A 55,608-nucleotide genomic window follows, 5' to 3' on the forward strand; every position below is an offset into this window, starting at 1 on the left:
GATCGAGGAGAGGACGTCGTCCTGCACGAGGCGCTGCGACAGGATGATCGCGTCCTCGTAGTTGTGACCCTCCCACGGCATGAACGCGACCAGCAGGTTCTTGCCGAGCGCCATCTCGCCGTTCTCGGTGGCCGGACCGTCGGCCAGGACCTGGCCGGTGATGATCCGGTCGCCCTCGTTGACGATGACCTTCTGGTTGACCGAGGTGCCCTGGTTGGAGCGGGCGAACTTGGCCAGGCGGTACGTGATGTACGTGCCGTCGTCGTTGGCGGTGGTGATGTAGTCCGCGGAGACCTCCTGGACCACACCCGGCTTCTCGGCCTTGACCACGTCGCCGGCGTCGACCGCGGAGCGGTACTCCATGCCGGTGCCGACGAGCGGGGACTCGCTCTTGATCAGCGGCACGGCCTGGCGCATCATGTTCGCGCCCATGAGGGCACGGTTGGCGTCGTCGTGCTCCAGGAACGGGATCATGGCGGTCGCGACCGACACCATCTGGCGCGGCGAGACGTCCATGTAGTCGACGTCCTCGCCGGTGACGTAGTCGACCTCGCCGCCGCGGCGGCGGACCAGCACGCGGTTCTCGGCGAACCGCATGTCGTCGTTGAGCGTGGCGTTGGCCTGCGCGATGACGAAGCGGTCCTCCTCGTCGGCGGTCAGGTAGTCGACGTCGTCGGTGACCTGGCCCTCGACGACCTTGCGGTACGGCGTCTCGACGAAGCCGAACGCGTTGACGCGGCCGTAGGAGGCGAGCGAGCCGATCAGACCGATGTTCGGGCCTTCGGGCGTCTCGATCGGGCACATGCGGCCGTAGTGCGAGGGGTGCACGTCACGGACCTCGAAGCCGGCCCGCTCACGGGAGAGACCGCCGGGGCCCAGCGCCGAGAGACGACGCTTGTGCGTCAGCCCCGACAGCGGGTTGTTCTGGTCCATGAACTGCGACAGCTGGCTGGTGCCGAAGAACTCCTTGATGGAGGCGACGACCGGCCGGATGTTGATCAGGGTCTGCGGCGTGATCGCCTCGACGTCCTGGGTGGTCATCCGCTCGCGGACGACGCGCTCCATACGGGCCAGACCCGTGCGGACCTGGTTCTGGATGAGCTCGCCGACGCTGCGCAGACGACGGTTGCCGAAGTGGTCGATGTCGTCGGTCTCGACGACGACCGGCTGGCCGTTGTCGCCGACGGTCTCGGTCTCACCGGCGTGCAGCTTCACCAGGTACTTGATCGAGGCGATGACGTCCTCGACGGTCAGGATGCCCGCGTCCAGCGGAGCGTCCGCACCCAGCTTCTTGTTGACCTTGTAACGGCCGACCTTGGCGAGGTCGTAGCGCTTCGGGTTGAAGTACAGGTTCTCAAGAAGCGTCTGCGCGGCCTCACGCGTGGGGGGCTCGCCCGGACGCAGCTTGCGGTAGATGTCGAGCAGCGCGTCGTCCTGGCCCTGGGTGTGGTCCTTCTCCAGGGTGGCGCGCATGGACTCGTACTCGCCGAACTCCTCCAGGATCTGCTCGGTCGTCCAACCGAGGGCCTTGAGGAGCACGGTCACCGACTGCTTGCGCTTGCGGTCGATGCGGACACCGACCATGTCGCGCTTGTCGATCTCCATCTCCAGCCAGGCACCCCGGGACGGGATGATCTTGGCGGAGAAGATGTCCTTGTCGGACGTCTTGTCGATGCTGGAGTCGAAGTACACGCCCGGGGACCGGACGAGCTGGGACACGACGACACGCTCGGTGCCGTTGATGACGAAGGTGCCCTTGTTGGTCATGAGCGGGAAGTCGCCCATGAAGACCGTCTGGGACTTGATCTCGCCGGTCTCGTTGTTCGTGAACTCGGCGGTGACGAAGAGCGGGGCGGCGAACGTGAAGTCGCGCTCCTTGCACTCGTCGATGGAATTCTTCGGCGGCTCGAAGCGGTGGTCGCGGAAGGTCAGCGACATCGACCCGGAGAAGTCCTCGATCGGCGAGATCTCCTCGAAGATCTCTTCCAGACCGGACTTGGTGGGGACGTCGTGACCGGACTCCAGAGCCTCCTCGACGCGAGCCTTCCAGGCGTCGTTGCCGAGCAGCCAGTCGAAGCTCTCGGTTTGCAGCGCGAGAAGGTTCGGAACCTCGAGGGGCTCCTTGATCTTTGCAAAGGAGATGCGCAGCGGGGCGGTGCTGGCGGCGTTGTTCGTATTCGCGGTCGAGGCATTGCGCGAGGCGGCCAAGAGGGGGTCCTTCCGAGGGCTCGGACTCACTACGCGCGTACCGGTCCCCCTCTTATACACAGAGCCAGATTCCCCATTTTGGCCCATTTGGCCAGGTCAGAGGCGGTCCGGTCATCGATGCTCAAGCGAGGGTATGCCCCTGGTGACGGGCAGGGAGCAGCTAACAGGCAGCGCAAAGGGTCAGTGTAGCCACTTGGCACACTGATGTCCAGTCCCGCTCTGCGGAGCGCCTCACTACCCTCATCTCAACGTCTGCGGCATGCCTGCCCTACAACGCACGTTGATACTGCCCTCTTCGCCGCCGATCCATGCCTCGGAACCCGGATCGTTGTGACGACGCGTCCTGAGAATTGCGCGCTGCGTGCGGTTCGTCAAGGCCCCCCTTGCCCGAACCGGGGCGCTCGAAGACACAACGAAGATCACCATACCCCGCACACGGAGGGTCGCAAGGCAACCACGGCGGGGGTCCGGGAACGCCGAAGAGCGACCACCCGGATGGATGATCGCTCTTCGGTGCGTACGCGTTACAGCCTCAGGAGGCTGTTTTCGGTCGCCAGAAGGTCTTACTTGACCTCGACGGAGGCGCCGGCGCCCTTGAGGGACTCGGCGGCCTTCTCGGCGGCGTCCTTGGCGACCTTCTCCAGGACGGGCTTCGGGGCGCCGTCCACGAGGTCCTTGGCCTCCTTCAGGCCGAGGGAGGTCAGCTCACGCACGACCTTGATGACCTGGATCTTCTTGTCGCCGGCACCGGTGAGGATGACGTCGAACTCGTCCTTCTCCTCCTCCTGCGCGGCGGCGGCGCCACCGGCGGCACCACCGGCGACGACGACCGGCGCGGCAGCGGCGGCGGTGACGTCGAACTTGTCCTCGAACGCCTTCACGAACTCGGAGAGCTCGATGAGGGTCATCTCTTCGAACTGCGCGAGCAGGTCTTCCTGGCTGAGCTTCGCCATGATGGCGGTCCTTCCACTAATTCGGCAGGTGCCGGATGTACGGGGTGAGGCGGGCGTACGTCGGGCCCGCTGCGACCGTTGCCGCTAGGCGGCGCGGGTCAGAAAGCGAGCCGAATTACTCGGCACCGCCCTGCTCGTCCTGCTTGGCACGGAGCGCGTCCACGGTGCGGACGAGCTTCGACGGCAGCGCCTGGAAGACGGAGGCAGCCTGAGACTGCTTCGCCTTGAAGGCACCGGCCAGCTTGGAGAGCAGAACCTCGCGGGACTCGAGGTCCGCAAGCTTCTTGATCTCGTCGGCGGACAGCGCCTTGCCGTCAAGGACACCGCCCTTGATGACGAGATTCGGGTTGTCCTTGGCGAAGTCGCGCAGACCCTTCGCCGACACCACCGGGTCACCGGTGATGAAGGCGACAGCCGTCGGACCACTGAAGTAGTCGTCCAGCGTCGAGATCCCGGCCTCGTTGGCCGCAATCTTGGTCAGCGTGTTCTTCACCACGGCGTACTGGGCGTTCTCACCGAGCGACCGGCGCAGCGTCTTGAGCTGCGCCACGGTGAGACCGCGGTACTCGGTCAGCACGGCGGCGTTCGAGTTGCGGAACTGATCCGTCAGCTCGGCAACCGCGGCAGCCTTGTCGGGCCTCGCCATAGAGCCTCGGCCTCCTTCCGGGTGATTCGGACCGCGCGGACCCGAAGGAGGACTGGGGAAAACGAAACGCCCCGGCGCAGGCGCACGGGGCGTAGCTCGACCGCGAACGGGAGCTTCTCCAATGTCACCTGCGCGGGTCGTCCGCTGTTCAGCGGATCCTTCGGCCACCGCACTCTCTTTCGAACGTGCGGCAACGACCAGCGGTCTTTGGCTTCTCTGAGAAGGTACCCGACCGGATCGCCGTCAGGCAAATCCGGTCATCGCCCCGCATCCGGGCCGGCCGCGGCTCAGGCGCCGGTGTCGAGCTTCTCCAGCTCGGCGAGCTCCTTGTCCAGCTCCGCCAGTTCCTTGTCGAGGTCGGCGAGGTCCTCGTCGAGCCCCTCGGTGGCCTCGTCCAGGCCCGTCCCGCCCAGATCGGTCTCGTCGAGACCCTCCAGACCCTCCAGGCTCTCGCCCAGGTCCTTGAACATCTCCATGAGGTCCGCGGTGTCACCGGCGGGCGGAGCCTCGACCTGGGCCTTGGCGCCGTAGTCCGACAGCTTCATGCTCATGTCGATGGCGCCCTCGGGCGACTCGATCGTGACGTCCATGCGGACCGGCAGGTCGTTCTCGTCGACCCAGACCTCGGTGTCGTAGCCCTTGATGCCCGCTTCCTTCACGCTCGCGAGCAGTTCCTTGCGCTCCTCGGGCTTGAGCACGTCCAGGCTCTCGTTGCTGTCCATCATCTCCTTGACGGTCAGCGTGCCCTTGTAGTGCTCGGCCTGGACGCCGTCGACCTTCTCCTGGCCGACGTGCTTCAGGTTGGGCGAGTCCAGCAGCATGGCGAGCTGCTGCGCCGGGTCCTGGTCCATGTTCTCCAGGCCGGAGGTGACCTCCTTGGCCAGTTCCTCGTCACCGGAGGCCTCCGCGGCGGCCTTCAGGTCGAACTTCATCCAGCGCTTGCCGTCCATGTCCTTGGCGGCCTCGGCCCCCATGTCCATGTACATGACGTCGTCCAGCATGATCATGCGCATCTTGTCCGGGGCGTCCGGGTCGGAGGCGAACGCCGAACCGGTCATCGTCAGGTCCATGACGGCCGGGTCCCACCCCATGACGCCGGTCATCTTCATGTCGCCGCCGCCGTCCATCGACGCCGGCATCGACATGGTCATGTCGACCTTCGCGGACTTGGCCTCGACGGTCTTCTCGTACGCCGCCGTCATCACCTGCAGCGCCGACCGCGAGGAGCCGGAGGCCCCGTCCTTCTCCGCACCGCAGCTCACGGCTCCGCCGGCCAGCACGAGTGCCGCGATACCGGCGAGCGTCGCCCCGCCCCGCTTGCGCATGGAGATCCCCATCGTTCCCCCCAAGGAACACCAGAAACGGATTGTTGAAAATATGAAAACCCTGTGAGCTTAACCCAAGAGCAGGTCAAGTCCCGCCCCTCTCACCGCCGCCTCCCCTCGCTCACCCCGCGTCTCCCGCCAGCAGCTCCGACACCTCCGCGGTGTCCTCGACGGGCGGGCGCCGCGTGGGAACCCGGACGCCGTAGTCGCGGTAGTGGGCGGTCTGGGTCACCTCGCCGTCCGGTGTGCGCGCCCGCTCCACCTTCTTCACCAGCAGGTCCCGGTCGTCGATCCACACCTCGACGGTCTGCCCGAAGACCCCGGCTTCCGCGCCGTCCGCGCTTTCGACGGTGCCCGCGTAACGCGTTGCGGCCCGGCCGCGCACCCGCTCCACGCCGACCTCCCGTACGTCGGCCGAGTCCAGCAGCGACCTCAGGGACCGGTCGGGGGTGGACGCCCGTATCTGGTCGCCGAGCTGCGCCCGCGAACCGCCGGCGACGTCGTCCAGCTCCTCGTAGGGGTATCTGACCCAGTGTCGGCCGCCGGTCTTCGCGGCGAAGGCGTCGCCCATCCGCGCGTAGTAGGCGTCGGGCAGGTAGCGCGCCTGTATCGATGTGCTTCCCAGCTCGCGCATGGTGTCGGCGAGCGCGCCGCCGGTATGGGTGAGGGTCAGGGTGCCGGTGACCCCGTCGGACCAGCCGAGGACGCCCTCCGCCGTCAGGGAGACCGTCGAGCCGATCCGCGTCGAGGACTCGACGCGCGCGGACCGGGCCGCCCGGGTGGCCCGCTCGGCGTCCCGCAGCCCGGCCGTCACGGCGGCCGCGGGCGACGTACGCGCACGGCCGCCGGAGCCCTCCGCGCCCTCGGAACCGCCGACGGCCCCGCAGGCGCCGACGACCACCCCCACCACTGCGGCCAGGACGGCCAGCACGAGCGACACCCGCCCCGCCGGCCACCGCATGCCCGTCCATGTCATCGAACCCCCCGACCTCCCGTGACAGAAAGGTAACGCAGGGCACTGACAATGGAGCCGGATACGGGAACGGGCCCCGCACCCTGGGAGGGGTGCGGGGCCCGTGAACCGGTCGGGCGAGCCTTCAGAGGGCTCAGACCGCCGCCGGGTCCTCCTCGGTGAGGAGGTTGCGGGTGCGGTTGGAGTCGAGCGGAATGCCGGGGCCCATCGTGGTGCTGATGGCGGCCTTCTTGATGTAGCGACCCTTGGCGGCGGACGGCTTCAGACGGAGGATCTCCTCCAGGGCCGCGCCGTAGTTCTCCACCAGCTTGGTGTCGTCGAACGACGTCTTGCCGATGATGAAGTGCAGGTTCGCGTGCTTGTCGACACGGAACTCGATCTTGCCGCCCTTGATCTCGGTCACGGCCTTGGCCACGTCCGGGGTCACGGTGCCCGTCTTCGGGTTCGGCATCAGACCACGCGGGCCGAGGACGCGGCCGAGACGGCCGACCTTGCCCATGAGGTCCGGGGTGGCGACGACGGCGTCGAAGTCCAGACGGCCCTTCGCCACCTCGTCGATCAGTTCGTCGGAGCCGACGATGTCGGCGCCGGCGGCGGTCGCGGCCTCGGCACGGTCACCGGTCGCGAAGACCAGGACCCGGGCGGTCTTACCGGTGCCGTGCGGGAGGTTCACGGTGCCGCGGACCATCTGGTCGGCCTTGCGCGGGTCGACACCCAGGCGGAAGGCGACCTCGACGGTGCCGTCGAACTTGCTCGTGGAGGTCTCCTTGGCGAGACGGACGGCCTCGAGCGGGGCGTACTGCTTGTCCCGGTCGATCTTGGCGTCCGCAGCGCGGAGAGACTTGCTGCGCTTGCTCACTACTGCTCCTGTTGGCTTGAAGAGGAGTCGTGGTCCGGGCCGAGCAGGCCCTGCCACTACTGCTGCTTGCTTACGGGGGTGGAGGTCAGCCCTCGACCGTGACGCCCATGGAACGGGCGGTGCCGGCGATGATCTTCTCGGCGGCGTCCAGGTCGTTGGCGTTCAGGTCGGGCATCTTCGTGGTGGCGATCTCACGGACCTGGTCGCGCGTGATCTTCGCGACCTTGGTCTTGTGCGGCTCGCCGGAGCCCTTCTCCACACCCGCGGCCTTGAGGATCATCTTCGCGGCCGGCGGGGTCTTGGTGATGAAGGTGAAGGAGCGGTCCTCGTAGACCGTGATCTCCACCGGGATGACCCAGCCACGCTGCGACTCGGTCGCGGCGTTGTAGGCCTTGCAGAACTCCATGATGTTGACGCCGTGCTGACCCAGCGCCGGGCCGACCGGCGGAGCCGGGTTCGCGGCACCGGCCTGGATCTGGAGCTTGATGAGCCCCGTGACCTTCTTCTTCTTGGGAGGCATAGCTCTCCGGGTCCTTTCGGTTCGGGTCCTGCCTGTGTCCGGAGCAGCCACTCCGGACACAGGCATACCGCACAACGATAACGGGTATAGATGCGCGGCCAAAAACCGAGCAGGTCAGGCGGCCCGCGAGGGCCTGCCTGACCTGCTCGGACGTCTCAGCTCTCGGGGAGCTAGTTCTTCTGGATCTGGTCGAAGCTCAGCTCGACTGGCGTCTCACGGCCGAAGATCTCGACGAGGCCCTTGACCTTCTTCGAGTCGGCGTTGATCTCGTTGATCGTCGCCTGCAGCGTGGCGAACGGGCCGTCGGTGACGGTGACCGAGTCGCCGACCTCGAAGTCCAGCACCTGGACCTCGACCTTGCGCTGCGGAGCCGGCTTGCCCTCGGCCTCGGCGGCCTCGCGGGCGGCCTTCTCCTCGGCCTCGGGGGCGAGCATCTTGACGATCTCGTCCAGGGTCAGCGGGTACGGGTCGTAGGCGTTGCCGACGAAGCCGGTGACGCCGGGGGTGTTGCGGACGACGCCCCAGGACTCGTTGGTCAGGTCCATGCGGACCAGGACGTAACCCGGCAGCTTGTTCTGGCGGATCGTCTTGCGGTCGCCGTTCTTGATCTGGACGACCTCTTCCTGCGGCACCTCGGCCTGGAAGATGTAGTCCTCGACGTTGAGCGAGACGGCGCGCTGCTCCAGGTTGGTCTTCACGCGGTTCTCGTAGCCGGCGTAGGTGTGGATCACGTACCACTCGCCGGGCAGGACGCGCAGTTCCTGGCGGAGCTTCTCGACGGGGTCGACGTCGTCCTCGGGCTCGTCCTCGGCCTCCGCCTCGTCGGCGGCTTCCTCGGCGCCCGCGGCGTCGTCGTCGGTCTCGTCCGCGGCGTCGTCGGTCTCGTCCGCGGCGGCATCGGCAGCCTCGGCCTCGGGGGAGGCCTCGGTGTCCTCGTTGTCCGCGCCCGCGACGGCGTCGAGCTCGTCCTCGACGGACTCGACAGGCTCGAGGGCGTCGTTCACGTTCGGGTCAGACACGGTGGCTGCTTCTTCCTGGATACATGGGGTGGAACACGCGAAAGGAGCGCCGGGTACCTCGGCGCTCTTCGCTCATGGGTCAGCCGAACACGTACTTGGCCGCGTGGCTGAGCCCATAGTCAATCACGGTGACCAGGCCGATCATGATGACGACGAAGATGATCACCACAGTGGTGTAGGTCGTCAGCTGATTGCGGCTGGGCCAGACGACCTTGCGGAGCTCCGCGACGATCTGGCGGTAGAAGAGCGCCAGACGCTTCAGCGGGCCCTTCTTGGCACGCTTGCCGCCCTTGCGCTGCTTCTTCTTGGAGTCCGGCGCCTCGTCCTGGGCATCAGGCGTATCGATGGAGCCCACGGCGTCCGTCACTCGTCCTCACCTGATTCCGGGTCGTGGCCGTGCCGCGCCCGGTCTGAGCCGCACGGCGGTGCATTGCTGTACGTACATGCGCACACATCCTGGCGAAGGTGTGTGTAGCAGGGCCGGAGGGACTTGAACCCCCAACCGCTGGTTTTGGAGACCAGTGCTCTACCAATTGAGCTACGACCCTTTGCGTGTCCCCCAACGTACCGCATCCGCCCGGGTGCTTGGAGTGCACCGGTTGAACGCGGGCTGCTGGAGGCCGACGAGGTGAGAGTGTACGTGCTTCGGCGCCGGGCGTCGAACAGAAAGTGCCCGTGAAGGGCCCGGTCCGGCCAGGCCGACCGAAGATCGCCCAGGCCGGAGGGTGGTTAGGGACTGATGTTCGCGGCTCCGTCCGGACCTGCTCAGTCTGTGAAACCCGTATGCCGGGCAGGTTTCCGGTCTGGAACGATGGGGTGCATGAGCGCTGCAACCCCTCCCACCGAGCGCCGGGTCTCCGCCCGAGTCGGCGCGATCTCCGAGTCCGCCACCCTCGCCGTCGACGCCAAGGCCAAGGCCCTCAAGGCCGCCGGGCGTCCGGTGATCGGCTTCGGCGCCGGCGAGCCCGACTTCCCGACGCCCGACTACATCGTCGAGGCGGCGATCGAGGCCTGCAAGAACCCGAAGTACCACCGGTACACCCCGGCCGGCGGCCTCCCCGAGCTGAAGGCCGCGATCGCCGCGAAGACGCTGCGCGACTCCGGCTACGAGGTCGACGCGTCCCAGATCCTCGTCACCAACGGCGGCAAGCAGGCGATCTACGAGGCGTTCGCCGCGATCCTCGACCCGGGTGACGAGGTCATCGTCCCGGCCCCGTACTGGACGACGTACCCCGAGTCGATCCGCCTCGCCGGCGGTGTCCCGGTGGAGGTCGTCGCGGACGAGACCACCGGCTACCGGGTCAGCGTGGAGCAGCTGGAGGCGGCCCGCACGGAGAAGACGAAGGTCGTCCTCTTCGTCTCCCCGTCGAACCCGACCGGCGCCGTCTACTCCGAGTCCGAGACCGAGGCGATCGGCCGCTGGGCCGTCGAGCACGGCCTGTGGGTCCTGACCGACGAGATCTACGAGCACCTGGTCTACGGCGGCGCCTCCGCCGTGTCGCTGCCGGCCGTCGTCCCCGAGCTGCGCGACAAGTGCGTCGTGGTCAACGGCGTCGCCAAGACGTACGCGATGACCGGCTGGCGCGTCGGGTGGGTCATCGGCCCGAAGGACGTGGTGAAGGCCGCGACCAACCTCCAGTCGCACGCGACCTCCAACGTCTCCAACGTGGCGCAGGCCGCCGCGCTCGCCGCCGTCTCCGGTTCCCTGGACGCGGTGGCCGTGATGCGCGAGGCGTTCGACCGCCGCCGCAAGACGATCGTGCGGATGCTCAACGAGATCGAGGGCGTGCTCTGCCCCGAGCCGGAGGGCGCGTTCTACGCGTACCCGTCGGTCAAGGCGCTCATCGGCAAGGAGATCCGCGGCCGCCGCCCGCAGAACACGGTGGAGCTGGCCGCGCTCATCCTGGAGGAGGCCGAGGTCGCGGTGGTGCCCGGTGAGGCGTTCGGCACACCGGGGTACCTGCGGCTGTCGTACGCGCTGGGCGACGAGGACCTCGTCGAGGGCGTGAGCCGCGTCCAGAAGCTGCTGGCGGAGGCGCGGGACTGAGTCCCGCCCCGCCGTCGGACAGGCCCACCCGGAGTGTCACGGGTGGGCCTGTTCTTTTGTGCGAGCAAGACCACGTACGGGGAACCGGCTACCGGGACCCGCGCGGCGTACGGCAAGATCCTTGGATGGAGCGTGTACGTGATGTCTCTGAGCTGCCGAAGGCCCATCTGCACCTGCACTTCACCGGGTCGATGCGCCCCGCCACCCTGCTGGAACTCGCCGACAAGCACGGCGTCCGCCTGCCCGACGTTCTGACCGAAGCGCTGTCCGGCGGCCATTCGCCCAGCCTGCGGGCGACCGACGAACGCGGCTGGTTCCGTTTCCAGCGGCTCTACGACGCGGCCCGTTCGTGCCTCAGAGAGCCCGAGGACATCCAGCGGCTGGTGCGCGAGGCGGCCGAGGAGGACCTCCGGGACGGCTCGGGCTGGCTGGAGATCCAGGTCGACCCGACGTCGTACGCGCCGCGGCTGGGCGGACTGATCCCGGCCCTGGAGATCATCCTGGACGCGGTGGACACCACGGTGCGGGAGACCGGCCTCGGGATGCGGGTGCTGGTGGCCGCCAACCGCATGAAGCACCCGCTGGACGCCCGCACCCTGGCCCGGCTGGCCGTGCGCTACGCGGACCGGGGCATCGTCGGCTTCGGACTGTCGAACGACGAGCGCCGCGGTATGGCCCGCGACTTCGACCGGGCGTTCGCCATCGCCCGGGACGGCGGGCTGCTGTCCGCGCCGCACGGCGGCGAGCTGACCGGCCCGGCCTCGGTGCAGGACTGCCTGGACGACCTGGGCGCCGACCGCATCGGGCACGGCGTACGGGCCGCGGAGGACCCCCGGCTGCTGAAGCGGCTCGCGGACCGGCAGGTGACCTGCGAGGTGTGCCCGGCGTCCAACGTGGCGCTCGGGGTGTACGAGAAGCCGGAGGACGTCCCGCTGCGCACGCTGTTCGACGCGGGGGTGCCGATGGCGCTGGGCGCGGACGACCCGCTGCTGTTCGGCTCGCGACTGGCGGCACAGTACGAGCTGGCGCGCCGGTACCACGCCTTCACGGACGCCGAACTGGCCGAGCTGGCCCGGCAGTCGGTGCGCGGCTCGGCGGCCCCGAAGGACGTGCAGGAGAAGCTGCTCTCCGGGGTCGACAGCTGGCTCGCCGCGCCGCCGGAGGCGGAACCGGCCGGGTGAGCGTCGCTCAGAGGCCGACCCCGACCGTCACCGGCTCGTTGACCAGGGTGACGCCGAAGGCGTCGCGGACACCGGCGACGACCTCGCGGGCCAGCGCGAGGAGGTCCTCCGTGGTGGCCCCGCCCCGGTTGGTGAGGGCGAGGGTGTGCTTGGTGGAGATGCGGGCGGGGCCGGTGCCGTAGCCCTTGGTGAAGCCGGCCCTGTCGATCAGCCAGGCCGCCGAGGTCTTCGTACGGCCCTCCCCCGCGGGGTAGGCGGGCGGCTCCACGCCCTCGCCGAGCCGCTCCCGCACGCGCGCGCGGAACGCGGCGAACTCCGCGTCGGTGAGGATCGGGTTGGTGAAGAACGACCCGGCCGACCAGGTGTCGTGGTCCTCGGGGTCGAGGACCATGCCCTTGCCCGCACGGAGCTTCAGGACGGTCTCGCGGGCGGCGTCCAGGGCGACCCGGTCGCCGGGCTCGACGCCGAGGACCCGCGCGGTCTCCGCGTACTTCACCGGCCCGGAGAGACCGCCCGCGTCCTGGAGGGCGAAGCGGACGCGCAGGACGACGTACCGCTCGGGTTCGGCCTTGAAGCGGCTGTGGCGGTAGGAGAACGCGCACTGCTCGTTGGTGAGGGTGACCGTCTCCCGCGCGGTGCGGTCGTAGGCGACGACCTCGGTGATGGTGGAGGCGACCTCCTGGCCGTACGCCCCGACGTTCTGGATGGGTGTCGCGCCGGCCGAGCCGGGGATGCCCGCGAGGCATTCGACGCCCGCGAGTCCCGCCTCGACCGTGCGTGCGACGGCGTCGGTCCAGACCTCGCCGGCGGCCAGCTCCAGGCGGGTGCCGTCGAGGGCGAAGCCCTTGGTGGCGACGGCGAGTGCGGTGCCGTCGAAGCCCTTGTCTCCGATGACCAGGTTGGACCCGCCGCCGATCACCAGCAGGGGCGTGCCGCTGTCGTCGGCCTCGCGGACGGCGGCGATCACCTCGGCGTCGGTGACGGCGGTGACCAGCCTGGTCGCGGGGCCGCCCAGCCGGAAGGTGGTCAGCGGGGCGAGGGGGGCGTCGTGAAGTTCCTGCACGCGCCCAAGACTACGAGACGCCACCGACAGCGCCACGGCGCCCGGAAGGCCCGGCCGCCGTGGCCGGGCCTTCCAGGTGCTCACGCGCGCGTGGAGCCTCCCGAGGCGTCGGTGGCGTGCGGTCGCGACGGGTCCGGATGCCCACGCGCGCGTGGAGCCTCCCGCCTGCTCGGGGCTCCGGGCCGGGGCGTCCGGCGGGTGCCCACGCGCGCGTGGGCACCCGTTCGTTTCGCTCCGGACGCCGGACGGTGTCACCACTGACGCCGGACCGCGTCACCACTGACGCGGGACCGCGTCACCTGGGCGCGGAGCACGTCGCTACGGGCGCCGGAGCGCGCGGACTGCTCCGGCGCCCCCGGTCGCGTCCCGGGCCGGTGTCAGTGGGAGACGGCCTCGACGGCCGTTGCCGGCGTGGGCGCGCCCCGGCCGTCCCCGCCCGCGTCGTCCCCCGGGACCGCGCGCCGGCGCCCCGGGATGAGCAGGACCGCCACCGAGGCGACCGCGACCGCCGCCGCGCCGGTGACGAGCGCGGGCCGCAGCCCGTCGACGAAGGTCCCCGCCGTGCCGTAGCCACCCCGCGCGGAGAAGATCGAGCCCATCACGGCGATGCCGAGCGCGCCGCCGACCTCGCGCAGGGCGTTGTTCGCACCGGAGGCGATCCCCTGTTCGTGGCCGCGGACGCTGGACATCACCAGGGCCGAGGCGGGCGCGAAGAAGAGGGCCATGCCGACGCCACTGATGATCAGTCCGGGCAGCTGGACGCCGTAGGAGGTGTCCGTGGTGAGGACGAGGGCCAGGTACGCGAGGCCCGCGGCCTGGAGGAAGAGTCCCGCGGCGACGACGGGCCGGCCGCCGACGCGGTCGGAGAGGATGCCGGCGACCGGGGCGACGAGCATCGGCATGCCGGTCCACGGCAGCATGCGCAGGCCCGCCTCGGTGGGCGAGTAGCCGAGCACTGTCTGGAGGTACTGGCTGAGCAGGAAGACCGAGCCGAAGACGCCGAGGAACATCAGCAGGCTCGCCGCGTTGATCCCGGCGAAGGCGCGGGAGCGGAAGAGCCGCATCGGGAGCATCGGGTTCTTCGCGCGGATGCCGTGCCGGACGAACCCGGCGAGCAGCGCGGCACCGGCGAACAGGGACAGGAGGATCACGGGGTCGGTCCAGCCGTCGGCGGGGCCGCGGACCAGGCCGTAGACGATCCCGAACAGGCCGCCGCTGGCGAGCAGGGTGCCGGGGATGTCCAGCCGCGCGCCGGCTCCGTGGGACTCGGCGAGGCGCAGGCGGGCGAGGGGCACCAGGACGACGCCCAGGGGGACGTTCACCCAGAAGATCCACTGCCAGGAGATGTGCTCGGTCAGGCTGCCGCCGATCAGCGGACCGGAGGCCACCGCGAGTCCGTTGACGGCGCCCCAGATGCCGTACGCCATGCCGCGCTTGGCGGCGGGAACCGCGGCGGTCAGCAGGGTGAGCGTCAGGGGCATCATGATCGCCGCGCCGACGCCCTGCACCGCGCGGGCCGCGATGAGGCCGCCTATGCCGGGTGCGAGGGCCGCGGCGGCGGACGCCAGGGTGAAGACGGCCGTGCCGATCATGAAGAGCCGGCGGCGTCCGAAGCGGTCGCCGAGGGCCGCTCCGGTCATGAGAAGGACGGCGAAGGTCAGGGTGTACGCGCTCACCGTCCATTCGAGGTCGTGCAGCGCTCCGCCGAGGTCCTCCCGGATGGAGGGCAGAGCGGTCGTGACGACGAGGTTGTCCAGTGCGGCCATGAACCCGGCCACCCCGGTGACGACGAGTGCCCAGGCCGCTCTTCCGCGGCGTGATTCCTGCTGTGGCATGACTCCCCCAGAGTTGCTCACTCAGCATGGATAGTTATTGATCACTAACTTTTGCGGTCAAAAAAAGAGGGCCTGTGACCACCGGCCGACGAGGGGCGGACGTCCCCGGTCATCACTCCCCGCCTCCGTCGGCCACCGGCTGCTTCGACGCGTCGATGCTCTGCCAGACCCGGTGGCCGGGCGGAAAGCCCATGGCGACGAGGGAGTTCAGGAGCATCCCGTGCGCCATGAAGCCCGCCGTCCCGACGTCGTCGCCGCCGAGCAGCCCCCGGACGGTGTCCCACAGCCGCATCCAGCCGGCCCGGACGACCTCCCCGAACTCGTGGTCGCCGGCCTGCTCGGCGGCGCCCACGGTGATGTACATCTGCAACTGCATCAGCAGTAGTTCCGGCCGCTCGATGATGACCTCGGAGTACGCCGTACCCATGGCGTGCAGGGCCTCTTCGTCCCGCAGCCCCTCGGCCGCCTTCTCGAACATGCGGATGTGGTCCTCGATGCACCGCTCCACCGAGGCGAGGAAGATCGCTTTCTTGCCCGGGAAGAGCCGGAAGAGGTACGGCTGCGAGACACCGACGCGCTTGGCGACCGCCTCGGTCGACGTGCCGTAGTAGCCGCCACGCGCGAACTCGGCCGTCGCCGCGCGGATGACGCTCTCGCGCCGTTCCTCCGCACTCATCCTGACCATGCGATGAAGTTAGTAGCCAATCACTAACTACGTCAAGGGGCCGCCACCGCAACTCTGCAGAGGACTGCCACCGCACGCTCTGAACGGGACTGCCACCGTGCGCTGCGAAGTGACTGCCGGGGACCGGGTAAGGGGCGTCCGCCATAGCGAACGCCCCTTACCCGGACACCTCAGGCCAGCCGGACACCTCAGGCCAGCCGGACGACCGCCCGGGACATCCCCAGCACCTTCTGCTCGGCGCTCTTCGCCGTGAGGTCCACGCGGACGGTGTTGTCGTCGAGCTTGGCGGCGACCTTGGCACTGACCTCGACCGTGGCGCCCTGTCCGTCGTCGGGGACGACGACCGGCTTGGTGAAACGGACGCCGTACTCGACGACCGCGCCCGGGTCGCCGGTCCAGTCGGTGACCACCCGGATCGCGGAGGCCATGGTGAACATGCCGTGCGCGATGACGTCCGGCAGGCCCACCTCCTTGGCGAACCGCTCGTTCCAGTGGATCGGGTTGAAGTCCCCGGACGCGCCCGCGTAGCGGACGAGGGTGTCGCGGGTCACGGGGAAGGTCTGCGCCGGCAGTTCGGTGCCGACCTCGACGTCGCCGTAAGCGATCTTCGCCGTCATCGGGTGCTCACGCCTCCTCGGCCGCGCGGGCGACCAGCTTGGTCCAGGCGGTCACGACGTGCTCGCCGGCCTCGTCGTGGACCTCACCGCGGATGTCCAGGATGTCGTTGCCCGCGAGCGACTTGATCGCCTCGATCGTGGAGGTGACGGTGAGCCGGTCACCGGCGCGCACCGGGCGCGTGTAGGCGAACTTCTGGTCGCCGTGCACCACCCGGCTGTAGTCCAGGCCGAGTTGCGGGTCCTCGACGACCTGTCCGGCGGCGCGGAAGGTGATGGAGAACACGAAGGTCGGCGGGGCGATCACCTCGGGGTGACCGAGCGCCTTGGCGGTCTCGGGGTCGGTGTAGGCGGGGTTCGCGTCCCCCACCGCCTCCGCGAACTCGCGGATCTTCTCCCGGCCCACCTCGTAGGGCGCGGTGGGCGGGTAGCTCCGCCCCACGAAGGACTGGTCGAGCGCCATGGCCCGGCACCTCCTGCTGCTGTCGGCGATGACCGCCGTCGACGGAAACGACGCGAGGCCGTCCCCGACAATCCGGGGACGGCCTCGCGTACGAGCCTGATTTATCGCGTTTCGCGGTGCGCGGTGTGCGCATTGCAACGCGGGCAGTGCTTCTTCATCTCAAGACGGTCCGGGTTGTTACGCCGGTTCTTCTTGGTGATGTAGTTCCGCTCCTTGCACTCCACGCAGGCCAGCGTGATCTTCGGGCGGACGTCGGTGGCAGCCACGTGAGTGCTCCTTGACGAACGGATGGGACTTAGTTAACGCATAAAAGAGTAGCCGATCGAAGGACCGACCCCGCAATCGGCTACTTAGAGTAGCGGTGACCGGACTTGAACCGGTGACACAGCGATTATGAGCCGCTTGCTCTACCGACTGAGCTACACCGCTGTGATGCGATGTCCCCCCGCCCGAGGACGGGGGAGCTTCACACCAGAGCCCCAATGCGGAATCGAACCGCAGACCTTCTCCTTACCATGGAGACGCTCTACCGACTGAGCTATTGGGGCGAGCGATGAAGACATTACACGGTCGGCCGCCGTTCGCCCAAATCCGTTTCGCGGCTCCTGCCCCGACCCGTCGCACCACCCGTCGCACCGCCCGTCCCGGCCCTCTCCTGCGGCGGACCACACCGGTACGACTATTGCGCTCCTACCCGTCGCGGGCTGATCACCGTCCTAGGCTCGACTCACTCTGCGTGATCATGCGTCCCCCACTGCGCAGCCCCGAGCCCAGAGGAGCGCGATGCCCGACAGCCAGCCGCAGCAGCCGTCCCACTCGTCCTCGCGTTCGGGCCCGGCCGGACACGGCTCCCTGCTGCTGTCGGGGGCCCGGCTCGCCGACGGCCGCACCGTGGACGTCCGGCTGTGCGCCGGGCGTATCGAGGCCGTGGGCACGGCGGGCAGCCTCTCGGCCGCCGTAGCGCCCGGCGGCGGCACGCGCTTGGACCTCCGCGGCTACCTGCTGCTGCCGGCTCCCGCCGAGCCGCACGCCCACGCCGACACGGCCCTGACGGCCGACTCCGGCGGCCCCGTCTCCCACGAGCCCCAGGACGTCCAGCGACGCGCCACGGAGGCGGCACTGCTGCAACTGGGCCACGGGGCGACCGCTCTGCGCGCGCACGTGCGCGTGGGCGACGTCCAGGGCCTCGGCACGCTGACCGCCGTACTGCGGGCCCGGCGCGCGCTGCGCGGTCTGGTGGAGCTGACGGCGGTGGCGGTGCCCCGGCTGCTGACGGGGACGGCCGGGGCCGAGGGGCTGGCGATGCTGCACGACGCCGTGAAGATGGGCGCCGGGGTGGTGGGCGGGTGCCCGGACCTCGATCCCGACCCGGCGGGGTACGTGGAGGCGGTCCTGGAGGTCGCCGCCGAGCACGGCTGCCCCGTCGACCTGCACACGGACGCCGCCGATCCGGCCCGGCTGGCCCGGCTGGCGGCGATGGCGGGCGGGCTGCGCCCGGGGGTCGCACTGGGCCCCTGCGGCGCGCTGGAGAGCCTGCCGGCCGAGGCCGCGCACCGGGCCGCGGACCAGCTGGCGGCGGCCGGGGTGACGGTGGTGTGCCTGCCGCAGGGCGGCTGCGGCGACGCCGACCGCGACGGCGCGGCGCCGGTCCGGCTGCTGCGGCGGGCGGGGGTACGGGTGGCCGCGGGCAGCGGCGCGCTGCGCGACGTCGCCAACCCGGTGGGCCGCGGCGACCCGCTGGAGGCGGCGTACCTGCTGGCGTCCCGGCACGGGATGCGGCCGGAGGACGCCTACGAGGCGGTGAGCGGCGCGGCACGGGCCGCGCTGCGCCTGCCCGAGGTCCGCGTGGAGGCCGGTTTCCCGGCGGAGCTGCTGGCGGTGCGCGGCGACCGGCTCGCGGGGGCGCTGTCGTTGGCATACAGCCGGATCGTGGTGCACCGGGGGCGCGTGGTGGCGCGTACCAGCGCGGTACGGGAGTACGGCGACTCCACGGCCGCCCCGGACCTCGACCTGCCGAGACAGGGCCGGGGGCAGGCGTCCTGACGGTCGGTGGGGCGGCGGGGCGGCGGGGCTGTGGGCCCTAGGGACGGCGGGCCATGGGGTCGGCGGGCCATGGGGCCGACGGGATAGTCGGCCGACGGCCCGGTGGGCGTTGGGGCGGTGGGCGTTGGGACGTTGGGCGTTGGACGGTGGACACGGTCGGAGCCGTGCGGCGCGGAGGTGTTGGGGGGCGTACGGTCGGAGACATGCGCATTGTCATCGCTGGTGGTCATGGTCAGATCGCGCTGCGGCTGGAGCGTCTGCTCGCCGCGCGCGGGGACGAGGTGGCGGGCATCATCCGCAAGCCGGAGCAGGCCGACGATCTGCGTGCGGCCGGCGCCGAACCGGTCGTGCTGGACCTGGAGTCGTCGTCCGTGGACGAGGTCGCGGAGCGGCTGCGGGGCGCGGACGCCGCGATCTTCGCGGCGGGCGCGGGTCCGGGCAGCGGGGCGGCCCGCAAGGAGACGGTGGACAAGGCGGCGGCGGTCCTCTTCGCCGACGCGGCGGTCCGGGCGGGCGTACGCCGCTTCGTGATCGTGTCGTCGATGGCCGCCGATCCGGAGCACGAGGGCGACGAGATCTTCGACGCCTATCTGCGCGCCAAGGGCGAGGCCGACGCGTACGTCCGTTCGCTGGACGGCCTCGACTGGACGGTGCTGCGGCCCGGCGCCCTGACGGACGACACCGGCACCGGTCTCGTCCGCCTGGAGGCGCGCACCGGCCGCGGCCCGGTGCCGCGCGACGACGTGGCGTCGGTGCTGGCGGAGCTGGTGGACACCCCGGCCACGACGGGGCTGACGCTGGAGCTGATCAGCGGTTCGACGCCGGTGTCGGTGGCGGTGAAGTCGGTCGCCGGGAACTGAGCCACCGGCGAGCCGCTCAGAACAGCGAGAGTTGCCCCGGGAAGTCGGGCACGGCGTACCCGTCCAGCGTGGGCTGGGCGGCGCCGATCTGAGCCGGCCGGCGGGAGCCGGGGCAGGACGTGAGCTCCCCCGTCTCCCGCGCGCCGGGCGGATCGTGCCGCGCGTACCGGCCGGCTACGACGGCGATCTCGCGGCGGCACACGGGGCAGAAGCGGCGACGGGACGACATGGGGACAGTGTGCCGCAGCCCTGTGACAGACCTACGGCAAAGACCCCCTCCGCTTCGCGATTCCGCGAGGTGGAAGGGGTCTTCCCTGAAGTGGCGGCGCCAGGATTCGAACCTGGGAAGGCTGAGCCGGCAGATTTACAGTCTGCTCCCTTTGGCCGCTCGGGCACACCGCCTGGGATGCTGCCCTTCACACCGTCTTGCGGCGGTGCTCTGTGGCAACGACGTAAACAATACCCGATGCCGAGGGGTGCTCCGCCACCCGATTGATCTGCGCCTGCGTGGTGGCGGGTGGCTAGGCTGGGGCGACCCACGCACCCCGATACAAGGAGCCACAGGACATGGCCGACTCCAGTTTCGACATCGTCTCGAAGGTCGAGCGGCAGGAGGTCGACAACGCCCTCAACCAGGCCGCCAAGGAGATCTCGCAGCGCTACGACTTCAAGAACGTGGGTGCCTCGATCTCGTGGTCCGGCGACAAGATCCTCATGGAGGCGAACTCCGAGGACCGGGTCAACGCCATCCTCGACGTCTTCCAGTCCAAGCTGATCAAGCGTGGCATCTCGCTGAAGTCCCTGGACGCCGGTGAGCCGCAGCTGTCCGGCAAGGAGTACAAGATCTTCGCGTCGATCGAGGAGGGCATCTCCCAGGACAACGCGAAGAAGGTGGCGAAGATCATCCGGGATGAGGGCCCCAAGGGTGTGAAGGCCCAGGTGCAGGGTGAGGAGCTGCGGGTGACGTCCAAGAGCCGTGACGACTTGCAGACAGTGATCTCCCTGCTGAAGGGCAAGGACTTCGACTTCGCGCTGCAGTTCGTGAACTACCGCTGAGCCACCGGTGATCGACCGCGGGTACGAGGAAGGGCGGGCACCCTGGGGTGTCCGCCCTTTCCCGCCCGCCGGCCGCGGTACGGGGTGGGACCGGTCGCGTCAGCGGCGCGAGTGGCCGAACAGGATGCGGTAGGCGATCAGCAGGACGAGCGAGCCGCCGATCGCCGCGGCCCAGGTGGCCCCGTCGTAGAAGTCCTGCGTGATGGGGTGGTCCAGCCAGCGGGACGATATCCAGCCGCCTACGAAGGCGCCGGCCACGCCGATGAGGGTGGTGCCGACGAGGCCGCCGGGGTCGCGGCCGGGCAGCAGGAACTTGGCGATGGCGCCGGCCAGCAGCCCCAGGAAGATCCAACTGATGACGGTCATACCCTGAACCTGCCCTTTCTCGCTGTGCTCGCGCAAAACGCTGCGCGCGTAGCGCTGTGCTCTCGGCGTTAAGGACGCGGTGACGGCCGTGGTGGTTGCAGGGGGCGGTGGGACAGGGACCGGGGTGCGGGTGGCTTCGCGCTTGTGACGCCCCCGTGTCCGCTTCAGCGGGCCGTGAACGGCTGGTCGGTACGGACGATGTCGCGGCCCAGCGGGAGCAGGGAGACCGGGATCAGCTTGAAGTTGGCGATGCCGAGCGGGATGCCGATGATCGTCACGCACAGCGCGATTCCGGTGACGATGTGGCCGAGCGCCAGCCACCAGCCCGCCAGGACCAGCCACAGCACGTTGCCCACGCAGGACGCCGCCCCCGCGTCACGGCGCTCGACCGTGGTGTACCCGAAGGGCCACAGCGCGTAGACGCCGATCCTGAAGGACGCGATTCCGAAGGGAATACCGATGATCGTGACGCACAGGAGCGCGCCCGCGAGCAGGTAGGCGAGGAACAGCCAGAAGCCGCTCAGGACGAGCCATATGACGTTGAGGATGGTCTTCACTGCCGGCGACCTGCCATCTTCTCGAGTCGGGCGATGCGTTCCGCCATGGGCGGGTGGGTGGAGAACATCTTCGACAGGCCCTGGCCCGGACGGAAGGGGTTGGCGATCATCATGTGGCTGGCCGTCTCGATGCGGGGTTCCGGGGGAAGCGGGAGCTGCTTGGTGCCCGCCTCCAGCTTGCGCAGGGCGCCGGCGAGGGCTAGCGGGTCTCCGGTGAGCTGGGCGCCCGAGGCGTCCGCCTCGTACTCCCTGGAACGGCTGATGGCCAGCTGGATCAGGCTCGCGGCGAGTGGGCCGAGGAGCATGATCAGGAGCATGCCGAAGAGGCCGGGGCCGTCGTCGTCGTCCGAGCGGCCGATGGGGATCAGCCAGGCGAAGTTGACCAGGAACATGATCACGGAGGCGAGTGCGCCCGCGACCGACGAGATGAGGATGTCGCGGTTGTAGACGTGGCTCAGTTCGTGGCCGATGACACCGCGCAGCTCACGTTCGTCGAGGAGGCGCAGGATGCCGTCGGTGCAGCAGACCGCGGCGTTGCGCGGGTTGCGGCCGGTGGCGAAGGCGTTCGGCGCCTCCGTCGGGGAGATGTAGAGCCGCGGCATGGGCTGGCGGGCCTGGGTGGAGAGCTCGCGGACCATCCGGTACAGCCCCGGCGCCTCGAACTCGCTCACCGGGCGGGCGCGCATCGCGCGTAGAGCCAGCTTGTCGCTGTTCCAGTACGCGTACGCGTTGGTGCCCAGGGCGACCAGGACCGCCACGACGAGCCCGGCCCGGCCGAAGAAGCTGCCGATGACGATGATGAGCGCGGACAGTCCCCCGAGGAGTACTGCGGTCCTGAGCCCGTTGTGCCGGCGGTGCACGGTACGCCCTCCAAATCGTGCAGCAGGGGAACCCTTCGCTTGCTGATCTCGCTCGCTGTGGTTGCTTCCCGGTCTGTCGATGCCACCGGTGCCGTGGTGTCACGTCCAGTGGACCCTCCCGTACTGGTCAACGCCAGGCGGAGGCCACCAGTTCCCCGGTGGTCCCGGCGGCGGACATCGGCCGTCCGGGTGACGGAGGCGCACCGCGTGAGTGGCGGGCGGCTGCGCCTAGAAGAGGCCGGTGGACGCGAAGCGCAGGACCAGCTGGGGGGCTCCGGAGAGGGCGACGGCGACGACGGCGGTGACCGCGAGGGCCGCGGTGAGCGCCGCCGGTACGGGGTGCTTGCGGAGCCCGACCCCGGCGGTCGGCGTTCCTCCGGCGGTCGGCGTTGCCTCGGCGGCCGTCGTTCCCTCGGCCGACCGCGTCTCCTCGGGGGTGCGGAAGAGCAGGGCCGTCCACCGGAGGTAGTAGTACAGCGCGATGACGACGTTGACGGCCATGACCACGGCGAGCCAGCCGAGGCCCGCGTCGACGGCCGCGGAGAAGACGGTGACCTTGGCGAACAGGCCGATGACGCCGGGCGGCAGTCCGGCCAGGCAGAGCAGGAAGAACGCCAGGAGCAGGGCGGCCAGGGGGTGCGACGCGTACAGGCCGCGGTAGTCGGAGAGGCGGTTCAGGGACTTCGTACGGCCGACGAGGGCGGCCACCGTGAAGGCGCCGAGGTTCACCGCGCCGTACATGAGGGCGTAGGCGACGGTGGAGCCGACCGGCCGCTCGGGGTCGTCGGCGTACGCGGCGGCGGCGAGCGGCACCAGGAGGTAGCCGGCCTGTCCGACGGACGACCAGGCGAGCAGCCGTACCGCGCTGTACGCGCGCGTGGCCCGCTGCCGGAGCGCCGCGGCGTTGCCGGCGGTCATGGTGAGTACGGCGAGCGCGGCCAGGGCCGGTCCCCAGACGTCGGCGTACGACGGAAGCGCGACGACGGTGACGAGGGCGATGCCCGAGAAGCCGACGGCCTTGCCGACGACGGACAGGTAGGCGGCGATCGGCAGGGGCGCGCCGACGTAGGTGTCGGGGACCCAGAAGTGGAACGGGACGGCGGCCGTCTTGAAGGCGAAGCCGACGAGGGTCAGGACGACACCGGTGCGGACGAGGGTGGTGAACTGTCCGTCGACGTCCTGGACGCGGTCGGCGATCTCGGTGAGGTGGAGGGTGCCGGTGGCTGCGTAGACGAAGCTGACGCCCAGGAGGCTGACGGCGGTCGCGGTGACCGAGGACAGGAAGAACTTCAGGGCCGCCTCGGAGGAGCGGCGGTCGCCGTGGCGCAGGCCGACCAGGGCGAAGGCCGGCAGGGAGGCGACCTCCAGGGCGACGATCAGCGTGGCCAGGTCGCGGGAGGCGGGCAGCAGGGCGGCGCCCGCGGCCGAGGAGAGCAGCAGGAACCAGTACTCGCCCTCGGGCAGTCGCCGGTCGGCGTCCTTCAGGGTGGTGACCGACAGCAGGGCGGCCACGAGGGCGCCGCCGAGCACGAGGAGCTGGATGACGAGGGTGAACGGGTCGGCCACGTAGCTGCACGCGCGCGTGGCGCCGGTTTCGCCGGTCAGGCAGAAGGTGCTGCGGTCGCCGTCCAGTGAGGGCAGGAGCAGCAGCAGCGACGCGGCGAGTCCTGCCACCGACAGCCAGCCGAGCGGTGCTTTGCGGCCGTCCTTGAGGAAGAGGTCGGCGACCAGCGCGATCAGTCCCACGACGGCCGCGACGGTGGGCGGCGCGATGGCGACCCAGTCGACGGACTGCACCAGGGACGCGGCCAGGAGAAGGGCCGGGGAGGTCATCGGGTGCCTCCTGTGAGGAGCTGCTGCACGGCCGGGTCGGTCAGCCCCAGGAGGGCCTTGGGCCACAGTCCGGCGACGACGGTGAGGACGACGAGCGGGGTCCAGGCCGCGAACTCGTAGCGGCGGACGTCGGGGAGGGCCGGGCCGTCCCGGTCCGTCGCCCCCATGCAGACACGGCGGACCACGATCAGCATGTACGCGGCGGTCAGCAGCGTGCCGAACGCGGCGACGGACATGAAGACGAGGAAGGCGGGGCGGCTGAGTCCGGCCGCCGGTTCGAAGGCGCCGAACAGGGCGAGCATCTCGCCCCAGAAACCGGCGAGGCCCGGCAGTCCGAGGGAGGCGACGGCGGCGAAGGCGAGCAGGCCGCCGAGGCGGGGGGCCTTGCCGTAGAGCGCCGCTCCGGTCTCCTTGGCCAGGGTGTCGAGGTCGGTGCTGCCGGTGCGGTCCTTCACGGCGCCGACCAGGAAGAAGAGCAGGCCGGTGATGAGGCCGTGGGCGATGTTGGCGAAGAGGGCGCCGTTGACGCCGGTGGGGGTCATGGTGGCGATGCCCAGCAGGACGAAGCCCATGTGGCCCACGGAGGAATAGGCGATCAGCCGCTTGAGGTCGCCCTTCGCGCCGCGTCGCGCGAGGGAGAGGCAGGCGAGCGATCCGTAGACGATGCCGACGACCGCGAAGGCGGCCAGGTACGGCGCGAAGGTACGGAAGCCGTCGGGCGCCACCGGGAGGAGGATCCGGACGAAACCGTACGTGCCCATCTTCAGCATGACGCCCGCCAGCAGGACCGATCCGACGGTCGGCGCGGCGGTGTGGGCGTCGGGCAGCCAGCTGTGGAACGGCCACATCGGGGTCTTCACGGCGAGCCCGATCCCGATCGCCAGTACGGCGGTGACCTGCACGGATGTGGTGAGCGACCGGCCGTTGTCAGTGGCGAGTGCCACCATGTCGAATGTGCCCGCCTTGATTCCGATCAGGAGCAGGCCGAGCAGCATGACCACCGAGCCGAGGAGCGTGTACAGGATGAACTTCCAGGCGGCCTCGGCCCTGCCCGCACCGCCCCACCGGGCGATGAGGAAGTACATCGGGACCAGGACCGTCTCGAAGGCGAGGAAGAACAGCACCAGGTCGAGGACGGCGAAGGTGGCGAGGGTGCCGGTCTCCAGCAGGAGCAGCAGCGCGACGAACGCCTTGGGCGTGGGGCCCGCGGGCGGCTTGGAGTACGAGTAGAGCGCGCAGAGGAACGTCAGCAGCGCGGTCAGGACCAGGAGGGGGAGGGAGATGCCGTCGATGCCGAGGTGGACGCGCACGTCGAGTGCGGGGATCCAGCTGATGTCGGTCGTGGCCTGCGTCTTCGACGGCTGGTCGTGGTCGAAGCCGAGCGCGAGGGCGATCGCGGCGATGAGGACGGCGGCGGTGACGGTGACGCCGTGCCGCAGCACGGCCTGCTCGGGTGACTTCCCCTTCAGTCCGGGCGGCGCGGGCAGCAGGGCGGTGACGGCGCCGAGGAGCGGGCCGACGACGACGAACGCCAGAAGGAACCGCATCACGGACTCGTTGATATCGATCACGCCTGCTCACGCTCCCGTGGCGACGAGGACGGCGGCGACCGCGAGGACGACGGTGCCGGCGAGCAGCGCGCTCACATAGGTCTGGACGTTGCCGGTCTGGGCGCGGCGGACGGCCGTTCCGAGCCAGCGGGGCAGGGTGCCCGCCCCGCGGACGTAGTTTTCGACGACCTCTCGGTCGAGGAACCGTACGAGGCTCGCTCCGGCCCGGACCGGGCGGACGAAGAGCGCCGTGTACAGGGCGTCGAGGTGGAAGCCGACGGCGGCGTGCCGGTGCAGCGGGCCCAGGAGGAGCCGGCCGGGGTCGGCCGGGTCGGGCGCGTAGGCCACGTCTCCATAGGCGGGCCGGTGGCTGGCGATGGCCTCGGCCTCCACCAGCCCGGCGTCGCCGTCCCGGTCGGCGGCGACGGCACCGAGCGGGACGCGGGCGGCGAGCGCGGTGGTGTGCTGCCAGGCGCCGTAGGTGATGATGCCGCCGACCAGGGCCACGCCCGTGCCGAGCACGGAGGTGGTGAGGGTCGGGGTGAGGCCGTGGCCGTCGAACCAGTCGGGGAGCAGCCGGAAGGCGAGTCCGCCGAAGGCGAGGGAGGGGATCGCCAGGATCCACAGCACGGCGTTCATGACGCGCGGCTGTCTGCCGTGGTCGGGAGCCTCGGTGCCGTGGCCGCGGAAGGCCAGCAGCCAGAGGCGCATCGCGTACGCGGCGGTCAGCAGGGCCGTGACCAGACCGGCGACGAGGACGGCCCAGCCCGCGGCGAGGGGGGCGTGCTCGGTGTGGCCGCCGATGACGTGTTCGGCGGCGGCGAGGACGGACTCCTTGGAGAAGAAGCCGCTGAAGGGCGGGATGGCGGCGAGGGCCAGCAGCGCCACGGTCATCGTCCAGTAGGCGTCCGGGACGCGGGCGCGCAGGTTCCGCATGCGGGACATGGCGGCGAGCGAGTTGGTGCCGGCGGCGTGGATGATCACGCCGGCGGCGAGGAAGAGCAGCGCCTTGAAGGCGCCGTGGGACAGGAGGTGGAAGACGGCGGCACCGCGGTCGGCGACGGCGAGGGCGCCGGTCATGTAGCCGAGCTGGCCGATCGTCGAGTAGGCCAGGACCCGTTTGATGTCGTCCTGGGCGAGGGCGGCGAGCGCCGAGCCGATCATCGTCACCGCCGCCATGACCGCCAGGACGGTCATCGCGGCGCCCGAGGACTCGAAGACCGGAAGGAGCCGGGCGATGAAGTAGACACCGGCGGCGACCATCGTCGCCGCGTGGATCAGCGCGGAGACGGGCGTGGGGCCCGCCATCGCGTCGGGGAGCCAGGTGTGCAGCGGGAACTGCGCCGACTTGCCCGCCACGCCGGCCAGGAGCAGCAGCGCGGTCAGGGTCGGGTGGCCGAGTCCGCCCTGCGCGACCGCGCCGAGCACCTCGGTGATCCGGAAGGAGCCGGCGTCGGTGGCCAGTGCGAAGAGACCGATGAGGAAGGGGACGTCGCCGAGCTTGGTCACCAGGAAGGCCTTGAGGGAGGCGGCGCGCGCCTCCGGGGTCTCCCAGTAGTGGCCGACGAGGAAGTAGGAGCAGATGCCCATGATCTCCCAGCCGACCAGCAGCACGATCAGGTCGCCGGAGTAGACGACGAGGAGCATCGCGGAGGTGAAGAGGGAGACGAGGGCGGCGTACGAGGGGTAGCGCGGGTCGTCGCGCAGGTAGCCGGTGGAGTAGAGCTGCACGCAGGTGGCGACCAGGGCGACCAGTACGGCGACGAGGGCGGCGAAGCCGTCGATGTGCAGGGCGAGTTCGACGGGGACCGATCCGGTCGGCGTCAGTTCGGTGACGGCGTCCAGGGCGCGGCCGCCGCCCTGGCGTGCGGCGACCAGTACGGCGAGGACGAGCGCGGCGAGCGTCGGCAGGACGGCGAGCGGGCGGACGAACCCGGGTGCGGTGCGGCCCAGGAGGAGGCCGGCGGCCGCGCCCAGGAACGGAAGGAGGGGGACGAGGACGGCGAGGGTGGTCGTGGTCACGCGGTGGCCTCAGCCTTCTCGGCCCGCCCGGGGCGGCGGGGCCGGCCGGGCGCGGTGGGGTCGTCGTCAGGGCCCTCACCGGGGCCGTCGGTGCCGTCCGTGCCGTCGCCGGGGCCGTCCGTGCCGTCGTCGGGGTGTTCGGCGGTGTCGCGGAGCTTGTCGATGTCCGCGGTGCCCCGGTTGCGGTGGACGGCGAGGACGATCGCCAGGCCGATGCCGATCTCGGCGGCGGCGATGGCGATGGTGAACAGGGTCAGGGCCTGCCCGGAGTGCAGCGTGTCCTCGGCGGCCCGGCTGAGCCAGACGTCGAAGGCGACGAGGTTGAGGTTGACCGCGTTGAGCATCAGCTCGACGGACATCAGGACCAGGATCGCGTTGCGGCGGGCGAGGACGCCGTACAGGCCGGTGCAGAAGAGGAGGGCGGAGAGAACGGCGGGATAGGCGAGGTGCATCAGCGGCTGCCTTCCGGGTCGCTCCGGTCGTCGGTTCGGGCGGTTCGGTCGTCGGTTCGGGCGGTTCGGTCGCTCCGGTTGCTCCCGTCACTCCGGTCGCTCCGGAGGCTGTCGGGGTCCGGCTCGGGGTCCCCGGACTTGCGGGAGAGGACGATCGCGCCGACCAGGGCGGCGAGGAGGAGGACGGAGAGGGCCTCGAAGGGGAGGACCCAGTGCTGGAAGAGGCTGGCCCCGGTGACGGCGGTGGAGCCGGCGGCCGGGCCGTCCAGGTCGATCCAGGTCGTGCGGAACGCGTCGACGACCACCCACACCAGGGCCGCCGCGGCGAGGACGGCGACGGTCAGCGCCGCCCAGCGGTTGCCGGAGTCGGCGTCCGGGGAGCGGCCGATGGGGGCCTTGGTGAGCATCAGTCCGAAGAGCAGGAGGACGACGACGGAACCGACGTAGATGAGGACCTGTACCCAGGCGATGAACTCGGCGGTGAGCAGGAGGTACTCGACGGCGAGACCGCCGAGGGCGACGACCAGCCAGAGGGCGGCGTGGACGAGTTGGCGCGTGGTCACGGTGACCAGCGCCGCGCCGAAGGTGATCAGGCCGACGAGCAGGAAGGTGATCTCGACGCCGGTCGGGGAGAGGAAGCCGTGGGTCGCGGCGGAGAGCGTCATTCCGGGCCCTCCTGCTGGGCGGCCTCCTGGGTGGCCTCTAGGACGGCCTGCTGGGTGGCCAGTTTCTCGGCGGACTTGCGGGCGGCGGCGAGTTCCTTCGGTTCCTCCGCGGCGGGGTCGAGGGCGGGCGGGGCCGGGACGGTCCACATCCACTCGCGGAGCTTGTCGCGCTCGTGGGTGAGTTCGCGGATGTCGGTCTCGGCGTACTCGAACTCGGGTGACCAGAACAGGGCGTCGAAAGGACAGACCTCGATGCAGATACCGCAGTACATGCAGAGGGAGAAGTCGATGGCGAAGCGGTCGAGGACGTTGCGGCTGCGCTCGCGGCCACCGGGGGCGGCCGGGGGCACCGTCTCCTTGTGGGAGTCGATGTAGATGCACCAGTCCGGGCACTCGCGGGCGCACAGCATGCAGACCGTGCAGTTCTCCTCGAAGAGGCCGATCACGCCGCGGGTGCGGGGCGGGAGGTCGGGCTGGACGTCCGGGTACTGCTCGGTGACGGTCTTCTTCGTCATCGTGCGCAGGGTGACGGCCAGGCCCTTGGCCAGACCACTTCCTGGAACGGGGGCCATGGTTACTGGATCACCACCTTGACGATGCCGGTGAGGGCGATCTGGACGAGGGCGAGAGGGACGAGGAGGCTCCAGGAGAGCTTCTGGAGCTGGTCCTCGCGGAGACGGGGGTAGGTGACGCGGAGCCAGATCACGACGAAGGCGAGGACGGCGGTCTTCAGCAGGGTCCAGACCCAGCCGAGGCCGTCGGCACCCCACGGGCCGTGCCAGCCGCCCAGGAAGAGGACGGTGGTCAGGCCGCACAGGACGACGATCCCGGCGTACTCGGCGAGGAGGAACAGCGCGAAACGCAGGCCGGTGTACTCGGTGTACGCGCCGAAGATGATCTCGGAGTCGGCGACGGGCATGTCGAAGGGCGGGCGCTGGAGTTCGGCCAGACCCGCGACGAAGAAGACGAGCGCGCCGATGATCTGCCAGGGCAGCCACCACCACGCGAAGGCGTCGAGGATGCCGGTGAGCGAGACCGTGCCGGCGGCCATGGCGACCGAGGCGGCGGCGAGCAGCATCGGGAGTTCGTAGGCGAGGAGCTGGGCGGCGGTGCGGAGGCCGCCGAGAAGGGAGAACTTGTTGGCGGAGGCCCAGCCGGCCATCAGGGAGCCGAGGACTCCGACGCCCATCACGGCGAGCACGAAGAAGACACCGGCGTCGATCGCCTGGCCGACGGCTCCCTCGCCGGGGCCCACGGGGACGGCGAGGAGTACCAGGAGGTACGGCAGGAGGGCGACGGCCGGGGCGAGCTGGAAGACGCGGCGGTCGGCGGCTGCCGGGACCACGTCCTCCTTCTGCGCGAACTTGACGCCGTCGGCGACGAGTTGGGCCCAGCCGTGGAAGCCGCCGGCGTACATCGGGCCGAGGCGGCCCTGCATGTGGGCCATCACCTTGTGCTCGGTCTGGCCGACGATCAGCGGGAACGCGAGGAAGACGACGAAGACGATCAGGAGGCGCAGGATGACGTCGAGCGCGTCGTTCACCGCGGGCCTCCGGGAGGGGTGTCCTGATGGTCGGATGCGGACGTGTCGTCCGGTGCGGGGGAGGTAGTCGGGTCGTCCGGTCCGGGCGGGGTGCTGGGCTCGTCCGCGCCGTCCGCGCCGTCCGGTGCGGGCGGGGTTTCCTGGTCGTCGAAGGCCGGGCGGGCGTGGTGCCACGGGGCGTCCAAGCTGCGCGGTGCGGCAGGAGGAGCGGGCGGAGTGGGAGGAGCGGGAGAAGTGGGAGGAACGGGGGCGGGAGCCTTCGGGGCCTCGTCCTGGGTCTCCGGGTTCGCCCGCTGGCTCGCTGAACCCCCCGACGCGCTGCGGGAGCGGCGGGGAGTACCGGTGCGGCCGGCGGCCCCCGGCCTCTGCGACGCCGACCCCTCGCTCGCGCTCCGCGCCCGCCGGGGCGCCGGGGACACCGGAGCCGCCGACGCCTCACCGCTCGGGCTCGCCGGAGCCGCCAATGCCTCACTGCTCGGACTCGGCGGAGCCGCCGGAGCCGCCGGAGTCACCGACGCCTCACCGCTGGGGCTCGCCGGAGGCCCCGACACCTCGCTGTTCGGAGTCGCCGGGGCCTCCGGCCCCCGCGCACTCGCGCTCGCCGAGGCCGATGCCGATGCCTCTTCCGTCTGGCTGGCCGACCCCCCGGCCGCCGTACGGGTCCGCCGTACGGGACGTTCGCCCGCCGCCCGTGCCGGACGCTCTCCAGCCGCCCCGGCACGACCCGGCGCACCGTCTCCCCCAGTCGCCTCGACACGACCCGCAGCACGGTCTTCCCCAGGTGTGCCGGTGCGGCCCTCCGTGCGGCCCGCCGTGCGGCCCGTCGTGCGGCCCGCGCCCCGCGTCGGAGCGGCGGGGAGCCGGCCCTTCATGGGGCCCCACTCATTGGGATCGGGCACGCCCGGAGGGAGCATCTGGCGGCGTCGGGGGCCGCCGCCCGGCGTCGACTCGCCGGGTTCCTTCGCGCCGGGCCACGCCTTGGCGACGCGGGCGGCGAGGACGAAGTCCTTGCGCAGGGGGTTGCCCTCGAAGGTCTCCGGCAGGAGCAGGTGGTCCAGGGCCGGGTGGCCCTCGAAGACGACGCCGAACATCTCGTGGGTCTCGCGTTCGTGCCAGGCGGCACCGGCGTAGACGCCCACGGCGGTGGGCAGGACGGGGGCCTCGTGCGGGACGGTCGTGCGCAGCAGCAGGCGCCGCAGCGGGGAGAGCGCGGCGACGTGGGCGGCGACGCGGAACCCGGTGCCGGGTTCGTCGACCGCGCTCAGCCAGTCGAAGTACGTACAGCCGAGCCGGTCGCGGGCGGTCTCCAGGGCGGTGATCCAGTCCACCGGGGGGACGTCGACCGTCAGGACCTCGTACGACTCCTCGGCGGTGGCGTCGGGTCCGAACAGTTCACCGACGCCCACGGGCAGCCAGCCGACCACGGTCATCGGCCCTCCCCCGGCCCGGACCCCGGCGTCTCCGGTCCCCGTACCAACCCGCTGCGCAGCGCCGCCGGCGACGGCCGGGGCTCCGCGTACCGCTCCCCCAGCGACTCCGCCGCGATCTTCTCCTGAAGCTTGAGGATGCCCTGGAGCAGCGCTTCGGGGCGGGGCGGGCACCCGGGGACGTAGACGTCGACGGGGATGATCTGGTCGACGCCCTTGGTCACGGAGTAGGAGTCCCAGTAGGGGCCGCCGCAGTTGCTGCACGCGCCGAAGGAGATGACGTACTTCGGCTCGGGCATCTGTTCGTAGAGCCGTTTGACGGCCGGGGCCATCTTGTCCGTCACCGTGCCGGAGACGACCATCAGGTCGGCCTGGCGCGGGCCCGGCGCGAACGGGATGACGCCGAGGCGGATGAAGTCGTGCCGGGACATCGACGCGGCGATGAACTCGATCGCGCAGCAGGCGAGTCCGAAGTTGAAGACCCACAGGGAGTAGCGGCGGCCCCAGTTGAGGACGACCTTCATCGGCTCGGGTGCGAGGCGGGCGAGCGCGCCGAGCCGCTTGGGCTCCGGCAGAAGAACAGGCTCGGGGGCCGGGGGCCCGGCGGCGGGCTCGGGGGTCACGTCCATGCCAGGACGCCCTTCTTGTATGCGTACAGCAGGCCCACGGCCAGGAAGCCGAGGAAGACGAACATCTCCACGAGCGTCGTCGCGCCGTACCCGGGGGCGGCGAAGACCGTCGCCCAGGGGAAGAGGAAGATCGAGTCGACGGCGAAGACGACGTACAGGAACGCGTAGACGTAGTAGCGGACCTGGGTGTGGGCCCAGCCCTCGCCGACGGGGTCGACCCCGCACTCGTAGGTGAGGAGTTTCTCGGGGGTGGGGACCACCGGCCGCAGCAGGCGGCCCGCTCCGAAGGCCACGGCCACGAACAGCACGCCGACGACGGCGAGCAGTCCGACGACCGAGTACGACCGGAAGTAGTCCGCGGCCACGGCGGCGGCCATGACGACGGTCGGTTCCGACACGTCCGTCCCTCGCTTCCTGTCCGAATCAACTGTCCGATCAGCTGTCCGACGCCTCTACGCAAGGGGTGAGTCTAGGGCCTGCTAAAGAGACCGTAAGCAGCCCGTCGCGCGTTGGGCGGCCGGAGGGTGGGGTTTTCCTCAGTGGATCCCCGGCGGCCCACCTCATGGCGCCGGGCCTCCCCGCGCGGCACGCTGATCCGTATGACCCAGACCCCTTCGTCAACGATGTCCGGCGGCGAGCCCTTGCCGCCGGCCCGATTCGCCTACGGCGCGCACACCTGGAAGGAGATCGCCCACCTGCTGGTGAACCTTCCGCTGGCGCTGCTCGGGTTCGTCTACGTCGTGACGGTGCTGACGGTCGGCGTCGGGCTGACGGTCACGGTGGTCGGGCTGCCGCTGCTGGCGACCGGCCTGCTGGGCGCGCGGATGCTCGGCCGCTTCGAGCGGGCGCGCGCCCGCGCGCTGCTCGGGGTGCGGATCGACGAGCCGAGCCGGCTGCGGCGCCACGGCGGCGGGTTCTTCCAGCGGCTGTGGTCGGCGCTGAAGGACCCGGTGGGCTGGCGCAGCGCGCTGTACGCGTTCATACGGCTGCCGTGGGGGGTCGTGACGTTCGGCGTCACGCTGTGCTCGCTGTTCGTGCTGTGGCCGGTGCTGCCGTTCATCGCGCGGGGGCTGGCCAACGCCGACCGGGCGATGGTGCGCGGGCTGCTCTCCCCCTCGGACGAGCTGGAGCGGCGCATCGCGGAGCTGGAGTCGGACCGGGGGGTCGTGGTCGACACGGCCGCCGCCGACCTCCGGCGCATCGAGCGCGACCTGCACGACGGGGCGCAGGCCCGCCTGGTCAACCTGGCGATGGGGCTCGGTCTGGCCAAGGAGAAGCTGCTGGAGGGCCAGGCCGACGACCATGTCGCGGCGATGGTCGAGGAGGCGCACGGCGAGGTGAAGCTGGCCTTGCAGGAGTTGCGGGACCTGGCGCGCGGCATCCACCCCGCCGTGCTCACCGACCGGGGCCTGGACGCGGCGCTGTCCTCGGTCGCCTCGCGCTGCACCGTGCCGGTGCGGGTGACGACCGACCTGCCGACGCGGCCCGCCGCGGCCATCGAGGGCATCGCCTACTTCACCGTCTCGGAGCTGCTGCAGAACATCAGCAAGCACAGCGGGGCGCGGTCGGCGGCGGTGGAGGTCTGGCGGTCGGAGGACCGGCTGCTGCTCCAGGTGTGGGACGACGGGCGGGGCGGCGCGAGCCTGGACGGCGGTACGGGGATGAAGGGGCTGGCCGAGCGGCTCGGCGCCGTGGACGGTCTTTTCGTCGTCGACTCCCCGCAGGGCGGCCCGACCACCGTCACGGCGGAACTGCCCTGGCGCGACCGCACGGAGACGGCGAGCGTCACCGCCCCCCGCTGAGGTGGGGTTAACCCCCCTCCGAAGAGGCCGACGGGCTCCATGTCCCGCGGCGGCGTGAACGACGAGAGTGAACGTACGTGCCACAGGGACGAGCAGAAGGACGACACCGATGGCCATGGAGATGGAGATGGAGTACGGGCAGGGGTACGGGCCGGTCGACGGCCCGGGGCTCCCCGGGGCCTCCGGCGAGCGGCGGCACCGGCTGCCGGCCGGTCTGCGGGCTCCGGTCGAGGCGCGGCACTGGCGCGAGTTCGGCTATGTGCTGCTGAGTCTGCCGATCGCCGTCGTCCTCTTCACGTTCGCCGTCTCGATGGTGTCGCTGGGGGCGGGGCTGCTGGTCACCTTCCTCGGGGTGCCGGTGCTGGCGGCGGCGCTCGCCGGCTGCCGGGGGTTCGGGGTGCTGGAGCGGGCGCGGGCGCGCGCGCTGCTGGGCCTGGACGTGGCCGAGCCGGAGCCGCTGCGGGCGCGCAAGCGGGGCGCGCTGTCGTGGATGGGCGCCGTCCTGAAGAGCGGTACCTCCTGGCGGGCGCTGCTCTACGCGCTGCTGCACATGCCGTGGGCGACGGTCGCGTTCGGTATCGCCGTCACCGTGTGGAGCTGGGGCTGGGCGATGCTGACGTATCCGCTGTGGTTCTGGGTCTTCCCGATGTACGCCGGTCAGGACGGGCTCCAGCTGTACGGCGACGAGACGCATCAGGTGTATCTGGACAACCCCTTCGAGATCACCGTGACGGCGCTGGTGGGGCTGTTGTTCACGCTGGCCGTGCCGTGGATCGTGCGGGCCCTGACGATGGTGGACCGGCTGATGGTGCACGGGCTGCTCGGCCCGTCGCGGCTGGCGACGCGCGTCGTGGAGCTGGAGTCGGACCGGGGCGTCGTGGTCGACACGGCCGCCGCCGACCTCCGGCGCATCGAGCGCGACCTGCACGACGGGGCGCAGGCCCGCCTGGTCAACCTGGCGATGGGGCTCGGTCTGGCCAAGGAGAAGCTGCGTGAGGACCCGCGGGCCGCGGCCCGGATGGTGGACGAGGCGCACGGCGAGGTGAAGACGGCCTTGCAGGAGCTGCGGGACCTGGCGCGCGGCATCCACCCCGCCGTGCTCACCGACCGGGGCCTGGACGCGGCGCTGTCCTCGGTCGCCTCGCGCTGCACCGTGCCGGTGCGGGTGGAGGTGGACCTGGTGGAGCGGCCGGCGCCGGCGATCGAGGGGATCGCGTACTTCACGGTGTCGGAGCTGCTGCAGAACATCTCCAAGCACGCGCGGGCCTCCCGTGCCGCCGTGGAGGTGTGGCGGGTGGAGGACCGGCTGATGCTCCAGGTCACGGACGACGGGACGGGCGGGGCGGACGCGTCGTCCGGCTCCGGCCTCGCGGGGCTGGCGGAGCGGCTCGACTCGGTGGACGGCATCCTGGTGGTGGACTCCCCGGCGGGCGGCCCGACCCGCGTCACGGCGGAACTCCCCTGGCGTTCCGACCGGCTGCACTGAGCCGACCCGGTGTACGGAGCCGGCCCGGTGCGCTGAGCCTGCCCGGCGCACGGAACCGCACCTCTCGACCGACCGGCACGGGTGCCGACCCCCCGCACCCCCGTTGCCCATCCCCACACGACGCCCAATGCTGGAATGCTGAACCTGTCATACAGGCGGGCGGGCGTGGGTGTCCGTATGGGGCTGTGGGGGGCCGAACATCGTGGAGGACAGGGTGCGGGTGGTCATCGCCGAGGATTCAGTGCTGCTCAGGGAGGGCCTGACCCGGTTGCTGACCGACCGCGGGCACGAGGTGGTGGCGGGGGTCGGTGACGGCGAGGCCCTGATCAAGACCGTCACCGACCTGGAGGAGCAGGGGGAGCTTCCGGACGTCGTCGTCGCGGACGTGCGGATGCCGCCGACCCACACCGACGAGGGGGTACGGGCGGCGGTGCGGTTGCGCAAGGCGCACCCGGGCCTGGGCGTGCTGGTGCTGTCGCAGTACGTGGAGGAGCGCTACGCCACGGAACTGCTCGCGGGTTCCAGTCACGGGGTCGGCTATCTGCTGAAGGACCGGGTAGCCGAAGTGCGTGAGTTCGTGGACGCGGTGGTGCGGGTGGCCCAGGGCGGTACGGCCCTCGATCCCGAGGTGGTCGCGCAGTTGCTGGGGCGCAGCCGCAAGCAGGACGTGCTCACGGGACTCACCCCGCGTGAGCGGGAGGTCCTGGGGCTGATGGCCGAGGGCCGGACGAACTCCGCGATCGCCAGGCAGCTCGTGGTGAGCGACGGGGCCGTCGAGAAGCACGTCAGCAACATCTTCCTGAAGCTCGGGCTCTCCCCGAGCGACGGTGATCACCGTCGGGTGCTGGCGGTGCTCACCTATCTCAATTCCTGAGGGCTCTCACCTCGGGGTTCATGCCTGAGGGCTCAGAACTCGCCGGGCTCCTCGCTCTCCCCAGGCTTCTCGTAAGCCCCCCGGATATAGGTTTCAAACCGTCGCGTTCATCAGTTCATCCGATTCATCCAGTTCATCCGATCGGACGAGAAACCGAACGACGAACAGGCGCGTCTTTTCCCGCGCCGGGGGGCGAGTGAACCATGAAAAAGCAGGGCTCCGGGCTGTCTCGAAGTCGTGTCCATCATGCGAATGTCCACCGGAAGACAACCCCTGCGGTCGTAGGGTTGATCCCGGGATGGTCGGCGGGTGGCCACTCCCCGGACAGCCGCCTCGAGGGAGGTCCACTTCAGTGACCAGCCAGGTCAGCAGCCCAGCGGAACACGCCGACGGAACGGTCGTAGGAGAGCAGCGCAAACCGGCGGTCGACCCAGGAGACAAGGACGTCCGCCGGCTGGACCGGGTGATCATCAGGTTCGCGGGCGATTCCGGTGACGGTATGCAGCTCACCGGTGATCGTTTCACCTCGGAGACCGCGTCCTTCGGAAATGATCTTTCTACGCTGCCGAACTTCCCCGCCGAGATCCGGGCGCCGGCAGGCACCCTGCCTGGGGTTTCCTCCTTCCAGCTGCATTTCGCCGATCATGACATCCTCACCCCGGGTGACGCGCCGAACGTACTGGTGGCGATGAATCCGGCCGCCCTGAAGGCGAACATCGGCGACATGCCGCGCGGCGCGGAGATCATCGTCAACACCGACGAGTTCACCAAGCGGGCGCTGCAGAAGGTCGGTTACGGCGCCTCCCCGCTGGAGGACGGCTCGCTGGACGGGTTCAGCCTGCACCCGGTGCCGCTGACCACGCTGACGGTGGAGGCGCTGAAGGAGTTCGACCTGACCCGCAAGGAGGCCGAGCGCAGCAAGAACATGTTCGCGCTGGGCCTGCTGAGCTGGATGTACCACCGGCCCACCGAGGGCACGGAGAGGTTCCTGAAGACGAAGTTCGCCAAGAAGCCCGACATCGCGGCGGCCAACATCGCCGCCTACCGGGCCGGGTGGAACTTCGGCGAGACGACCGAGGACTTCGCCGTCTCCTACGAGGTGGCCCCGGCGGCGACGGCGTTCCCGCCCGGCGTCTACCGCAACATCTCCGGCAACCTGGCCCTGGCCCACGGCCTGATCGCCGCCTCCCGCCAGGCGGACCTGCCGCTGTTCCTCGGCTCGTACCCGATCACCCCGGCCTCGGACATCCTGCACGAACTCAGCAAGCACAAGAACTTCGGCGTACGCACCTTCCAGGCCGAGGACGAGATCGCCGGGATCGGCGCGGCGCTGGGCGCGGCCTTCGGCGGCAGCCTCGCCGTCACCACCACCTCCGGCCCCGGTGTGGCGCTCAAGAGCGAGACCATCGGGCTGGCGGTCTCCCTCGAACTGCCGCTGCTGGTCGTCGACATCCAGCGCGGCGGCCCGTCCACCGGGCTGCCGACCAAGACCGAGCAGGCCGACCTGCTCCAGGCCATGTTCGGGCGCAACGGCGAGGCGCCGGTCCCGGTGGTGGCCCCGCGCACCCCGGCCGACTGCTTCGACGCGGCCCTGGAGGCGGCCCGGATCGCGCTGGCCTACCGCACCCCGGTCTTCCTGCTCTCCGACGGCTACCTGGCCAACGGCAGCGAGCCGTGGCGCGTCCCGGAGATCGAGGAACTGCCCGACCTGAGGGTGCGGTTCGCGCAGGGACCGAACCACACCCTGGACGACGGCACCGAGGTGTTCTGGCCGTACAAGCGCGACCCGGGGACCCTGGCCCGCCCCTGGGCGATCCCGGGCACGCCGGGCCTTGAGCACCGCATCGGCGGCATCGAGAAGCAGGACGGCACGGGCAACATCTCCTACGACCCGGCCAACCACGACCTGATGGTCCGCACCCGGCAGGCCAAGATCGACGGCATCGATGTCCCCGACATCGAGGTGGACGACCCGGACGGGGCGCGGACCCTGGTGCTGGGCTGGGGATCGACGTACGGGCCGATCACCGCGGCCGTGCGCCGGGTCCGCAAGGAGGGCGGCCGGATCGCCCAGGCCCACCTGCGCCACCTCAACCCCTTCCCGGCCAATCTCGGCACGGTCCTCGCCGGTTACGACAGGGTGGTCGTCCCCGAGATGAACCTCGGCCAGCTCGCCACCCTGGTGCGGGCGAAGTACCTGGTCGACGCCGACTCCTACAACCAGGTCAACGGCATGCCGTTCAAGGCGGAGCAGCTCGCCACCGCGCTCAAGGAGGCCATCGATGGCTGACACGTCCACGGAAGGCACGGGCACGATCGAGGCGCTTTCCCTGGTCCCCAGGGCCGAGGGCAAGCAGTCGATGAAGGACTTCAAGTCCGACCAGGAAGTGCGCTGGTGCCCCGGCTGCGGCGACTACGCCATCCTCGCCGCCGTGCAGGGCTTCATGCCCTCACTGGGGCTGGCCAAGGAGAACGTCGTCTTCGTCTCCGGCATCGGCTGCTCCTCCCGCTTCCCGTACTACATGAACACCTACGGGATGCACTCCATCCACGGCCGGGCCCCCGCCATCGCCACCGGCCTGGCGGCCTCCCGCCGCGACCTGTCGGTGTGGGTCGTCACCGGCGACGGCGACGCGCTCTCCATCGGCGGCAACCACCTGATCCACGCGCTGCGCCGCAACGTCAACCTCAAGATCCTGCTGTTCAACAACCGGATCTACGGGCTGACCAAGGGGCAGTACTCCCCGACCTCCGAGGTCGGGAAGATCACCAAGTCGACGCCGATGGGGTCGCTGGACGCGCCGTTCAACCCGGTCTCCCTCGCGATCGGCGCGGAGGCGTCGTTCGTCGCGCGGACCGTCGACTCCGACCGCAAGCACCTCACCGAGGTGCTCCGGCAGGCCGCCGCCCACCCGGGCACGGCCCTGATCGAGATCTACCAGAACTGCAACATCTTCAACGACGGCGCCTTCGAGGTTCTCAAGGACCGGCAGCAGGCCGAGGACGCGGTGATCCGCCTGGAGCACGGGCAGCCGATCCGGTTCGGCGCCGACAGCGCCAAGGGCGTCGTCCGCGACCCGGCGACCGGCGACCTGAAGGTGGTGGCGGTCACCGCGGAGAACGAGGCGGACATCCTCGTCCACGACGCCCACGCCGCCTCCCCCACCACCGCGTTCGCGCTGAGCCGGCTCGCCGATCCCGACACCCTGCACCACACCCCGATCGGGGTGCTGCGCGCCGTCGACCGGCCCGTCTACGACACGCAGATGGCCGACCAGCTCGACGGCGCCGTGGAGCGTGACGGCAAGGGCGACCTCGCCGCCCTGCTGGCCGGCGGCGACACCTGGACGGTCGTCGGCTGAGCGGTTCCCGCGACGGCGTCACCCGGGCCCGGGGCGGTCAGCCCCGGGCCTCGTCGTATCCCCGGCGCGCCGCGAGTCGTACTCCCGGCGCGCCGCGCTGACGTCGTCCATCCGCTCCTCGGACCACCGGGCCAGTCCCCGTACCCGCTCGGCGGCCTCCCGGCCGAGACCGGTCAGGGAGTAGTCGACCCGCGGCGGGATCACCGGTCTGGCGTCCCGGTGGACCAGGCCGTCGCGCTCCAGGGTCTGCAGGGTCTGGGTCAGCATCTTCTCGCTGACCGTCCGGCCGTACCGGGTGAGGGCGCGGCGCAGCTCGCCGAAGCGGTAGGGGCGGTCGAGCAGCTCCATCAGGACCAGGACGCCCCAGCGGCTGGTGACGTGCTCCAGGACCAGCCGGTACGGGCAGAGCGTCTCCGCCTCGCGCGCCGCACTGTCACTTACCTTCATACCAGTACCTTACTTCAAAGTGGGTACTGTCGTTTAGTTAGTGCCACCCCTAGGGTGAGTGGCAGAACGCACCACACCACTGAGGAGCTCTCGCATCATGAGCATTGTCGTCACCGGAGCCACCGGACACCTGGGCCGCCACGTGGTGGAGCAGCTGCTGGAGAAGGTCCCGGCCGAGCAGATCACGGCCGTCGTGCGCAGCGCGGAGAAGGCCGCCGGCTTCGCGGAGCGCGGTGTGCGGATCGCCGTGGCCGACTACAACGAGCCGAAGACCTTCGAGGGCCTGTTCGCCGCCGGTGACAAGGTGCTGCTGATCTCCGGCAACGAGTTCGACAAGGGCCGCCCGCAGCAGCACGCGGTCGTCATCGACGCCGCCGTCCGGGCCGGTGTCGCGCTGCTCGCCTACACCAGTGCCCCCAGCAGCCTCACCGCCGCTCTCGCCGACGACCACCGCGCCACCGAGAAGACGCTGGTCGCCTCCGGGCTGCCGTACGTGATCCTCGGCAACGGCTGGTACCACGAGAACTACACCGAGAACCTCGCCCCGGTGCTGGAGCACGGCGCCGTCGTCCAGGCGGCCGGCGAGGGCCGCGTCTCCTCCGCCTCGCGCGCCGACTACGCGGCCGCCGCCGTCGCCGTACTGACCGGCGAGGGCCACGAGAACAAGCGGTACGAGCTGGGTGGCGACGAGGCGTGGAGCTTCGCCGAGTACGCGGCCGAGCTGAGCCGGCGTACGGGCCGCGAGATCGCCTACCGCCCCGTCTCCGTCGAGGAGTACACCGGCATCCTCACCGGCGCCGGGCTGCCCGCGCCGCTGGCCGGGGTCCTGGCCGGGGTCGACGCCTCCATCGAGACCGGCGAACTGGCCGTGACCGGCGGCGATCTGTCCCGCCTCATCGGCCGTCCGACCACCCCGGTCACCGAGGCGATCGAGGCCGCGCTCCGCGACTGAGCACCGGCTCCCGCGCCCGCACCCCGTCCGCGCCCCCCCTGTCATGACCGTATGGCGATACGGGCATGACAGGGGGTGGCGCTCGGCGCTACGGTCATGCCGGCGACCGGCGCGGTCGCCGGCCGCGACCAGTGCGCGAGAAGGGGGTGCCCGTGACAGGGACGTCGAAGGGGCGGAGACAGCCGGGGAGCGAGAGCCGGGCAGGTCTGCTGAACGGCTTCGCCGCCTACGGGATGTGGGGGCTCGTCCCGCTGTTCTGGCCGCTGCTCAAGCCCGCCGGGGCCGGGGAGATCCTCGCCCACCGCATGGCGTGGTCCCTCGTCTTCGTCGCCGCCGCGCTGCTCTCCGTACGGCGCTGGGCCTGGGCGGGCGAACTGCTGCGGCAGCCGCGGAAGCTGGGCCTCGTCACCGTCGCCGCGGCGGTCATCACCGTCAACTGGGGCGTCTACATCTGGGCCGTCAACAGCGGCCACGTCGTCGAGGCGTCCCTCGGCTACTTCATCAACCCGCTGGTCACCATAGCCATGGGCGTCCTGCTGCTGGGCGAGCGGCTGCGGCCCGTGCAGTGGGCGGCGGTCGGCACCGGCTTCGCGGCCGTCGTCGTCCTGACCGTCGGCTACGGCCGGCCCCCCTGGGTCTCCCTCTCGCTCGCCTTTTCCTTCGCCGTCTACGGGCTGGTGAAGAAGAAGGTCAACCTCGGCGGCGTCGAGTCGCTGGCGGCCGAGACCGCCGTCCAGTTCCTGCCCGCCGCCGGCTTCCTGCTGTGGCTGAGTGCCCGCGGCGACCTCACCTTCGCCACCGAGGGCGCCGGACACGCGGCGCTGCTCGCCGCGACCGGCCTGGTCACCGCGGTGCCCCTGGTCTGCTTCGGCGCCGCCGCGATCCGCGTGCCGCTGTCCACGCTCGGTCTGCTCCAGTACCTGGCGCCGGTCTTCCAGTTCCTGCTCGGCGTCCTCTGGTTCGACGAGGCCATGCCGCCCGAGCGGTGGGCGGGCTTCGCCCTGGTGTGGGTGGCGCTCACCCTGCTGACCTGGGACGCGCTGCGCACGGCGCGCCGCAACGCCCAGGCGCTGCGGGCTGCGGGAGACGGCAGGTCCGGCGGCGGCGTCCCCCGCGGACTCGACCGGCCTGTGAGAGTGGAGCCATGACACAGCCCGCACCCGCCGTGCACTGGAAGGTCGTCGTCGACGCCTCCGACCCGCACGCCCAGGCCGGCTTCTGGGCCGCCGCCCTCAACTACCTCGTCGAGGACAACAGCGCGCTCATCGAGCGGCTGCTCTCCGTCGGTGCCGTGCCGGCCGAGCTGACCGTGGAGGCGCACGGCCGGCGCGCCTGGCGGGACCTGATCGCCGTACGCCATCCCGACGACCCCTTCGACGAGGACAGCGGCACCGGGCTGGGGCGGCGGCTGCTGTTCCAGCGCGTGCCCGAGGCCAAGACCGGCAAGAACCGGCTCCACCTCGACCTGCATCCCGGTCCGGGACGGCGCGCGGAGGAGGTGGCGCGGCTGGAGGAGCTCGGCGCGAGCATGGAGCGGGAGGTGCGGGAGCCGGGCGGGGAGTGGGTGCGGATGGCCGATCCCGAGGGGAACGAGTTCTGCGTGCACTGACCGGCCGCCACTCCTGCCGTCAGTCCTCCGTGGTGGCCGCCGCTTCCGCCGTCGGTCCTCCGCGGTGGCCGCCGCTCCCGCCGTCAGTCCTCCGTGGTGGTTGCCGCCGCGCGGGCGCGGGCGGTGAGGCGGCCCATGCGGGCGCGGGCGGACTCCAGCTCCTCTATGTCGTCGGCGGCCGGGCCCTCCTCGACGGCGAGCCCGGTCCACAGGTCGATCAGCTCGTGCCCCAGCTCCAGCCCCCGCTCGGGGTCGCGTACGGCGCGCCAGGCGGTCGCCGCGCTGTGCACGTTGCCGTACGCGGCCTCCGCGTCGCCCGCCCGGTGGTGCGTGCGGGCCAGTTCCAGGGCGGTGCGCAGCGCGCGGACCGGATCGCCGGACAGGTAGGCGATGTACGCGGTCAGTTCGCGCAGCCGCAGCACCTCGGGGTGGTCGGGGCCGAGCGTCCGGGTCGCCTCGGTCACGGCCTCGTCCGCGAGCCGCGCCGCGTCTTCCGTACGCCCGGACCGCACCGCCTCGTGGACCCGGGCCGTGGGCTCCGCGAGCACGGCGGGGGCGGTGCCGTCGCCCGGCGCGGTGAGCGGTTCGTCCCCGAGCACGGCCTCGGCCACGGCGTCGAACCCGCGGGCGGGCGCCGGGGTCATGTCGGGGGCCAGGTCGGGATCGAGGCCGAGGTAGAGGCCGGATTTCGCGGCCGACGGGGCCTTCGGGGCGCGCGCGGGCGGGGCGTCGGTGACGGGCCGGGGGGCCGGGGGCCGGGGGGCCGTCGTCGCGCCGTCCATCCGGGGCGGCGGGCCGAACTCCCCCGTGGGCGGCGCGACCGTGCCGGGGGCGGGCGGAAGCGGAAGGGGCACCGGCGCAGGCACCGGTGCCGGTGCCGGTGCCGGTGTGGTGGCGCGGGCGGGTGGCGGCGCCTGTTCCGGCAGGCTGCGCAGTCTGAACGTCGGGGACGGGTCCCCGTCGGAGGAGGGGCCCGCGTCCGCCGGGGACCCCGCCTCCGCCGCACCCGGGATCGGGCCCAGGACATGGGTGACCCGGTCCCGCGGGGGCTCCTGCGCGGCATCGGCCGGCGGGGCGGTGCGGGAGGGGTCGCCCAGGAGGTGGCTGGAGCCGTCCGGATCGACGCGGAGGGGGACGACGTACCCGATGCGCTCGTCGTGGATCCGCGCGGGGACGGGGCGGTCCGCCGCGCGCGCGAGGTCCTGCAGCCGGTTCAGCACCGTCTGCTGGATCTCCTCGCCCGGGACCGCGGCGACGGGGACGCCGTCGACCGAGCCGGTGCCGTCGCGCGCCACCCGCACGTCGACCGGCGGCGTCTCCGGGGCGGCCGGGTGTTCGACACGCTGTCGGTCCCGCTTCTTGTCGCGGCTGAGTCGTGCCATCGTTCCCTCACTCATCGGCGGGTTCCGTGGGCGGCCGTGGTTTCCCTCCCGCGCCGTCCGGAGCCATTCGAACACCTACTGTCGAGTCTCTCCGCTCGCTCGCGGTTCTCACGTCACCGCGTTGTCACAGGCTCGTTCCAGGGGGGAGGGGCGTGACGAGAGGGGAGGACGGGCATGCGCACCAGCATGCAACAGGGGCCGGAGATCTGGATCCGCGGACCGGTGACCGCACCCGGCGCGACGGGGCGCGCGGGACGGCGCTCCTGGGTCGGGACGCACGGCGGTGCGGGGGTGACCACCCTCGCCGAGGTGTACGGCGGACACGACTGCGGCCGGGACTGGCCCGGCGCCGGTGATCCGGCGTCGGTGCTGCTGGTCGCCCGGACCCACGCGGCGGGGCTGGCGGCGGCCGTCCGCGCGCTGGACGCGTTCCGGCAGGGCGGGGCGCCGCCCGGCCTGGAGCTCTGCGGGGTGGTGCTGGTCGCGGACGCGCCGGGACGGCTGCCCCGGCCGCTCGCCCAGCGGGTGAAGCTGATCGAAGCCTCCGTCGACGTGCACCGGGTGCCGTGGGTGCCCGCCTGGCGGCTCGGCGAGCTGGACGGCGCGCCGCCGCGCGGCACCGAGGCGCTGGCCCGGCTGACGGGAGCGGACCGCTGACGGCGGCGGACGGGGCCGCCGGTGACCGGCCCGCACCGCACCGGCCCGCACCGCACCGGCCCGTGCGGCACCGGCCCGTGCGGCATCCGCGGGCGGGGCGGGGCGGGCCGTCGGCCGTGGAGATCGCCGAGGCGGTCGGGTCGGGGCGGATACGGGCCGTGGACGCCGTGGCGTCGGCGCTCGGCCGGATCGCGGCCGCCGACGGGCTGCTCGGCGCGTTCCTGGAGGTCTGGGACGAGGCCGCGCTGCGCCGGGCGGCCGAGGTGGACGCGCGGGTGGCGGCGGGCGAGCGGCTGCCGCTGGCGGGCGTGCCGATCGCCGTGAAGGGCCGGCGCGGACTGCGGGCGGCCGATCCGCTGCTGGCCGCGGGGTGCGTCGCGGTGGGCGCGACGTCGGTGCCGGGGCCGGGCACCGGCTGGCAGACGTGGGGGCTCGGGGCTCACGGCCCCACGGTCAATCCGTGGCGGGCGGACCGTACGCCGGGCGGCTCCTCGGCGGGCGCGGCGGCCGCCGTGGCGACGGGACTGGTCCCACTGGCGACCGGCGCGGACGGCGCCGGGTCGGTCCGCATCCCGGCCGCGTGGTGCGGTGTCCTGGGTCTGAAACTCACCGGTACGGGTGGCGGCGCGGGAGCCGCCGGGCTGACCGCCCCCGGCGTACTGACGCGCACGGCGGCGGACGCGGAGGCGTACCGGCGCGTCATGACGACGCACGCTGCGACACACGCTGCGGCGGCCGCAGGCACAGCCACGGGCGCGGGCACGGGCACAGGCGCGGGCACGGACACGGACACGGGCGCGGGACCTGGCGCTCTCCGGACGCCGGGCGCACCGGGCGCACTGGGGGCACCGGGCACACCGGGGGCGCTGGGCGCACCGGGCGCACCGGGCGCACCGGGCGCACTGAGGGCACCAGACGCACCGGGTGCGGCAGAAGCAGCACTCGGCGTACCGGACGCGCGTCGAGCATCGCGCGCGCCGTTCCCGACGGTCGCGCTCCCCGTTCCCGCTTACTGGTCGCCCGATCTCGGGTTCGCCGAGCCCGATGCCGAGCCGGTCGCGCTGGCGCGCGCGGCGGTGGAGCGGCTGGTCGCGGCCGGTGCCGTACGGCTCGTACGGCCCCCGCGTCCGTTCCGGCTGGCCGATCCGGGGCCCGCCTGGCTGGCCCTGCGCACGCCCGGCGCCGATCCGCGGGACGCCGACCGGACGCGGGCGGCGAACGACCGGCGGCTGGCGGAGCTGTTCGCCGGCGTCCCGCTGCTGCTGACGCCGGTCGCGCCGACCCCGCCGCACGGTCACGAGGGGCCGGGTGACCGCTACTCGACGGCGCTGACGTGGGCGTTCAATCTCAGTGGCCATCCGGCGCTCAGCCTCCCCGCGGGCTTCGGGAGCGACGGCTGTCCGGCCGGGCTGCAACTGGTGGCGGGGCACGGCGCGGAGGAGCTGCTGCTGGCGGTCGCGCGGGCCGCCTCGGTCACGCCGTGACGTCCTTCGCGGTGAACCGCGCCCAGGCGGCCGACCCGAACACCGCCGCGTAGAGCGCCTGGAGCCCGAGGTTGCGCAGCAGCTCGTCCCAGTAGACGGGCTCGCGCAGCAGGTCGGCGAAGGACAGCCAGTAGTGGGAGAAGAAGTACGGCTGGAGGGCGTGCAGCTGCGGGATCTGGTCGAGGATCTGCACGGTGATCAGCAGGCCGACGGTGGTGGCCATCGCCGCGATGCCGCTGCCGGTGAGCGTCGACACGAACAGGCCGAGCGCGGCCACGCCGATCAGCGAGGCGGCGACGACCAGGGCGATCAGCAGGGCCCGGCCCAGTCCCTCGGCGAAGGAGATCCGGGTCCCGGAGATGGTCGTCACCTCGCCGAGCGGGAAGAGCAGGGCGCCGACCGCGAGCGCCGAGACGGCGACCACCAGGGTGGCGGCCAGGCAGAAGGCGAGTACGGCCGCGTACTTGGTGAGCAGCAGGCGGGTGCGGCCGGCCGGGGCGACCAGCAGGTAGCGCAGGGTGCCGGCGTTCGCCTCGCCCGCGATGGCGTCGCCGGCGACGACGCCGATCGCCATCGGCAGGAAGAAGGGGAGGGTCGCGGCGAGCGCGGTGAAGACGAGGAAGAGGCCGTTGTTGGTGACCTGCGAGATGAACGCCGGCCCCCCGCCGGAGGCCGTCGACCCGTCGCTCGTCTCGATCTTCACGGCGATGCCGACCAGGACGGGCACGGCGGCCAGTACGCCCAGCAGGGCGAGGGTGCGCCAGCGCCGGAAGGTGGTCAGCAGTTCGCTGCGGAGCAGTCCGAGGCTCCACAGGGCGCGCGGTTCGCGGGCGGCCGGGACGGCGGTGGGGGTCTCAGCCCGCGACATCGAAGCCCTCCCCGGTCAGTGCCACGAAGGCGTCCTCCAGCGAGGCGCGTTCCAGGGCGAAGCCGCGCACGCGGACGCCGGCCGTCACCAGGGCGGCGTTCAGCTCGGCGGGGTCGCGGTCGGGCGGTTCCGCCGTGACACGGTCCTCGGCGACCACGACGTCGGCCACGCCCTGTTCCTTCAGGACCCGGGCGGCGTCCGCCGGGTCCGGGGTGGTCACCACCAGCCGCCCCCGGGTCCCGGCGGCCAGTTCGGCGACCGGCCCCTGGGTGATCAGGCGGCCCCGGGTCATCACGGCGACGTGCGTGCAGACCTGCTCGATCTCGTCCAGCAGGTGGGAGGAGAGGAAGACGGTCGTACCGTCCGAGGCCAGCGCGCGGACCAGGCCGCGGATCTCCCGCATGCCCTGCGGGTCGAGCCCGTTGGTGGGTTCGTCGAGGACGAGCAGGCGGCGCGGCTGGAGCAGCGCCGCCGCGAGACCGAGCCGCTGCCGCATGCCGAGCGAGTACGCCTTGGCGCGCTTGCCGGCGGCCGCCGTCAGACCGACCCGGTCCAGTGCCGCCGCCACCCGGACCTTCCGGGTGCGGGGGTCGGCGGTCGGGTCGGCGGCGTCGTAGCGCAGCAGGTTGTCGCGGCCGGAGAGGAAGCCGTAGAGGGCCGGGCCCTCGATGAGGGCGCCGACCCCCGGCAGTACGGTGCGGGCGGCGCGCGGCATGGGGCGGCCCAGGACCCGGGCGGTGCCGGAGGTGGGTTCGATCAGCCCCATCAGCATGCGGATGGTGGTGGTCTTGCCGGAGCCGTTGGGTCCGAGGAACCCGAAGACGCTGCCCGCGGGGACGGTCAGGTCCAGGCCGTCCACGGCGAGCTGTCCGCCGCGGTACCGCTTGGTGAGCCCGCGGGTGTCGATGACGGCGTGCTCCGCGGCGGGCCCCTCGCCCATCGGCTCCCTCACTTCGTCGTACGGGCCCGGCCGCGCGGTGCTCCGGCGGCCGGGGGTCGGGTCACTTCGCGGCGTCGGCCGCCTTCACCAGGGCGTCCTTGGTGACGGTGCCGACGTAGACGGTGCCGTCGTCGGTGATCAGGGCGTTGACCAGGCGGGTGCTGAACACCGTGCCGGTGCCGAAGGTGCCCTTGACCTGGTCGCCGAGGGAGTTCAGGAAGCCGCCGAGATCGCCTTCGGCGCCGGAGGCGGTCATGCCGCCGGAGCCGGTGTCGAAGGTGGCGATGGAGTTCCAGCCCTCGCCGATGACCTTGAGGTCGTCGAGCCCCTCTCCCTTGGCCTGTCCGTCGCCCTTCTCGTGCCGCCCGTCGCTCTGTCCGTCGCTCTGTCCGTCCGTGTGGTCGAGCGCGTCGCCCTCGGTGACCTTCGCGCCCTTGGGCGGGGAGAAGTCGAACGTCGACGCGGCGGGCTTGGCGAAGTCGACCTGGGTGAAGCCCGCGTCGACGACGGCGGCGCCGCCGCTCGCCGGGCTGAGCGTGAACTTCAGCGGCACGCCGGTCTTCGCGTCCACGGCCACGGTGATCGAGCCGATCGTGGAGCCCTTCTGCCGGGGCTCGACGACCAGGCGGTAGGCGTCGCGGCCGGCCACCTGGGCGGTGCCGTCGACGGTCACGGAGGTGGTGTCGTCGACCGCCTTCAGGGCCTCCTCGGCGAGGTCCTGCGGGGTGGCCGGCACCTCGTCGCTCCGCTCGTCGGCGTCTCCCCGGGCGTCCTGGCCGGCGACGGTGGAGTGGTAGACCTCGTTGGACTCGCTGTCGTAGCCCCAGACGTCGTCGCCGTTGTGGATCAGGCTGTACTCGGCGGCGTCGCGGAGCAGCGACACCTTCTGCCGGTCGGGGCCGTCGGCCGCGACGCGCAGGGTGTGGGTGCCGGAGGCCAGCTCGGTGAGTTGGGCGGTCGGGTCCGCGGCGGAGCCGTCGTCCGAACCGCCGGTCCCGCCGGAGGTCGGGCCACCGGATATCAGGCCGCTCTCCAGGCCGCCCAGGTCCGGCAGTCCGAGGTCGGTGCTGATCTTCACGGTGCCGGAGAGCTGCTGCGTGTCCGACGCGGCGATCTTCTCGATGAGTTGCTGGGCCGTGATGTCGGGCAGGTCGGGGTCGCCGGAGTCGGCGAGGGCGGGGACGAGTCCGATCGTCGCCGCCGCGACACCCATCACGGTGACGGGGACGACGTACCGGGCGGCCCTGCGCCGCCTCGTCCCGCGCTCCTCGGTCTCCCCGGCGGCCGTGCTGCCGTCGGATTCGTACGGTGCCATGTGCCCTACCTCCGTCGTCGGCGGCGGCTGTTCGCGACGTCGTGCCGGTCCACCCTGAGCCGCCATTCTCACCCGAATCGGTGAGGAGTGGTTGTTTTCCGCGATGCTCATCTGACCAAATCGGCCACGGGGGCGCGTCAGCCCCGGGGCTCAACTCCGCGTACTGCTGCGGTATGACGCGACCCCGCGGTCAGGGGGGCGTCCCGTAGGGGGCGGCAGACCGACCCACACAGCGAACCGACGGCCGGCGCGGGCGGGCGGACGGCCGGAGCGGGCGAACCGACGGCCGGCGCGGACAGACACTCGGCATGGGCAGGCACCCGGCAGGAGCAGGCGCCCGGCGCGGGCAGATATCCGGAGGTGGTCAGATATCCGGTGGTCGTCAGATATCCGGTGGTGGTCAGCCCGCCCGGTGCACCACCGCGTCGCACAGCTCCACCAGAGCCGTCTTCGCGTCGCATTCCTGGAGCGGGGCCAGGGCCGCGCGGGCCTCCTTCGCGTAGCGCACCGTGTCGCGGCGGGCCTGCTCCAGGGCGGGGTGGGCGCGCAGCAGCCGGAGCGCCTCGGCGTGGCGCGCGTCGTCGGTGAGGTCGGAGGCCAGCAGCTCGCACAGGGCGAGGTCGTCGGGGAGTCCCAGCCGGGCCGCCCGCTCCCGCAGCCGCAGCACGGGCAGCGTGGGGATGCCTTCCCGCAGGTCGGTGCCGGGGGTCTTGCCTGACTCGTGGGAGTCGGAGGCGATGTCGAGCACGTCGTCCGCGAGCTGGAAGGCGACGCCGAGCCGCTCGCCGTACTGGGTGAGGACGTCCACGACCCGCTCGTCCGCCCCGGACATCATCGCGCCGAACCGGCAGGCGACCGCGACGAGCGAGCCCGTCTTGCCGCCGAGCACGTCCAGGTAGTGCTCGACCGGGTCCCGGCCGTCCTGCGGTCCCGCGGTCTCCAGGATCTGTCCGGTGACCAGCCGCTCGAACGCCAGGGCCTGCACGCGGACCGCCTCCGGCCCGAGGTCGGCCAGGATCTGCGAGGCCCGCGCGAAGAGGAAGTCACCGGTGAGGACCGCGACGGAGTTGTCCCAGCGCGCGTTGGCGCTGGGCACGCCGCGCCGCACGTCCGCCTCGTCCATCACGTCGTCGTGGTACAGCGTGGCGAGGTGCGTCAGCTCCACGACGACCGCCGAGGGCACGATGCCGGGGGCGTACGGGTCGCCGAACTGGGCCGAGAGCATCACCAGCAGCGGCCGGAACCTCTTGCCGCCCGCCTTCACCAGGTGCTGGGCGGCCTCGGTGATGAAGGGCACCTCGCTTTTGGTTGCCTCAAGCAACCCTTCCTCGACAGCCGCCATTCCGGCCTGGACATCGGCTTCCAGAGCCTGGTCCCGCACGCTCAGCCCGAACGGCCCGACGACGGTCACGAGGGGTCTCCTGTCTGCTGGTGTCTACCGGCGGTTACACGGCTTGTCGATAGGTCGCTGCCATCACTCAAGTCAGCGTATCCGGTCACGTTTCGATCACCGATAGCGCCCACCGTTACAGGCCGGTCCCTATCGGATCATGAACCGTATGTTTTTGATCAGGTGATATGAGCTGACATTCGGCGACTCGCCGGGGACTCCCTCGGGCGGCCGAGACCCACCGAAGTCCACCACTCCTCCCAACGCCACGCGACCCGGGAACGTCACCCATTCGGCACGCAAACCCCTGTTCCCTCGCCCGAGTGAGTACCGGCCGATCAGCCGACTGACCTATTGGCTCACCTTTGAGACTGATGCCCGATTTACCCTACTTGTTCATGCCCGTGAGTTGACTCACGCCGCCACCCCTTCCCCCGCGTGGCCCCCGAACACCCCCATCCCGTTGCGCCGCAGGCGAGTTGACCGTTCACGATCGAAAAGGATCAAGCACCCCAAATGCCTCAGACCAAGGTCAACAGGCACGTTATGTGAATCCCGCACTTGTTCCGGACATGTGCCGTCGCATACGTTCCCGGCCTGTCGGGAGGACGCCGAATCCTGCCACCACCCGACGCACACACATCCGACTCACTTCACGGCAGGAGCGGGGGACCCAGGTAAGTCGCCGCGCCGGTCACCGACCGGAGCGGCTCGGGGTGAAGCCGCGCTCACTCAAGAGCGCGGCCGGGCACCTCCCCGCCCGAACCCGACAGCTCACCTCGCAGGCGTAGGAGAGGACCCACCATGCCTGCTTTCGGCCTTCGGCGCCCCGCCGTGACCACCCGCCTCACCCGCAAGATCGCCCTCGCCGGCGTCGGTGCCGCCGTACTGGCGCTCCCGGTCGCCGGTGCGACCAGCGCCTCCGCCGCCCCGGCCGCCGACTCCACGACGGCCACCACCACGGCCGCCATGACCGCGGCCAACGGCTACAGCAACAACCTCGACGGCTGGATCCGCCAGTCGCTCGACATCATGGCCGACAAGGGCATCCCGGGCACCTACAACGGGATCTACCGCAACATCATCCGGGAGTCGTCCGGCAACCAGTTCGCGATCAACAACTGGGACATCAACGCCATCAACGGCACCCCGTCCAAGGGCCTGCTCCAGGTGATCAAGCCGACCTTCGACGCCTACCACGTCGAGGGCACCTCCTGGGACCCGTACGACCCGGTCGCCAACATCACCGCGGCCTGCAACTACGCCGCCGACCGGTACGGCTCCATGGACAACGTCTACAGCGCGTACTGATCCCCCGGCCTCCCTGGGGAACCCCTACGGAGCGGGAAAGAGTCGTTCGAGGACGACGGCCACGCCGTCGTCCTCGTTCGACGTCGTGACCTCGTCGGCGACCGCGCGCAGCTCCGGGTGGGCGCCGGCCATGGCGACCCCGCGCGCCGCCCACGCGAACATCGGGATGTCGTTGGGCATGTCGCCGAAGGCGATCGTCCGCCGGGGGCCGAGCCCCAGACGGTCCGCCGCCAGCGCCAGCCCGGTCGCCTTGGTGACGCCGCACGGCTGCAACTCCACCGTCCCCGGCCCCGACATGGTGACCGTCGCGAGCGAACCGACCACCGCGCGGGCCGTCGCCGCCAGCTCGTCGTCGGACAGCACGGGGTGGCGCAGCAGCACCTTGCTGATGGGCGCCGACCACAGGTCGTCGCGGCGCCCGACCCGCACCGCGGGCAGCGTCGGGTGCGGCATCAGATAGCCGGGCTCGATCAGCGTGAGCCCCTCCACCCCGTCCTGGTCGACGGCCGCGTGTACCTGGCCGACCTCCGCCTCGATCTTGCCGAGCGCGGTCTCCGCCAGTTCCCGGTCCAGGGTGACCGACCACAGCAGCCGGTCCGTGCCCGCGTCGTACACCTGCGCGCCCTGTCCGCACACCGCGAGCCCCGTGCTTCCGAGACCCCGCAGCAGCTCCCGTACGCGCGGCGCCGGCCGCCCCGTCACCACCAGGTGGTACGCGCCCGCCCGCGCCACCCGAGCGAGCGCGGCCCGCGACCGCTCGGAGACGGTGTCGTCGCCGCGCAGCAGCGTTCCGTCCAGGTCGGTGGCGACGAGTGCGTAAGCGGTGGGCTCCATGATCAGAGAATACGGACACCGGAGGCCCCCGACTCACCCTCGTACCGCGCGCATACCGCGCGCATACCGCGCGCCCGCCGCACGCGCACCACGGATGTACTGCGGGCGCCGTCCGACACATCTGTCCGAAACCTGTCGCAACACCGGCTAAAGGCGGTTAAAGCGCTGTGCACCAGTTGGCAACAACATGCTCCGCTCTCTACCCTCCGGGCGGCCCCAGGGGTACCTTCCTTCTGTCCAGGGGGACTTGATCGGGGGGTCGGGTTGAGCAGCGGACGCATTCGTGTGCTGAGGCCGGGGGAACTGGGCGAGGGGGACCGGGAGCACTGGCGTGAACTGCGCGCCAAATCGCACGCCCCTCGCAACCCCTTCATGGAGCCGGAGTTCACCGAGGCCGTGGGCCGGGTCCGCCCCGGAGCGCGGGTGGCGGTGGTGTACGAGGGCGACGAGACCGCCGGTTTCCTGCCGTACGAGCGCGGGCCGCTGGGCCAGGGCCGCGCCATCGGGCTCGGTGTCTCGGACTGCCAGGGCGCCGTACTGCGCCAGGGCCCGCCGCCCGACACCCGGCAGCTGCTGCGGGCCTGCTCCCTGTCGAGTTTCGCCTTCGACAACCTGGAGGCGGACCAGCCGCTGTTCACGCCGTACGCCGCCGAGTCGTACGCCTCGCACGTCATCGACGTAGCCGCGGGCTACCCCGCCTACGAGCGGGACCTGCGCACCCGGTCGCCGAAGTTCCTGAAGACGACGCTGGCCAAGGAGCGGCGGCTCGGCCGCCAGGTCGGCGACGTCCGGTTCGTGTTCGACGAGCGCGACCCGGCCGCGCTGCGCACGCTGATGGCGTGGAAGTCGGCGCAGTACCGCAGGACCGGCCGCCGCGACCGCTTCGCCCAGCGGTGGATCACCGGCCTCGTCGACTCGCTCGCCGCGACCCGCACCCCGGAGTGCACCGGCACGCTCTCCGTCCTCTACGCCGGTGGACAGCCCGTCGCCGCGCACTTCGGCCTGCGCTCGTCGACCGTCCTGGCCTGCTGGTTCCCGGCGTACGACATCCAGGTCGCGAAGTACTCGCCAGGGCTCGTGCTGCACCTGCGGATGGCCGAGGCGGCCGCCGCCGAGGGGATCGGCCTGCTCGACATGGGGCGCGGCGCGGCCGAGTACAAGGACTCGCTGAAGACGGGCGAGCTGCCCGTGCACGAAGGGGCGGTGACCCGCCGGGGAGCGGGCGCCGCCCTGTACTGGCTGGGCCGTGAGCCCGCGCGCCGCGCCCAGGGGTTCGTCCGGGGGCGGCCACGGCTGGCCTCGCTCGCGGCCCGGACGCTGAAGGGCGCGGCGCGGCTGCGCAAGGCGTGAGACAGCGGCGGGTGCCGGCCGCCGGTCCGCCCGGCCGCCGGCGCCCCCGCGACGACCGACGCGACGACCGACGCGACGACCGAGGGGGGAGGCGCATGTTCGGGACAGCGCGTGCGCGACAGGAGACGGAACGGGAGATAGCGGAGTTCCTGGGCATCGAGCCGGTGCAGGTGGCCGAGCTGGAGCTGGGGGACGGCGACGGGGGCGAGGAGGTGTCCCTCAGACCCGGGCCGGGCAGCCCGCCCGTGACCCCGGGCGAGGTCTTCGTCCTGGTCCGCCGGGCGGGCCGCCCGGTGGGCACACTGCTCGGCCGGGTGCCGGAGGGCGCCGACCCCGCCGAGGCGCTGGCCGGCCTCGCCCGGGACCTCGTACCACCGCCCTCGTTCTCGCCACCGCGACCGCCCTCGCCCTCGCCACCGCGACCGCCATCGCGCTCGTCTCCGCTGCCGCTGCCGCTGCCGCCGGACGAACGGCCGTCCGGCGCCGGATCGTCCCCGGTGCCGCCCTCCGCGAGCATCGTGGTCGCCACCCGGGAGCGCGCCGGGCAGCTGGCCCGCGCCCTCGACTCGCTGCTCGCCCAGGACCACCCGGACTACGAGGTCGTCGTCGTCGACAACGCGCCGGTGACCGACGAGACCCGGGAGCTGGTCGAACGGAAGTACGGCGAGCGGGTGCGGTACGTGCGCGAGCCGGTGCCCGGACTCGCCGTCGCCCACAACCGCGGACTCACGGCCGTACGCGGCGAGGTGGTCGCCTTCACCGACGACGACGTGGTCGCCGACCCGCGCTGGCTGGCCGAACTGACCACGCCGTTCGCCGCGGACCCGGGGCTCGGCTGCGCCACCGGACTGATCCTGCCCGCGCGGCTGCGCACCCCCGCCCAGGTGCTGCTGGAGAGCCACGGCGGCTTCGCGAAGGGTTTCACCCCGCGGACGTACGACCCGGCCGACCCGCCCGCCGGCGAACCGCTGTTCCCCTTCACCGCGGGCCGCTTCGGCTCGGGCGCGGGCATGGCCTTCCGTACGGCGGTGCTCCGCGGGATCGGCGGCTTCGACCCGGCGACCGGCGCGGGCACCCGCGCCCGCGGCGGCGACGACCTCTACGGCTTCGTCCGCGTCCTCGCCGACGGCCACCGCCTGCACTACACCCCGAGCGCGCTGGTCTGGCACCACCACCGGGAGACCTGGCGGGACCTGGAGACGCAGGCGTTCGGCTACGGCGCGGGGCTCACCGCCTATCTGACGGCGGTCCTCGTCAACCGCCCGGCCCTGCTCCCGGCGTTCCTCTCCCG

At 71.6% G+C, this 55,608-nt stretch carries 54 protein-coding genes, 4 tRNA genes and 1 riboswitch (1 of these 59 only partly in view); of the genes, 18 read left to right on the forward strand and 40 right to left on the reverse strand.

Going from position 1 to position 55,608, the window contains the following annotated elements; all coding sequences use genetic code 11:
- The 10 genes from rpoB to UW392_RS55300 form a co-directional block, all read right to left on the reverse strand.
- A partial coding sequence (rpoB, locus tag UW392_RS55255) for a DNA-directed RNA polymerase subunit beta (RefSeq protein WP_320783060.1) occupies positions 1–2,208 on the reverse strand: 2,208 nt, incomplete at its 3' end.
- A gap of 563 nt (positions 2,209–2,771) precedes the next feature.
- Positions 2,772–3,161, reverse strand: a complete 390-nt coding sequence (gene rplL / locus UW392_RS55260) for a 50S ribosomal protein L7/L12 (RefSeq protein ID WP_320783061.1) — start codon at positions 3,159–3,161, stop codon at positions 2,772–2,774.
- 115 nt (positions 3,162–3,276) lie between these two features.
- Entirely contained in the window at positions 3,277–3,807 is a 531-nt protein-coding gene (gene rplJ, locus UW392_RS55265; protein WP_320783062.1) for a 50S ribosomal protein L10, read from the reverse strand.
- A gap of 287 nt (positions 3,808–4,094) precedes the next feature.
- A complete protein-coding gene (locus tag UW392_RS55270; RefSeq protein WP_320783063.1) occupies positions 4,095–5,144 on the reverse strand; it encodes a hypothetical protein in 1,050 nt (349 codons plus the stop codon).
- A gap of 109 nt (positions 5,145–5,253) precedes the next feature.
- Entirely contained in the window at positions 5,254–6,108 is an 855-nt protein-coding gene (locus UW392_RS55275) for a hypothetical protein (protein WP_320783064.1), read from the reverse strand.
- A 130-nt stretch (positions 6,109–6,238) separates the two neighbouring features.
- On the reverse strand, positions 6,239–6,964 hold the full coding sequence (gene rplA, locus UW392_RS55280) for a 50S ribosomal protein L1 (RefSeq protein WP_320783065.1): 726 nt from the start codon (positions 6,962–6,964) through the stop codon (positions 6,239–6,241).
- 85 nt (positions 6,965–7,049) lie between these two features.
- Entirely contained in the window at positions 7,050–7,484 is a 435-nt protein-coding gene (rplK, locus tag UW392_RS55285; protein ID WP_006130605.1) for a 50S ribosomal protein L11, read from the reverse strand.
- A 170-nt stretch (positions 7,485–7,654) separates the two neighbouring features.
- Positions 7,655–8,503 carry a transcription termination/antitermination protein NusG gene (nusG, locus tag UW392_RS55290; protein ID WP_320783066.1) on the reverse strand — a complete coding sequence of 283 codons (849 nt, stop codon included), beginning with the start codon at positions 8,501–8,503 and terminating at the stop codon, positions 7,655–7,657.
- A gap of 79 nt (positions 8,504–8,582) precedes the next feature.
- A complete protein-coding gene (secE, locus tag UW392_RS55295) occupies positions 8,583–8,870 on the reverse strand; it encodes a preprotein translocase subunit SecE (RefSeq protein ID WP_320783067.1) in 288 nt (95 codons plus the stop codon).
- A 108-nt stretch (positions 8,871–8,978) separates the two neighbouring features.
- Positions 8,979–9,051: transfer RNA gene (locus UW392_RS55300), tRNA-Trp, on the reverse strand.
- Between the two features lie 272 nt (positions 9,052–9,323).
- On the opposite strand from UW392_RS55300, the gene UW392_RS55305 reads away from it, so the two are divergent.
- Positions 9,324–10,550: a pyridoxal phosphate-dependent aminotransferase gene (locus UW392_RS55305; protein ID WP_320783068.1), complete on the forward strand. Its 1,227-nt coding sequence runs from the start codon at positions 9,324–9,326 to the stop codon at positions 10,548–10,550.
- A 125-nt stretch (positions 10,551–10,675) separates the two neighbouring features.
- Complete coding sequence (locus tag UW392_RS55310; RefSeq protein ID WP_320783069.1) at positions 10,676–11,731, forward strand: adenosine deaminase; 1,056 nt, start codon at positions 10,676–10,678, stop codon at positions 11,729–11,731.
- Between the two features lie 7 nt (positions 11,732–11,738).
- Here UW392_RS55310 and UW392_RS55315 read toward each other — a convergent pair whose 3' ends face one another.
- The 8 genes from UW392_RS55315 to UW392_RS55350 form a co-directional block, all read right to left on the reverse strand.
- Positions 11,739–12,794, reverse strand: a complete 1,056-nt coding sequence (locus UW392_RS55315) for a UDP-N-acetylmuramate dehydrogenase (protein ID WP_320783070.1) — start codon at positions 12,792–12,794, stop codon at positions 11,739–11,741.
- A gap of 377 nt (positions 12,795–13,171) precedes the next feature.
- Positions 13,172–14,629 (reverse strand): DHA2 family efflux MFS transporter permease subunit, encoded by a 1,458-nt coding sequence (locus UW392_RS55320; protein WP_320783071.1) that lies wholly within the window; start codon positions 14,627–14,629, stop codon positions 13,172–13,174.
- Positions 14,630–14,741: 112 nt separating this feature from the next.
- Positions 14,742–15,314, reverse strand: coding sequence for a TetR/AcrR family transcriptional regulator (locus UW392_RS55325; RefSeq protein WP_320783072.1), 573 nt, complete (start codon positions 15,312–15,314; stop codon positions 14,742–14,744).
- A gap of 188 nt (positions 15,315–15,502) precedes the next feature.
- Entirely contained in the window at positions 15,503–15,931 is a 429-nt protein-coding gene (locus tag UW392_RS55330) for a MaoC family dehydratase (RefSeq protein WP_320783073.1), read from the reverse strand.
- Between the two features lie 7 nt (positions 15,932–15,938).
- Entirely contained in the window at positions 15,939–16,391 is a 453-nt protein-coding gene (locus tag UW392_RS55335; RefSeq protein ID WP_320783074.1) for a MaoC family dehydratase N-terminal domain-containing protein, read from the reverse strand.
- Positions 16,392–16,492: 101 nt separating this feature from the next.
- Positions 16,493–16,657 carry a 50S ribosomal protein L33 gene (gene rpmG, locus UW392_RS55340; RefSeq protein ID WP_003948671.1) on the reverse strand — a complete coding sequence of 55 codons (165 nt, stop codon included), beginning with the start codon at positions 16,655–16,657 and terminating at the stop codon, positions 16,493–16,495.
- Between the two features lie 90 nt (positions 16,658–16,747).
- Positions 16,748–16,820 (reverse strand) — tRNA-Met (locus tag UW392_RS55345).
- A gap of 46 nt (positions 16,821–16,866) precedes the next feature.
- Positions 16,867–16,939: transfer RNA gene (locus tag UW392_RS55350), tRNA-Thr, on the reverse strand.
- Between the two features lie 235 nt (positions 16,940–17,174).
- Here UW392_RS55350 and UW392_RS55355 point away from each other — a divergent pair.
- The gene (locus UW392_RS55355; RefSeq protein WP_320783075.1) at positions 17,175–18,434 is read left to right on the forward strand and encodes a hydrolase; all 1,260 of its coding nucleotides are present in this window, start codon (positions 17,175–17,177) and stop codon (positions 18,432–18,434) included.
- 203 nt (positions 18,435–18,637) lie between these two features.
- The gene (locus UW392_RS55360) at positions 18,638–19,294 is read left to right on the forward strand and encodes an NAD(P)H-binding protein (protein WP_320783076.1); all 657 of its coding nucleotides are present in this window, start codon (positions 18,638–18,640) and stop codon (positions 19,292–19,294) included.
- Between the two features lie 16 nt (positions 19,295–19,310).
- Here the strand turns inward: UW392_RS55360 and UW392_RS55365 are convergent, their stop codons facing one another.
- Both UW392_RS55365 and UW392_RS55370 read right to left on the reverse strand, forming a co-directional pair.
- The gene (locus UW392_RS55365) at positions 19,311–19,523 is read right to left on the reverse strand and encodes a hypothetical protein (RefSeq protein ID WP_320783077.1); all 213 of its coding nucleotides are present in this window, start codon (positions 19,521–19,523) and stop codon (positions 19,311–19,313) included.
- A 91-nt stretch (positions 19,524–19,614) separates the two neighbouring features.
- Positions 19,615–19,696, reverse strand: a tRNA-Tyr gene (locus UW392_RS55370).
- A 165-nt stretch (positions 19,697–19,861) separates the two neighbouring features.
- Between UW392_RS55370 and UW392_RS55375 the strand changes: the two genes are divergently transcribed.
- Positions 19,862–20,350, forward strand: coding sequence for a YajQ family cyclic di-GMP-binding protein (locus UW392_RS55375; RefSeq protein WP_320783078.1), 489 nt, complete (start codon positions 19,862–19,864; stop codon positions 20,348–20,350).
- Between the two features lie 99 nt (positions 20,351–20,449).
- Here the strand turns inward: UW392_RS55375 and UW392_RS55380 are convergent, their stop codons facing one another.
- The 13 genes from UW392_RS55380 to UW392_RS55440 all read right to left on the reverse strand — a co-directional run bounded on the left by UW392_RS55380 (position 20,450) and on the right by UW392_RS55440 (position 32,652).
- Positions 20,450–20,716, reverse strand: coding sequence for a GlsB/YeaQ/YmgE family stress response membrane protein (locus tag UW392_RS55380; RefSeq protein ID WP_320783079.1), 267 nt, complete (start codon positions 20,714–20,716; stop codon positions 20,450–20,452).
- A gap of 164 nt (positions 20,717–20,880) precedes the next feature.
- Positions 20,881–21,273, reverse strand: coding sequence for a YccF domain-containing protein (locus UW392_RS55385; protein ID WP_320783080.1), 393 nt, complete (start codon positions 21,271–21,273; stop codon positions 20,881–20,883).
- Positions 21,270–22,133, reverse strand: a complete 864-nt coding sequence (gene htpX / locus UW392_RS55390; RefSeq protein WP_320783081.1) for a zinc metalloprotease HtpX — start codon at positions 22,131–22,133, stop codon at positions 21,270–21,272. Before htpX ends, UW392_RS55385 begins: the two co-directional genes overlap by 4 nt.
- A 228-nt stretch (positions 22,134–22,361) precedes the next feature.
- The gene (locus UW392_RS55395; RefSeq protein WP_320783082.1) at positions 22,362–23,966 is read right to left on the reverse strand and encodes an NADH-quinone oxidoreductase subunit N; all 1,605 of its coding nucleotides are present in this window, start codon (positions 23,964–23,966) and stop codon (positions 22,362–22,364) included.
- On the reverse strand, positions 23,963–25,537 hold the full coding sequence (locus UW392_RS55400; protein WP_320783083.1) for an NADH-quinone oxidoreductase subunit M: 1,575 nt from the start codon (positions 25,535–25,537) through the stop codon (positions 23,963–23,965). Before UW392_RS55400 ends, UW392_RS55395 begins: the two co-directional genes overlap by 4 nt.
- A gap of 6 nt (positions 25,538–25,543) precedes the next feature.
- Positions 25,544–27,538: an NADH-quinone oxidoreductase subunit L gene (locus tag UW392_RS55405; protein ID WP_320783084.1), complete on the reverse strand. Its 1,995-nt coding sequence runs from the start codon at positions 27,536–27,538 to the stop codon at positions 25,544–25,546.
- A complete protein-coding gene (nuoK, locus tag UW392_RS55410; protein ID WP_320783085.1) occupies positions 27,535–27,990 on the reverse strand; it encodes an NADH-quinone oxidoreductase subunit NuoK in 456 nt (151 codons plus the stop codon). The genes UW392_RS55405 and nuoK overlap by 4 nt, the downstream gene beginning before the upstream one ends.
- Positions 27,990–28,655 carry an NADH-quinone oxidoreductase subunit J gene (locus tag UW392_RS55415; RefSeq protein ID WP_320783086.1) on the reverse strand — a complete coding sequence of 222 codons (666 nt, stop codon included), beginning with the start codon at positions 28,653–28,655 and terminating at the stop codon, positions 27,990–27,992. The genes nuoK and UW392_RS55415 overlap by 1 nt, the downstream gene beginning before the upstream one ends.
- Positions 28,652–29,227, reverse strand: coding sequence for an NADH-quinone oxidoreductase subunit I (locus tag UW392_RS55420; protein WP_320783087.1), 576 nt, complete (start codon positions 29,225–29,227; stop codon positions 28,652–28,654). Before UW392_RS55420 ends, UW392_RS55415 begins: the two co-directional genes overlap by 4 nt.
- Before the next feature lie 2 nt (positions 29,228–29,229).
- Positions 29,230–30,198 carry a complex I subunit 1 family protein gene (locus tag UW392_RS55425; RefSeq protein ID WP_320783088.1) on the reverse strand — a complete coding sequence of 323 codons (969 nt, stop codon included), beginning with the start codon at positions 30,196–30,198 and terminating at the stop codon, positions 29,230–29,232.
- Positions 30,195–31,628, reverse strand: coding sequence for an NADH-quinone oxidoreductase subunit C (locus UW392_RS55430; protein WP_320783089.1), 1,434 nt, complete (start codon positions 31,626–31,628; stop codon positions 30,195–30,197). Before UW392_RS55430 ends, UW392_RS55425 begins: the two co-directional genes overlap by 4 nt.
- On the reverse strand, positions 31,625–32,254 hold the full coding sequence (locus tag UW392_RS55435) for an NADH-quinone oxidoreductase subunit B family protein (protein WP_320783090.1): 630 nt from the start codon (positions 32,252–32,254) through the stop codon (positions 31,625–31,627). Before UW392_RS55435 ends, UW392_RS55430 begins: the two co-directional genes overlap by 4 nt.
- Positions 32,245–32,652, reverse strand: coding sequence for an NADH-quinone oxidoreductase subunit A (locus UW392_RS55440; protein ID WP_320783091.1), 408 nt, complete (start codon positions 32,650–32,652; stop codon positions 32,245–32,247). The genes UW392_RS55435 and UW392_RS55440 overlap by 10 nt, the downstream gene beginning before the upstream one ends.
- 201 nt (positions 32,653–32,853) lie before the next feature.
- On the opposite strand from UW392_RS55440, the gene UW392_RS55445 reads away from it, so the two are divergent.
- The 5 genes from UW392_RS55445 (at position 32,854) to UW392_RS55465 (ending at position 39,778) form a co-directional block, all read left to right on the forward strand.
- The gene (locus UW392_RS55445; protein ID WP_320783092.1) at positions 32,854–34,056 is read left to right on the forward strand and encodes a sensor histidine kinase; all 1,203 of its coding nucleotides are present in this window, start codon (positions 32,854–32,856) and stop codon (positions 34,054–34,056) included.
- Between the two features lie 121 nt (positions 34,057–34,177).
- Complete coding sequence (locus UW392_RS55450) at positions 34,178–35,542, forward strand: sensor histidine kinase (protein ID WP_320783206.1); 1,365 nt, start codon at positions 34,178–34,180, stop codon at positions 35,540–35,542.
- Positions 35,543–35,756: 214 nt separating this feature from the next.
- The gene (locus UW392_RS55455; protein WP_320783207.1) at positions 35,757–36,416 is read left to right on the forward strand and encodes a response regulator transcription factor; all 660 of its coding nucleotides are present in this window, start codon (positions 35,757–35,759) and stop codon (positions 36,414–36,416) included.
- Positions 36,417–36,768: 352 nt separating this feature from the next.
- Complete coding sequence (locus tag UW392_RS55460) at positions 36,769–38,706, forward strand: 2-oxoacid:acceptor oxidoreductase subunit alpha (RefSeq protein WP_320783093.1); 1,938 nt, start codon at positions 36,769–36,771, stop codon at positions 38,704–38,706.
- The gene (locus UW392_RS55465; protein ID WP_320783094.1) at positions 38,699–39,778 is read left to right on the forward strand and encodes a 2-oxoacid:ferredoxin oxidoreductase subunit beta; all 1,080 of its coding nucleotides are present in this window, start codon (positions 38,699–38,701) and stop codon (positions 39,776–39,778) included. Before UW392_RS55460 ends, UW392_RS55465 begins: the two co-directional genes overlap by 8 nt.
- Positions 39,779–39,796: 18 nt before the next feature.
- Here the strand turns inward: UW392_RS55465 and UW392_RS55470 are convergent, their stop codons facing one another.
- The gene (locus UW392_RS55470) at positions 39,797–40,225 is read right to left on the reverse strand and encodes a helix-turn-helix domain-containing protein (protein ID WP_320783095.1); all 429 of its coding nucleotides are present in this window, start codon (positions 40,223–40,225) and stop codon (positions 39,797–39,799) included.
- Between the two features lie 97 nt (positions 40,226–40,322).
- Here UW392_RS55470 and UW392_RS55475 point away from each other — a divergent pair, with 97 nt between their 5' ends.
- From UW392_RS55475 to UW392_RS55485, 3 genes are all read left to right on the forward strand, one after another.
- A complete protein-coding gene (locus tag UW392_RS55475) occupies positions 40,323–41,177 on the forward strand; it encodes an SDR family oxidoreductase (RefSeq protein WP_320783096.1) in 855 nt (284 codons plus the stop codon).
- A 233-nt stretch (positions 41,178–41,410) separates the two neighbouring features.
- A complete protein-coding gene (gene rarD / locus UW392_RS55480) occupies positions 41,411–42,325 on the forward strand; it encodes an EamA family transporter RarD (RefSeq protein WP_414497576.1) in 915 nt (304 codons plus the stop codon).
- Positions 42,322–42,786 carry a VOC family protein gene (locus tag UW392_RS55485; RefSeq protein WP_320783098.1) on the forward strand — a complete coding sequence of 155 codons (465 nt, stop codon included), beginning with the start codon at positions 42,322–42,324 and terminating at the stop codon, positions 42,784–42,786. Before rarD ends, UW392_RS55485 begins: the two co-directional genes overlap by 4 nt.
- An 83-nt stretch (positions 42,787–42,869) precedes the next feature.
- Here the strand turns inward: UW392_RS55485 and UW392_RS55490 are convergent, their stop codons facing one another.
- Positions 42,870–44,168, reverse strand: coding sequence for a tetratricopeptide repeat protein (locus UW392_RS55490; protein WP_320783099.1), 1,299 nt, complete (start codon positions 44,166–44,168; stop codon positions 42,870–42,872).
- Between the two features lie 174 nt (positions 44,169–44,342).
- Between UW392_RS55490 and UW392_RS55495 the strand changes: the two genes are divergently transcribed.
- Complete coding sequence (locus tag UW392_RS55495; protein WP_320783100.1) at positions 44,343–44,825, forward strand: DUF6668 family protein; 483 nt, start codon at positions 44,343–44,345, stop codon at positions 44,823–44,825.
- Between the two features lie 116 nt (positions 44,826–44,941).
- Complete coding sequence (locus UW392_RS55500; RefSeq protein ID WP_320783101.1) at positions 44,942–46,309, forward strand: amidase family protein; 1,368 nt, start codon at positions 44,942–44,944, stop codon at positions 46,307–46,309.
- Here UW392_RS55500 and UW392_RS55505 read toward each other — a convergent pair.
- The 4 genes from UW392_RS55505 to UW392_RS55520 form a co-directional block, all read right to left on the reverse strand.
- The gene (locus UW392_RS55505; protein WP_320783102.1) at positions 46,299–47,177 is read right to left on the reverse strand and encodes an ABC transporter permease; all 879 of its coding nucleotides are present in this window, start codon (positions 47,175–47,177) and stop codon (positions 46,299–46,301) included. The genes UW392_RS55500 and UW392_RS55505 overlap by 11 nt on opposite strands.
- On the reverse strand, positions 47,164–48,117 hold the full coding sequence (locus tag UW392_RS55510; protein WP_320783103.1) for an ABC transporter ATP-binding protein: 954 nt from the start codon (positions 48,115–48,117) through the stop codon (positions 47,164–47,166). Before UW392_RS55510 ends, UW392_RS55505 begins: the two co-directional genes overlap by 14 nt.
- Positions 48,118–48,178: 61 nt before the next feature.
- Positions 48,179–49,432, reverse strand: coding sequence for a DUF2092 domain-containing protein (locus tag UW392_RS55515; RefSeq protein WP_320783104.1), 1,254 nt, complete (start codon positions 49,430–49,432; stop codon positions 48,179–48,181).
- Between the two features lie 400 nt (positions 49,433–49,832).
- On the reverse strand, positions 49,833–50,843 hold the full coding sequence (locus tag UW392_RS55520; protein WP_320783105.1) for a polyprenyl synthetase family protein: 1,011 nt from the start codon (positions 50,841–50,843) through the stop codon (positions 49,833–49,835).
- Between the two features lie 614 nt (positions 50,844–51,457).
- A riboswitch (cyclic di-AMP (ydaO/yuaA leader) is annotated at positions 51,458–51,623 on the forward strand.
- Between the two features lie 3 nt (positions 51,624–51,626).
- On the opposite strand from UW392_RS55520, the gene UW392_RS55525 reads away from it, so the two are divergent.
- Complete coding sequence (locus UW392_RS55525; RefSeq protein ID WP_320783106.1) at positions 51,627–52,133, forward strand: transglycosylase SLT domain-containing protein; 507 nt, start codon at positions 51,627–51,629, stop codon at positions 52,131–52,133.
- Between the two features lie 24 nt (positions 52,134–52,157).
- On the opposite strand, the gene UW392_RS55530 is transcribed toward UW392_RS55525, so the two are convergent.
- A complete protein-coding gene (locus UW392_RS55530) occupies positions 52,158–52,967 on the reverse strand; it encodes an HAD family hydrolase (RefSeq protein ID WP_320783107.1) in 810 nt (269 codons plus the stop codon).
- A gap of 285 nt (positions 52,968–53,252) precedes the next feature.
- Here UW392_RS55530 and UW392_RS55535 point away from each other — a divergent pair, with 285 nt between their 5' ends.
- Both UW392_RS55535 and UW392_RS55540 read left to right on the forward strand, forming a co-directional pair.
- Positions 53,253–54,317 (forward strand): GNAT family N-acetyltransferase, encoded by a 1,065-nt coding sequence (locus tag UW392_RS55535; protein WP_320783108.1) that lies wholly within the window; start codon positions 53,253–53,255, stop codon positions 54,315–54,317.
- A 95-nt stretch (positions 54,318–54,412) separates the two neighbouring features.
- On the forward strand, positions 54,413–55,608 hold the 5' portion of the coding sequence (locus UW392_RS55540; protein ID WP_320783109.1) for a glycosyltransferase. 220 nt of this gene lie beyond the right edge of the window; the window shows 1,196 of its 1,416 coding nt (coding positions 1–1,196); it begins with the start codon at positions 54,413–54,415; its stop codon lies off the right edge, out of view.

The organism is Streptomyces sp. CRN 30, assembly GCF_034105845.1.

What these genes read in the sequence shown, in the direction of transcription:
- UW392_RS55515 (WP_320783104.1), bottom strand. Translation starts at nt 49,432, where the DNA reads ATGGCACCGTACGAATCCGACGGCAGCACGGCCGCCGGGGAGACCGAG.
- UW392_RS55395 (WP_320783082.1), bottom strand. Translation starts at nt 23,966, where the DNA reads ATGACCTCCCCGGCCCTTCTCCTGGCCGCGTCCCTGGTGCAGTCCGTC.
- UW392_RS55270 (WP_320783063.1), bottom strand. Translation starts at nt 5,144, where the DNA reads ATGGGGATCTCCATGCGCAAGCGGGGCGGGGCGACGCTCGCCGGTATC.
- UW392_RS55465 (WP_320783094.1), top strand. Translation starts at nt 38,699, where the DNA reads ATGGCTGACACGTCCACGGAAGGCACGGGCACGATCGAGGCGCTTTCC.
- UW392_RS55320 (WP_320783071.1), bottom strand. Translation starts at nt 14,629, where the DNA reads ATGCCACAGCAGGAATCACGCCGCGGAAGAGCGGCCTGGGCACTCGTC.
- rarD (WP_414497576.1), top strand. Translation starts at nt 41,411, where the DNA reads ATGTGGGGGCTCGTCCCGCTGTTCTGGCCGCTGCTCAAGCCCGCCGGG.
- UW392_RS55415 (WP_320783086.1), bottom strand. Translation starts at nt 28,655, where the DNA reads ATGACGCTCTCCGCCGCGACCCACGGCTTCCTCTCCCCGACCGGCGTC.
- UW392_RS55420 (WP_320783087.1), bottom strand. Translation starts at nt 29,227, where the DNA reads ATGGCCCCCGTTCCAGGAAGTGGTCTGGCCAAGGGCCTGGCCGTCACC.
- UW392_RS55435 (WP_320783090.1), bottom strand. Translation starts at nt 32,254, where the DNA reads ATGGACGTGACCCCCGAGCCCGCCGCCGGGCCCCCGGCCCCCGAGCCT.
- UW392_RS55475 (WP_320783096.1), top strand. Translation starts at nt 40,323, where the DNA reads ATGAGCATTGTCGTCACCGGAGCCACCGGACACCTGGGCCGCCACGTG.
- UW392_RS55310 (WP_320783069.1), top strand. Translation starts at nt 10,676, where the DNA reads ATGGAGCGTGTACGTGATGTCTCTGAGCTGCCGAAGGCCCATCTGCAC.
- rplL (WP_320783061.1), bottom strand. Translation starts at nt 3,161, where the DNA reads ATGGCGAAGCTCAGCCAGGAAGACCTGCTCGCGCAGTTCGAAGAGATG.
- UW392_RS55470 (WP_320783095.1), bottom strand. Translation starts at nt 40,225, where the DNA reads ATGAAGGTAAGTGACAGTGCGGCGCGCGAGGCGGAGACGCTCTGCCCG.
- rplJ (WP_320783062.1), bottom strand. Translation starts at nt 3,807, where the DNA reads ATGGCGAGGCCCGACAAGGCTGCCGCGGTTGCCGAGCTGACGGATCAG.
- nuoK (WP_320783085.1), bottom strand. Translation starts at nt 27,990, where the DNA reads ATGCACCTCGCCTATCCCGCCGTTCTCTCCGCCCTCCTCTTCTGCACC.
- UW392_RS55510 (WP_320783103.1), bottom strand. Translation starts at nt 48,117, where the DNA reads ATGGGCGAGGGGCCCGCCGCGGAGCACGCCGTCATCGACACCCGCGGG.
- UW392_RS55505 (WP_320783102.1), bottom strand. Translation starts at nt 47,177, where the DNA reads ATGTCGCGGGCTGAGACCCCCACCGCCGTCCCGGCCGCCCGCGAACCG.
- UW392_RS55355 (WP_320783075.1), top strand. Translation starts at nt 17,175, where the DNA reads ATGCCCGACAGCCAGCCGCAGCAGCCGTCCCACTCGTCCTCGCGTTCG.
- rplK (WP_006130605.1), bottom strand. Translation starts at nt 7,484, where the DNA reads ATGCCTCCCAAGAAGAAGAAGGTCACGGGGCTCATCAAGCTCCAGATC.
- UW392_RS55275 (WP_320783064.1), bottom strand. Translation starts at nt 6,108, where the DNA reads ATGACATGGACGGGCATGCGGTGGCCGGCGGGGCGGGTGTCGCTCGTG.
- UW392_RS55525 (WP_320783106.1), top strand. Translation starts at nt 51,627, where the DNA reads ATGCCTGCTTTCGGCCTTCGGCGCCCCGCCGTGACCACCCGCCTCACC.
- UW392_RS55335 (WP_320783074.1), bottom strand. Translation starts at nt 16,391, where the DNA reads ATGGCGCTCGACCAGTCCTTCGTGGGGCGGAGCTACCCGCCCACCGCG.
- UW392_RS55330 (WP_320783073.1), bottom strand. Translation starts at nt 15,931, where the DNA reads ATGACGGCGAAGATCGCTTACGGCGACGTCGAGGTCGGCACCGAACTG.
- UW392_RS55430 (WP_320783089.1), bottom strand. Translation starts at nt 31,628, where the DNA reads ATGACCGTGGTCGGCTGGCTGCCCGTGGGCGTCGGTGAACTGTTCGGA.
- UW392_RS55495 (WP_320783100.1), top strand. Translation starts at nt 44,343, where the DNA reads ATGCGCACCAGCATGCAACAGGGGCCGGAGATCTGGATCCGCGGACCG.
- UW392_RS55375 (WP_320783078.1), top strand. Translation starts at nt 19,862, where the DNA reads ATGGCCGACTCCAGTTTCGACATCGTCTCGAAGGTCGAGCGGCAGGAG.
- UW392_RS55490 (WP_320783099.1), bottom strand. Translation starts at nt 44,168, where the DNA reads ATGGCACGACTCAGCCGCGACAAGAAGCGGGACCGACAGCGTGTCGAA.
- UW392_RS55530 (WP_320783107.1), bottom strand. Translation starts at nt 52,967, where the DNA reads ATGGAGCCCACCGCTTACGCACTCGTCGCCACCGACCTGGACGGAACG.
- UW392_RS55450 (WP_320783206.1), top strand. Translation starts at nt 34,178, where the DNA reads ATGGAGATGGAGTACGGGCAGGGGTACGGGCCGGTCGACGGCCCGGGG.
- UW392_RS55485 (WP_320783098.1), top strand. Translation starts at nt 42,322, where the DNA reads ATGACACAGCCCGCACCCGCCGTGCACTGGAAGGTCGTCGTCGACGCC.
- UW392_RS55365 (WP_320783077.1), bottom strand. Translation starts at nt 19,523, where the DNA reads ATGTCGTCCCGTCGCCGCTTCTGCCCCGTGTGCCGCCGCGAGATCGCC.
- UW392_RS55305 (WP_320783068.1), top strand. Translation starts at nt 9,324, where the DNA reads ATGAGCGCTGCAACCCCTCCCACCGAGCGCCGGGTCTCCGCCCGAGTC.
- UW392_RS55380 (WP_320783079.1), bottom strand. Translation starts at nt 20,716, where the DNA reads ATGACCGTCATCAGTTGGATCTTCCTGGGGCTGCTGGCCGGCGCCATC.
- UW392_RS55325 (WP_320783072.1), bottom strand. Translation starts at nt 15,314, where the DNA reads ATGGTCAGGATGAGTGCGGAGGAACGGCGCGAGAGCGTCATCCGCGCG.
- UW392_RS55360 (WP_320783076.1), top strand. Translation starts at nt 18,638, where the DNA reads ATGCGCATTGTCATCGCTGGTGGTCATGGTCAGATCGCGCTGCGGCTG.
- UW392_RS55445 (WP_320783092.1), top strand. Translation starts at nt 32,854, where the DNA reads ATGACCCAGACCCCTTCGTCAACGATGTCCGGCGGCGAGCCCTTGCCG.